The sequence below is a fragment of the Streptomyces sp. NPDC059649 genome, assembly GCF_042734445.1.
Taxonomy (GTDB): Bacteria; Actinomycetota; Actinomycetes; order Streptomycetales; family Streptomycetaceae; genus Streptomyces.
In genome coordinates this window covers 22,778-70,765 of record NZ_JBHWDV010000043.1, presented here as the reverse complement: position 1 = coordinate 70,765, position 47,988 = coordinate 22,778, and the positions used below count along the sequence as shown (strand labels likewise).

Genomic DNA, 47,988 nt, shown 5'->3' with positions numbered 1-47,988 from the left:
GTTGTGTGGACGTAAAGCGAAGCAGTCCACACAACCGGCCCCGGAGGACCGTCACCGCACCCAAAAACAACCCAGCCCGCCGCAGGCGCAACGGCGAGACGCCCCGCGGCGGGACAGACAGGTACGTGCGGGGCACCGCAAAGCGCAACGGCGAACAACCCCCGCGGCGGGACGGCCAAGTACGTGGGTCAGAACCCGTCCGGAGGGACATACGTGCCCCAGACGTCGCGTAGCGCGTCGCACACCTCGCCCAGTGTTGCGCGGGCGCGGAGTGCGTCCCGCATGGGTGGGAGGACATTGTCCGTGGAGGTCGCGGCCTTGCGGAGGGCGTCGAGGGTGGCGGTCACGGTGCGGTGGTCGCGGCGGGACCGTAGCAGGGCGAGGCGTTCGATCTGCTGGGCCTCGATCGCGGGGTCGACCCGCAGCGGCTCGTACGGTTCCTCCTCGTCGAGCTGGAAGCGGTTGACGCCGACGACGATCCGATCGCCGGCGTCGGTTTCCTGGGCGATGCGGTACGCGTTGCGTTCGATCTCTTCCTTCTGGAAGCCCGCTTCGATGGCGGCCACCGCACCGCCCAGCTCCTCGACCCGCCGCATCAGCGCGAGCGCGGCCTCCTCCACGTCGTCGGTCATCGACTCGACCGCGTAGGACCCGGCGAACGGGTCGACGGTGGCGGTCACATCGGTCTCGTGGGCCAGCACCTGCTGGGTGCGGAGAGCGAGCCGGGCCGCCTTGTCCGTCGGCAGGGCGATCGCCTCGTCGAAGGAGTTGGTGTGCAGCGACTGGGTGCCGCCGAACACCGCGGCCAGGGCCTGGACGGTGACCCGGGCGAGGTTCACCTCCGGCTGCTGGGCGGTGAGTTGCACGCCGGCCGTCTGGGTGTGGAAGCGCAGCATGAGGGATTTGGGGTTCTGCGCCCCGAATTCTTCGCGCATGACGCGGGCCCAGATGCGCCGGGCGGCACGGAATTTGGCGACCTCTTCGAGGAGGGTGGTGCGGGAGACGAAGAAGAAGGACAGCCGGGGGGCGAAGTCGTCGATGTCCATGCCGGCGGCCAGCGCGGTCCGGACGTACTCGACGCCGTTGGCGAGGGTGAAGGCGATCTCCTGCGCGGGGGAGGCGCCGGCCTCCGCCATGTGGTAGCCGGAGATCGAGATGGTGTTCCAGCGGGGGATCTCGGCCCGGCAGTACTGGAAGACGTCCGAGACCAGCCGCAGGGACGGCGCCGGCGGGAAGATGTAGGTGCCGCGGGCGATGTACTCCTTCAGGATGTCGTTCTGGACGGTGCCGGTGAGGTGGCCGGGCGGCACCCCTTCCTCCTCGCCGACCAGTTGGTAGAGGAGCAGCAGCAGCGCCGCGGGGGCGTTGATCGTCATGGACGTGGACACCTTGTCCAGCGGGATGCCGCCGAACAGCACCCGCATGTCCTCGACGGAGTCGATGGCCACCCCGACCTTGCCGACCTCGCCGGAGGCGATCGGGGTGTCGGAGTCGTGGCCCATCTGGGTCGGCAGGTCGAAGGCGACCGACAGGCCGGTGGTGCCGTGGGCGATCAGCTGCCGGTAGCGGGCGTTGGACTCCCGGGCGGTGCCGAAGCCCGCGTACTGGCGCATCGTCCAGGGCCGCCCGGAGTACATCGTCGGGTGGATGCCCCGAGTGTAGGGGTAGCTGCCGGGCGCGCCGAGGCGGCGTGCCGGGTCCCAGCCGGCCAGCGCCTCCGGCCCGTACACCGGCTCGACGGGCAGACCGCTCTCGTTGTGCCGCACACTGCCCGGTTCCTGCGCCATGGAAGTACGCCTCCGCCTGGGTGACCGCGATCCCTTGGTCCTTTTCCGACGGTCGATACACCGTCGTCACGGTTTTACGCCTTGCTCACAGCATGCCCGCAGGTTCGCCACGCCGCAGCGCTGGGAAGCATCTCCACTGGCCGGTTCGGGCCGCCCAGATCCGGGGGTAGCGCATGAGGCGGAGCAGCGGAAGACGTACGGCGCCGGTGGCGGCCGCGGTGCTGGTGGTGGCGGCGCTCGCGGTGGGCTGCCGGCCGGTGACGGTGACGAAGACCGGTGCCCCGGACAGCAAGGGCATCCGGTACGCCCCGACCACCCCGGCTCCCCCGCCGCTGACCGTCCGCCCCGTGCCCGCCCGGCAGTCCGCCCGGCAGTCCGCCCCGGCGCGCCCGCACCGCACCGGGCATCCGGCGCCGCGGGCCCCGCGCGCGGTGCTGACCATGGGCTCGCACGGCGCGCAGGTCCGGGAACTCCAGGCGCGATTGACCCAGCTGGGTCTGTTCGACCGCGCCCCGACGGGCTACTACGCCTCGTACACCACCGCCGCGGTCCGCGCGTTCCAGAGGCAGCAGGGGCTGCCGCGTACGGGGACGCTGCAGCCCGCGGCCTGGCATGCGCTGCGGGCCCGGACCCGTGAGCCGTCGCGGACGGAGCTCTATCCGCCGACCACCCGGCCGGTCGGCGTCCCGGATCCGCGCTGTCTGCGGGGCCGGGTGATCTGCATCAGCAAGCGGAGCAACACCCTGGCCTGGGTGGTCGACGGGCGGGTGGTCTCCGCGATGGACGTGCGGTTCGGCTCGCAGTACACCCCGACCCGTGAGGGCATCTTCGCCATCGCCTTCAAGAGCCGGCACCACATCTCGACGCTGTATCACACGGCCATGCCGTACGCGATGTTCTTCAGCGGGGGCCAGGCGGTCCACTACTCCGCCGACTTCGCCGCCCGCGGCTACCGCGGTGCCTCGCACGGCTGCGTCAACGTCCGCGACAAGGACCGGATCGCCGCGCTGTTCGCCGCGGTGCACAAGGGGACCAAGGTGGTCGTCTACCACTAGGGGCGGACCACCGGGAAGAGAGAGAAGGGCGCGGGCAGGGCCGGGGGAACGTGCCCCGCCCGCGCCAAATGCGCTGAGCCGTGGGTACGGGGGGAACCCCGGCTCTCGCGCAGCCGATGACCAGTCGGCTTCACTCAGTACTGCGTCACCGGCTCGAAAAACGTCACACCCGGTCGGAGGCCGTGCTGCTCGGGGTCGCCCCGGTGGGATCCGGGCTGGTCACGGACGGCGTGGGGGCAGGAGTGGAAGCACCGGGGGACTGGGAGGGCGACTGGTCGCCCTCCTCGTCGCCGGAACCGCCGGCGCTGCCGCTCTGGCCGGTGGCCCCGGTGCCGCCGGTGAGGTTGCCGACGAAGCCATCGTTGTCACCCGAGCCGCCGCCGGACTGATAGCGCGCCAGATAGGCACGGCAGAAGGCGTGCACCTTCGCCGCACCGCCGGCCCGGCGTTCGAGGCGCTGCCGCTGCTCGCGGTCCATGCGGTCCCGGTTGCCGGACTCGTACTCCTGACAGAGAGTGAGCAGAAGTTTCTTCTTGGCGCCCCGCCCGGGGGTGCCCTTCTGGCCGCCCGAGTCGTCGTGCCGGCCCGGGGTACCGCTGCCCGGCACCCCGGTCGCGCCGGGACTGGCCCCGGGCGTCGCGGTGTCGGAGGGCGAGGACGTCCCGCCGTGCGTGGCGTCGGGTGTGCTGCCCGTGGTGCCGTCGGTCTGCGCCTCGCCGGGCTCAGTGGTGGCCAGCGGTCCGGGCGTCTCGGCGGACGAGGCACTGGACCCCGGTCCGGGGCCCCCGCCACCGCGGAAAGGGCCGGGCAGCACGCCCGCCCCGGCCGCGACGGCGACGCCGCCGATGGCGCAGGCCGCGAGTGCGACGGCGAAGCCGCGCCGGAAGGGGCGGGCGAACCGGGTGCGTTCGGTGACCGCGGTGGCGTGCACCGTCGGCACGGCGGCGTCGGAGTCGCGGCCCGCCGAACGGGCGCCGGAGCCGTGCGGAACGGCCCGGCGGAACGCCGCGACGGCGGCCTCTTCGCCGGGCAGCGGCACGGTCTCGGGCGCGCGTGCGCCGACCGCGGCGGCCGCTGCCAGCAGCTGTTCGAGTTCCTGTGCGCCGGCGTCGTACGGGGAACTGACTCGTTCACCACGCAGCAGTCGCTCCGCGGTGTCCTTGTCGAGCCAGTCGTACCGATCGTCGGCCATCACATGTCCTTCTGCGTTCGTGCGGCCGATTCCGTCACACCCCGTAGGCGGGAATCCGCCACGCCGTCGGGGCGCTGCTGCTCGGGGACGTGGTCCCCGGCGCCCGGCGGGTCGCCGATCAGCTCGGCGAGCTTGCGCAGTCCGCGGTGTGCGGCGGTGCGTACCGCACCGGGCCGTTTGCCGAGCACCTCGGCCGCGCTCTTGGCGTCGAGCCCGACCACCACCCGGAGCACCACGGCCTCGGCCTGGTCCTGCGGCAGCCGGGATATCAGCTGCATGGTGCGGCCGGTACCGAGGGCCTCCAGGGCCTCGCCGGCGGTGTCGGACGCCGCCGGGGTGTCGACCAGTTCGCTCTCGTCGCCGCCGATCGCCGGGCGCCGGCCGCGCATCCGGATGTGGTCCAGGGCGCGGTTGCGGGCGATCCGGGCGGCCCAGCCGCGGAAGCGGTCGGCGTCGCCGCTGAAGCGGGCCAGGTCCCGGGTTATCTGCAGCCAGGCCTCGGAGGTGACGTCCTCAACGTCCGCTTCGCTCACCAACGTCCGTACATACCCCAGAAGTCGGGGGTGTACGGCGCGGTAGACGGTACGGAACGCTGCCTCGTCGCCGTCCTGCGCCGCCTGTACGGCCACCGTCAGCCGGCGGTCGTCCGGCTGAATGTCGTCCCCTCGCACGGGTCCATCCTGTCGCACGTGGAATGTCCGCCGCCCGGTCCTTGCTGTCGCTGCTTCGCTTCGCCGTCGATCGGGGCGCTCCGGACAACCCCCGGTAACCCCGCTGCTCCTGCTGACCGTAACCCGTGCGCACACCCGCTCCGCACCCGGGCCGGATTGCGGACCGCACGCTTCCGGATCACCGGAGACCGTGCGCCCACCGGCGCGGATGCGCACGTTACGGGCCAGGCCGGGCCCGCGTCCAGACCACTGGCCGTGCCACCGCCCGCACCGCGTGTGACGCTTTCGGGCCGTTCGGCGCTGTACCGGATAGAGGGCCGTCACGGCCCTTCACGAACGACGGCCGGGGCCTCTCCTGTGGGGGGTGGCGGCCCCGGCCGTCCTCGTGGCCCCAGGCCGCCACGGAACCTGATGCCGAATGCGGCACTCCCCGGTCGAGAGCAACTCACCCCGTATGGGGAGGGTGGCGGCCCCGGCCGTCCTCGTGACCTCACGCCGCCACTGCCCCGGCGCTCCTCGTTTCTCTCACCCGTTTCTTACCGGGTGGCGGTCCGCTCGGCGGGCGGATTTCTCATCGTTCCTCATCAACCGGACAAACCCGCCTTCTTGGCCAGGGCCGTGAAGGCCGTCCAGGACAGTGCCGGCGTTCCCGGGTCCCAGGTCTTCTGCGCCAGTGCCGCCAGCGGCAGTCGGATCCCGGCGGCCACCTGCTGTGCGGTCTGCGCCTGGGACCGGTCGCACCAGATCGCGAAGCGCGCCCCGGGGATCCGGTCCGGGCCGGTCAGGCTCGCGGGGACGTTCACCGGCCGGGTGCCGCGGATCACCAACGGCGTCCAGCTCCGGTAGATGCGCTCGCCGGTGGGGTACGTGAACTGGTTGGGCTCGCCGAGGACGTAGTAGAGGTACTCGTCGTTGAAGTTCAGCACGTTGCGGCCGTCACGCAGGAAGTCCTCGGGGGGACGCTTGCCGATCTCCTTGCCGGTCCAGTAGGCGACCGTCCGGTTCTTGTCGGCGCTCACCCTGGGGCTGGAGAAGAAGCCGTCGTTCCAGGCCTCGATCCGGTTCTTGCCCTGCCCTTCGACGGTCTTCTGCCGGTCGTTGAGCCAGCCGGTCGCCAGGTCCTCGAGGGTGCCGTTGGGTCCGTACTTCTGCCGTGCGGCCTGGGTGAGCTGCGGATACGTGGTCGCCGGGGTGGACGACAGCAGCGCCTGGTACTCATCACCACCCAGGTGCCAGTAGGCGGGAGCACCCTTGGGGTTGGTGAACAGCTCGCTCATCTCCTTGAGCAGCGAGTCGATCAGCGGCGCCGCCTTGGGGTTGGAGATGTCGATCGCGCCGGGGACCACGCTGCCCGAGGCGCGGTGCAACTGGAGATCCGGATGGCTTTCCAGCACCTTGCCCAGGTGGCCCGGCGAGTCCAGTTCCGGAACGACGGAGATGTGCAGACTGCGGGCGAGCGCGACGATCCGGCGGACCTGGGCCTTGGTGAGGTGGTCGGCGGAGACCACCTCGGGGTGGGTGTCGCTCTGGATGCGGAAGCCCTGGTCGTCGGAGAAGTGCAGCTGGAACTGGTTGAGCTTGAGGTCGGCGATCTCCCGCAGCCGGGCCTCGATCCACTGCTCGGTGAACGGCTTGCGGGCGTTGTCCAGCGACATTCCGCGCTGCGGGCGGCCCGGGCGGTCCTTGATGGTGCCCTCGGGGAGCCCGCCGGCGGCGCGTACGGCCTGCTTGACCGTGCGGGTGCCGTAGAAAATTCCGGCGTCGGTGGGGGCCGTGAGAGTGAGCCGGGTCCCCTTGGCGGTCAGGGTGTAGGCCTCGTCGGCGGCGCCCTGGACGGGCAGGTTGTTGCCCTGTTTCCCGCCGTTCTTTCCGGAGAGCTTCACTTCGATGTCGCCGGGCCGTACCGGCTCGTCGCCGTAGACGACGGTCAGGCCGCCCAGGTCACGGGCCATCAGCGCGGCCTCGTCGGCGACGTTGCTCCCCTTGCCGGACGGGACCACCACGCGGGCCCCCTTGGAGGGGCGCCAGCCGCGTCCGTCGGCCCGGTGGAACTCGCGTACGGCCGGGATGACCTGCGGCGTTCCCGTGACCGGGGCCCAGCTCGGGGTCGCTGCGGGTGAGGGGTTCACCTTGGCGCTGGTGCTGCCGGGAGACTCGGTGTCGGCGGAGTGGGAGCAGCCGGCGAGCAGCAGCGCGCCGGTGAGCGCCGCGGCCGGCAGCGCGGCGCGCGACGGCCGCATCGGGTTCGACATCGTGCAATCCTCACTTTTCGGGGCGAAGGCATTGCCAGGTGTGCGGGGCCGGTCGTCCACCGGATACGCAGAAGAACTCTCCTCCGGGTGAAATTCGCGCATCCGTCGGACAGCTGTCGACCGGCGTCGTTAGCGTGGCGTCCTCGTTCGTCACCCCTTTCCCAGGACTCTCCTGGAACCGCCGGACAACGCCGGGGTGTCGTGTTCCACGCACCACCGCCACACCCGTCGCCGCTTCGTTCCGCGTCCCGGCGTCGGTCCGCTTCCCTCAGCTTCCGTCAGTCGCCCGCCCCGCACCTGTCGAATCGATCCGTTCGTATCCCGTCCGAGGAGCCCACGCTGTCCGGTGACACCCCGGCCGCCCGGCCGACGCTGCCCCCGCGGCCCGCACGGTGCGGCATACCCTCCCAGGTCCCCTCCGCCGCCCTGCCGCGCCCCCGCCCCGACGGCACGGGGCTGCGCCGCCTCAACGCCCTGGACCGGGACGGCGCCCTGACCGTGCTGCTGGGCTGCTGCGGCAGCCGCCGGTGGGCCGGGCAGCTCGCCGACCGGCGCCCGTACCGGGACCCGGAGGCCCTGCTCGCCGCCGCCGACCGGGCCTTCGCCGCCCTTCCCGCGGCCGATCTGGCCGAGGCGCTCGCCGCCGAGTCCGCCCCGCGACCCCCGGCCGGCACCGGCGGACCCGGCGCACCGGCCGCCCGTACCGCCCTGAATGCCGCATACGCCGCGTACGAGCAGCGCTTCCGTCATGCCTTCGTGATCTGCCTGGACGGCTGCCGGCCGGAGGAGGCGCTCGACCAGATCCTGTTCGGCATCCGCATACGGCTGGGCAACACCCCGGACGAGGAGCGGGCGGTCACCGCGGAGCAGCTGCGGCGGGTGGCCCGCGGCCGGCTGCGCCGCCTCGTGAGCTGAGGCCGGTGCCCGCCGCAGCACGGGCCACAGCTCGCGACGATCGCGCCGTACGCCCCCAAAGGCGGGGTTCGTCCTTGTGTGATAGCCCGTTGGTGCCTGTTTGATCACACCTAAGGACCCCCGCGCGAGGAACCGACAGCTCGTCGATACGATGACGAGCGGCCGGTGGACCGTACCCGGCCGGGCCCGACCGACAGAGAAGCCGGCTGGCGCCCCAATCCCCGCTCCCGGAGGGTTTTTCCGTGCCGGCTGGAACGCTGTACCGCGGCCGGGAAGGCATGTGGTCCTGGGTGGCTCATCGAGTCACTGGCGTCCTCATCTTCTTCTTCCTGTTCGTACACGTCCTCGACACCGCTCTCGTACGCGTCTCCCCCGAGGCGTACGACAACGTCGTTGCGACCTACAAGACGCCGATCGTCAATGTGATGGAGTACGGCCTGGTGGCCGCCATCCTCTTCCACGCGCTGAACGGCCTGCGGGTCGTCCTCGTCGACTTCTGGTCGAAGGGCCCGAGGTACCAGAAGCAGATGCTGTGGACCGTCGTGGGCGTCTGGATCGTGCTGATGGCCGGTGCCTTCTACCCCGTGCTGCAGCACACGCTGCGCACGCTGTTCGGGAGCTGACGCAAGATGTCCGCTGAAACCACCTCCGCAGGCGCCTCGAGCGACGTCCGCCTCTACGACGTGGACAACCCGGCCCCGGTCATCGAGGCACCGCGCAAGCGCACCAAGAAGACCGGCCGCGCCTCCCGGGGCAACTTCGAGATGCAGGCCTGGCTGTTCATGCGGCTGTCCGGCATCGTGCTGGTCGTCCTGGTCCTGGGCCACCTGCTGATCCAGCTCGTGCTCGACGGCGGTGTCTCCAAGATCGGCTTCGCCTTCGTCGCCGGCCGCTGGGCCTCGCCGTTCTGGCAGGTCTGGGACCTGCTGATGCTGTGGCTGGCCATGCTGCACGGCGCCAACGGCCTGCGCACCGTCATCAACGACTACGCGCAGCGGGACAACACCCGCTTCTGGCTGAAGATGCTGCTGTACACCGCGACGGTGTTCACCGTCCTTCTGGGCACGCTGGTGATCTTCACCTTCGACCCGAACATCTCCTGAAGCCGGGGCTGACTGGAACCATGAAGATCCACAAGTACGACACCGTCATCGTCGGCGCCGGTGGCGCGGGCATGCGCGCCGCCATCGAGTCGACGAAGCGCAGCCGCACCGCGGTGCTGACCAAGCTCTACCCCACCCGCTCCCACACCGGCGCCGCCCAGGGCGGTATGGCCGCCGCCCTCGCGAACGTCGAGGAGGACAACTGGGAGTGGCACACCTTCGACACGGTCAAGGGTGGTGACTACCTGGTCGACCAGGACGCCGCCGAGATCCTGGCGAAGGAGGCCATCGACTCGGTCCTCGACCTGGAGAAGATGGGCCTGCCGTTCAACCGCACCCCGGACGGCACGATCGACCAGCGCCGCTTCGGCGGTCACTCCCGTAACCACGGTGAGGCCCCGGTCCGCCGGTCCTGCTACGCGGCCGACCGCACCGGCCACATGATCCTCCAGACGCTGTACCAGAACTGCGTCAAGGAGGGCGTGGAGTTCTTCAACGAGTTCTACGTCCTCGACCAGCTGATCACCGAGGTCGACGGCGTCAAGAAGTCGGCCGGTGTCGTGGCGTACGAGCTGGCCACCGGCGAGATCCACGTCTTCCAGGCGAAGGCCGTCATCTACGCCTCCGGCGGCTGCGGCAAGTTCTTCAAGGTGACGTCGAACGCCCACACCCTGACCGGTGACGGCCAGGCCGCGGTCTACCGTCGTGGGCTGCCGCTGGAGGACATGGAGTTCTTCCAGTTCCACCCGACCGGCATCTGGCGGATGGGCATCCTGCTGACGGAGGGCGCCCGTGGTGAGGGCGGCATCCTCCGCAACAAGGACGGCGAGCGCTTCATGGAGAAGTACGCGCCGGTCATGAAGGACCTCGCGTCCCGTGACGTCGTCTCCCGCTCCATCTACACGGAGATCCGCGAGGGCCGTGGCTGCGGTCCCGAGGGCGACCACGTCTACCTCGACCTCACGCACCTCCCGCCGGAGCAGCTGGACGCCAAGCTCCCGGACATCACCGAGTTCGCGCGCACGTACCTGGGTATCGAGCCCTACACGGACCCGATCCCGATCCAGCCCACCGCGCACTACGCCATGGGCGGCATCCCGACCAACGTCGAGGGTCAGGTCCTGGCGGACAACACCACCGTCGTCCCGGGCCTGTACGCGGCCGGCGAGGTCGCCTGCGTGTCCGTGCACGGCGCCAACCGCCTGGGCACCAACTCCCTGCTGGACATCAACGTCTTCGGCCGCCGGGCCGGTATCGCGGCGGCGGAGTACTCGGCCACCGCCGACTACGTCGAGCTCCCCGAGGACCCGGCGAAGCTGGTCCAGGAGCAGGTCGAGCGGCTGCGCACCTCCGATGGCAGCGAGCGGGTCACCGAGATCCGCAAGGAGCTGCAGGAGACCATGGACGCCAACGTGATGGTGTTCCGCACCGAGCAGACGATCAAGACCGCGGTCGAGAAGATCGGCGAGCTGCGCGAGCGCTACCGGAACGTGTCCATCCAGGACAAGGGCAAGCGGTTCAACACCGACCTGCTGGAGGCCATCGAGCTGGGCAACCTGCTCGACCTGGCCGAGGTCATGGCCGTGTCCGCACTCGCCCGCAAGGAGTCCCGCGGCGGTCACTACCGCGAGGACTACCCCAACCGCGACGACGTCAACTTCATGCGGCACACCATGGCGTACCGCGAGGTGGGCGACGACGGCGCCGAGTCGATCCGTCTCGACTACAAGCCGGTCGTGCAGACCCGCTACCAGCCGATGGAGCGTAAGTACTGATGGCTACCCCGACCCTGGACAAGGCGGCCGAGGCCGACAAGCCCGAGCCCGGCTTCGCCGACTCCCCGTACATCACGGTCACCTTCCGGATCCGCCGGTTCAACCCGGAGGTCTCCGAGGAGGCCAGCTGGCAGGACTTCCAGCTGGAGATCGACCCCAAGGAGCGCGTCCTGGACGCCCTCCACAAGATCAAGTGGGAGCTGGACGGGTCGCTGACCTTCCGTCGTTCCTGCGCCCACGGCATCTGTGGTTCGGACGCCATGCGGATCAACGGCCGCAACCGTCTCGCCTGCAAGACGCTGATCAAGGACATCAACCCGGAGAAGCCCATCACGGTCGAGGCCATAAAGGGCCTGACGGTCCTCAAGGACCTGGTCGTGGACATGGAGCCGTTCTTCCAGGCCTACCGCGATGTGATGCCCTTCCTCATCACGACCGGCAACGAGCCGACCCGTGAGCGTCTGCAGTCCGCCGAGGACCGGGAACGCTTCGACGACACCACCAAGTGCATCCTGTGCGCCGCCTGCACGTCCTCGTGCCCGGTGTTCTGGAACGACGGCCAGTACTTCGGCCCGGCGGCGATCGTCAACGCGCACCGCTTCATCTTCGACTCGCGCGACGAGGGCGGCGAGCAGCGCCTGGAGATCCTCAACGACAAGGACGGCGTCTGGCGTTGCCGGACGACCTTCAACTGCTCCGAGGCCTGCCCGCGTGGCATCGAGGTCACCAAGGCCATCCAGGAGGTCAAGCGGGCGCTGATCACGCGGCGCTTCTAGCACCGACCTTCAGCGCCGGCACGTCCCTGAGGGCCCCGCCCCCGTACGCACGGGAGCGGGGCCCTCCGGCGTGCCCGGCCGCCTCCCGCTCCGCCGCCGGGTACACCAGCACCGGCGGCAGCGCGTCGTCCATCAGCGCGATGGGCACCCGCCGGCAGAAGTACGAGGGGACGAACACCAGCCCCCGCCCCTGGAGGAACAGCTCCCGCTCCACCGGGTACGCCACCTCCAGCACCGGCGGCCGCCAGCGCATCGCCGGCCCGAACGTCCGCAGCATCGCCTCCGCCCCGGACTGCCCCAGGGCGTGGGCCCGCAACGCCCGGTCCGCGCCCACCCGTCCGGCGATCCGCGGCCAGGCCGGCGCGACCGCCAGGTGGTGGTACGTCCGCAGGCTGCGCGCCAGTTGGCGCAGTGCGGCCGGTTCGCCCTCCCCGATCCCGCGCGCCTCGCCCGGCAGTGCCCGGTGGCCGGCCAGCAGCGCCACCTCCGCGCGCAGCCGCTCACGCGGGGTGCGCATCACCGCCTCCAGCCCCGGTTCGACGCCCTCCAGCGCCGCGTAGGGCGTGAGGAAGTCCGGGAAGTAGCCGCGCAGCGGCACCAGCGGGAACAGCGTCCGCAGCGGCCCGGGGCCGTGCCGCACCGCATGCTGCCGCCAGGCGGCCAGCGCCGGCTCACCGCGGTCCTCCCGCAGGATCTGCAGGCTCAGCACGGTCTCCCACAGCGGGTCGGCGCCCTCCGCCACCCTCGTACGCGCCAGATCCTGCCCGGTGAAGTGCACTCGTAACACGGCAGCCCCCTGCTCCCCCGCCGCTCCCCCGAACGGCGTGCACACGAGGATCGGCCGGGCGGGCGGCTCCTGGCAAGCGGAAAGCGCAAGAAGGAGAGGAAAGCGCAAGAAGCTTTACGGCCTTCTTGTGGCGAGGACGACACTTTTGGGACGGGCACGACGTTTTGGGCGGGGCCCGGACCGGTCCGCGGGCCGCCGCGGGTTGGGCGGGGCCCGGACCGGTCCGCGGGCCGCAGGGGTCCCGGCCCGGCCGCGGCGCTCAGGCCGAGCGCAGGGCCCGCACCGCCAGCGCCTCGTCCTCGGCCTGCCGCTGCCGCATGGTCCGCGCATACGCGTCCAGCGCGGCCCGGCGCCGCGCCAACTCGGCCATCTCCGCCTCCAGTTGGGACATCCTGCGCTCCACCACCTCACACGAGTGCGCGCACGGCAGCAGCCCGGGGCCGCCCTGGGCGCAGGGCAGCAGCCCCCGGATCTCGTCGGTGTTCAGGCCCGCGGCGAGCATCTCCCGTACCCGCTGTACGGTCTCCACCGCCTCCTCGCCCCGATAGCGCCGATAGCCGTTCGCGTCCCGCTCGGCGTGCAGCAGGCCCTGCTGTTCGTAGTAGCGCAGCACCCGCGGACTGACCCCCGTACGCCGCGCCAGTTCCCCGATCCGCATCCGATCGACCCCTCCTCGTACCGCCCGACTTGACCTTGACACCGGTGTCACACTGCAACCTCTTCCGCATGACACGGATTCCCGCATCCCCGACCACCCTGCCGAAGCTGTCGACCACCGTCGCCGGTGACCCCGCCGGGCCCGGCCTCCTGCTGGCCCACGGCGCGACCGGCAGCGTCGAGGGCAACTACGGCACCCTCATCCCGGCCCTGACCGCCACCGGCCACCACGTCGTGGCCCCCGACTACCCCGGCTCGGGCAACTCCCCCCGCGCGAGCGGCCCGTTGGAGCTCGATGCCCTGGCCGACGCCCTGGTCGCGGAGGCCACCGCGGCCGGCATGGACACCTTCACCCTGATCGGCTTCTCCATGGGCACCGCCGTCTCCGTGCGGGCCGCGGCCCGGCACCCCGAGCGGGTCCGCGGTCTGATCCTTACGGCCGGTCTGGCCAAGCCGGACGCCCGGACCACGGTCTGGCTCGACCTCTGGCTGCGCCTCCTGGAGCAGGGGGATTACGCCGGCTTCGCCCAGGTGCGGGCCCTCAGCGGCCTGGCCCCCGAGAGCTTCGACGCCCTCTCCCCCGCCGAACGCGCGGCCCTCCTGGACCCCGACCCGTCCCTGCCGCCCGCCGGCTCCGCCGAACAGGCCGCGCTCGTACGCGACCTGGACACCACCGCCGACCTGCCCACGATCACCGTGCCCACCCTGGTCATCGCCACCACCCTGGACACCCTGCTGCACCCGTCCCACTCCCGTTACCTGGCCGACCACATCCCCGGCGCCGAGTACACGGAGATCGCCACCGGCCACCTCCCGATGCTCGAAAGCCCCGAGGAGTGGCAGGAGTTGATCCACACCTTCCTGGCCAAGCACGGGCTGTGAGGTGGGGGTCCGGTACTGACGAACGTTCCTGTCGTCCCCTGACGTTCGTCAGTACCGTCCGCGCACCGCCCTGCTTACGCTCGCCCCATGAATCGCGTGAAACCGATGAATCGTGTGAAACCGAACCGCTTCCGTCACCAACTCCGCCGCGGTGCGGTCGCGTTAGCCCTCGCCGCTACGTTGCCGGTGCCGCTCGCCGGTGCCGCCCTCGCCGCCCCGCACGCGGCCCAGGCGGCGCCGGCCGTCGCCCCGGCCGACGCGGCCGACCCGGCCGCGGTCACGCTCCACCTCCCGCGTCCCACCGGCCGCTACGCCGTCGGACGCGACACCCTGCACCTCACCGACAAGCAGCGCCGGGACCCCTGGGTGCCCGCTGCGGGCGCACGGGAGCTGATGGCCTCGCTGTACTACCCGGCCCGCCCGGGCACCGGCCACCACCGCGCCCCGTACATGAACGCCAAGGAGGCCCAGCTCCTCCTCCGAGGCATCCACCGCGCCGACGCCCCGCTGGCCAAGGCGCTCGCCGCCACCCGTACCCACGCCCGCACCGACGCCCGGCCGGCCCCCGGCACCCACCCGCTGGTGGTCCTCTCCCCCGGCTTCTCCCTCAACCGCGCCACGCTCTCCCTGCTCTCCGAGGAACTCGCCTCGCACGGCTACGTGGTCGCCCTCCTCGACCACGCCCATGAATCCTTCGGCACGGCCTTCCCCGGCGGCCGCACCCTCACCTGCGTCGCCTGCGACACGGTCGAGAAGGCGCCCAGGGACGTACGGAAGCGGCTGATGGCCAAGGTCGCCACCGGCCGCGCCGCCGACATCCGCTTCGTCCTCGATGCCTTGACGGGCGCGGGCAACCACGGGCGGCCCGAACCCCAGGGAACGTACGCGCTCCACGGCAGGCACTCCGCCTGGCGCTACTCCGCCATGATCGACACCCGCCGGATCGGCGTCGCCGGGCACTCCATCGGCGGCAACAGCGCCGCGGCCGCCATGGCGGCCGACCCCCGTGTCCGCGCCGGCATCAACATGGACGGCACGTTCTCCGCGCCCGTCCCCCGCCGCGGGCTCGACGGCCGCCCGTTCCTGATGCTCGGCACGCTCAACGGCCACTCGCCGCACGACGAGGACACCACCTGGCTGCGCGACTGGCGGCGGCTGGACGGCTGGAAGCGCTGGCTCACGGTCCGCGACGCCGGTCACTTCACCTTCATCGACATCCCGGTCCTGGGCGGCCAGCTCGGCGTCACCGACCCCACCGCCCCGCTCCCCGGCAAGCGCTCCGGCGAGATCACCCGCGACTACGTCACCGCGTTCTTCGACCAGCACCTGCGCGGCCTCCCGCGCCCACTGCTGGACGGACCGTCCCCGGCCAATCCGGAGGTGCTGTTCCAGAACCCGTAACGCACCACGAGGGCGTGCGAGGGACACCCCTCACACGCCCTTACTCGCCCTTACTCGCCCTTGTTCGCCCTTACTCGCCCCCGGGCGGGCCGGCTCCCAGCCTGCCCTCAGCCGGCGATCACCTTGTCGAGAAACTCGTCCAGGTTCCGCACCGTGCGCGCGATCCGCGCCTCCAGCGGCAGCGTCTCCTCGTGCCGCCCGGCGAGCTGGGACCGCTTGCGCCCGCGTACGTACAGCGAGCACGCGAGGTCCGCGCAGAGGTACGTCCCGACGGTGTTCCCCTGCCGCCCGGACGGCCCGGCCCGCCGCGCGGCCAGCAGACTGACCCCGGATCCCGGATGCCCGGTCATGCAGACCGAGCAGACCGTCGTCTTGGTGAAGCTCCGCCGCACCCCCTGCGGCACCCTGAGGGTGACGCCGATGAGCCCGTCGCCCCGCGGCGCCACCAGATAACTCCGGTCCGGCGCCCCGGGATCGCGCCACCCCAGGAAGTCCAGGTCCTCCCACGGCAGCCCGGCCAGCCCCACGGGCAGGTTGATCCGGCTCGCCTCCCCCTTCGAGCAATTCACAAAGGAGGCACGTATCGCTTTTTCACCTTGGGGGTCCATAACGGCCGAAGTTAACAGCGCCCCCGCGGGCCCGTCGCTCGTTTTTTCCCGCCACACAGGACCGGGGCCGGCACCGGCCCGGCCTCAGGCCCCCGGCCGCATCATCACCGCACGCTTCGTCCGGTGCGTGAGCTTCGCCTGCTCCGCTCGTGCGAGGCGCTCGGGGTCGGCGTCGTCACGTCGCCCGGCGGACTTGTCCCAGTCCGCCGGCTTCAGGAAGAACATCTCCTTGCCTCCCGGCACCACCATGACGCCGCCGAAGGGCAGGTCGCCGGCGAACCATACGCCGTCTTCCGTGCCCTCCGGCCAACGCCGCCGTCCGGCCGCGTTGACCGCCAGCATCAGCGGCGCCCCGTGCTGCCCACGCGTCGTCACGCGGATCTCGAAGACATTGCCGTACCGGGTCCACCGCTCACGCTTCTTGACCACCCGGGGGTGGAATTCCAGCGGATAGGCGCGGAGGACATTCGCGCACTGCGATCCACGGATTCCGTACATCACCCGATACAGGGTGGAGATGAGAACGAAGACACCGGCAACGATGGGCAGCGTAAGGAAAATCGAGTTCGAGCCCGTCACATGGGACACCACGACCGGGATCGCCACAAGAAGCGCGGAGATCAACAGACGCAAGGCCATAAGTCCGGCCAGGGCACGGTAGTTGGACTTCAACACCTCCGCCGGGTCCGGAGCCTCGTGCGGCGGTGCCGGCGTCTGCGCGTCGTACGCCATGACATCCTCCTTCGGGTTCGGCTGCGACTAACCGAACGGGTTCTTCGCCGTCTCGGCCGCTGCGCCCGGGCCCGTGTCCCCGCCCCCGTCCGCCTCCGTGGCGGACGACGGGTCGAAGAACGACACCGTATGCCCGACACCCAGCAGCACATCGCGGTAGTCGTCGGCCAGTTCCAGAGCAGGCGTGACCAGCTGCACCACGACGATATCGGAGGTGCCCGGGCCCGTTACCGCGATGGTGCCCTGCCAGACCGGGTCCTCCTGAGCACTTCCGTCCTCCTCGGGGGGCCTGCCCGGCGCGACGGTGCACCGGGTCTCGGTGGCCAGGAAGCCCGTACCGCACGGCAGCTCCAGCGGCTGGACGTCCCTGTCCGGGTCCTCGTCGGTCGCCACCGCCATTCTGGCCAGCACCAGGGCCGGGTTCACGCCCGGAGCGGCCACGGTGGAAAACGTCAGAACGGAGGAGGAAAAACCGCCCTCGTCATCCGGGTGCAATCCGATCGCACAGCCCTGGACGTTGTGGGAATTCAGCCCCGTCACCGCACCGGCATAGAACCGGAGCACCCGCTCCGCCGGTCCCCTGACGTCCTCGGGAAGGCCGAGTATGTGGTTCACCAACGCCGTGAGCTGTTCGACCGGAGGGTCGAGCTCCAACGGCAGGTAGCCGTGCGGAAGTCCGTACCAGTAGGCCGGTATCGGGCCGCTCTCCGGCTTTGTCCAGAGATCAGTCACTGCCACTTTCACCTTTCAGGGACCGCATCAACGGGTCTCACAGCCAGCCGAGCAGTCCGGCGATGTCATGGGCCGTGGCAGCGGCCTTGGTGCTCTCCGCGGCGTTGTGGTTCGCCCCTTCCTCCGGAAGAACTCCCAGGCTCTCCATGGACGACATCACATTCGCCCCGACATTCAGACCACCGGCACTGATCGCCCCCATCATTTTGGCGGAACCGCCGGCGGTTGCCCGCGCCGCGTCCCAGGCCTCGGAGACCTCGGTGGCAGCACTCGATTTGAAGGCCGGAACGATTTCCCGGCAGAATGCCGCGCCCTTCTCGGCATTCGACACGCCCACGCCCAGCCGGCCGGCCAGGCCCACGCCCTCGGCGACTTCCCGCCCTGCGGCGGCCAGGGCCGATCCTCCCGGGATCATGCCCACGGTGTCTCCGGCCATGGAGGCGTAGGCGGAGAAGATCTCCATGCCGCTCCCCTTGAACATCAAGGCGTCCCTGAACTTGGGATCGGAGAGGTTATGGGTCATCGACGTGGCGCTCGCCACCACCGCGATCCCGGCGAACAGCGGGGTCAGCGGTGTCGGGAACAGCGCCAGCAGGCCGGCGATCGCCCCGATGGTCCCCGCGTGCTCGTAGAGGAAGTCACCGACCGCCTTGATGCCGTCCCAGATCGCGTCGACGGCCTTGCTCAGCCAGCCCGGTTCCTTCGGCGCCAGCTTGTCCGTGGCGCCGTCGAGTTCCTTGGCGACCGTGCCCGCCTGATCGGCGTGGGTGGTCTCCAGCACCTGGGCCTTGCTCATGACGTCGTTGTACGACTCGTTGGCCTTGTTCAGCTCGCCGGCCGCCGTGTTGAGGTTGCGTTCGGCGGCCCTGAGCCGTTCCGTCGCCGCGTCGGCCTCCGCCTGGGACGGGAACTCCTGCCCGGCGAGCTTGAGGTCCGGATGCTGCGCGGCCTGGGCGTGGGCCGCCTTGGCGCGGGCCACCGCCTCCTTCTTCTCCGCCGCTGCGTCGTCGTACTTCCGCGCCAGATCACGGTTGGACGAAAGGTGCTCGTCCCAGTTCTTCAACTGGGCGGCGGCCTTCTCCAGAGAACGGGCCGCATTCTTGATGTACGTCGGCAATTCGCCGTCGAGCGCCTCACGGAACGCTTCCGCCGCGTCACCCTGCCAATAGCTGCTCTCGCCGATGAGCTGCTGGATCTGGTGGTGGCAGCTGCGCAGGGCGGTCGCCGCGGTGCTGACCTTGTGCTGCAGCGCCCCGACTTCGGCCGGAACGCCGGGCACCGGGTTCCAGCCGAGATGCGGGTAGGGGTTCTCCGCCATTACTTCGCCCCTCCGGCGGACGCCGTCTTCTGCGCGATCTGCGTGAGCGTCTTCTCCAAGGCGTCCTCGATCTCCTGGTAATTCTCCTTGGTCGCCTTCACCCCCTCGCTGATGGCATCGACCATCTTCTTGGTCTGCTCGGACCCGTACTTCCAACGTTCCTGGAATCCGTCGCACGCTTCGTCCAGCCGGCCGGTCCCGATCTGGTCGGCACGCACATGGGCAAGCGCCGCACGGGCCTCGTTGAGCTCGCGAACACAGCCCTCAAGTGTTTTGAGGAACTGGCCCAGTTGATCGACGTCCGTCTTGAACTGCTCCCCCATGGATGGGAACTCCCCGTGATGCGGCCAGCGGTTGATCGTGAAGAAAAGCGTGTGGAAAAACGTAAGGAAGGTCGTGAACAAAGTCGCGAAGAAAGTCGCGAAGAAAGTCGTGGGGAAAAGCGTGAGGAAAACCGTGCGCGGGCCAGCCCTGGCGGAGTGGCCCGCGCGGCCTTACCCCGGCTCAGCCCCAGGCCTGATTGCCCCGGTTGTTGCGGCGGCGGGTGGCGACCACGATGCCGATGATGATGCCGGCGACGATGAGGACACCGAGGGCGATGCCGCCGATGAGGAGGGCTTTGTCCTTGCCGCCCATGGGCGGGTTGGGGTCGGAGCCCTTGTCGGCGCCGGGGACGACGGCCTCCTGCGGCGCCTTGCCCTGCGGCATCGGCAGCGGGCCGGCTGCCGGGCCGGCGGGAATGTCGCGGCGCAGGGCGGGTCCGGGCTGGATGAAGCCGTAGCCGTAGTGGGCGTCCGGAAGCTTGAGGTGCTTGTCCTTCGCGGTCTGCGCGAGACCGGCGGTCTTCACCAGGCGGTTGGCGATCTGACCGGGGGTGAGGTCGGGGAACTTCTGCTTGAGGAGGGCCGCGGCGGCGGACACGTAGGCGGTGGCGGCGGAACTGCCGTCGGCAGTGCGGTAGTCCGTATCGCTCTTGCCCATGGCAACGGGGATCTTCATCCCGGGGGCGAGGAGATCAAGGGTGGAGTTGGCGTTGTTGGCGTCGTCCGGCTCACCGTATTGGTCCACGGAACCGACACCGATGGCACCCGGGCAGGCCGCCGGGTAGTTCTTCTTGGGCAGGCCGTCATTGCCCACGCCGGCCACGACCACGACGCCCTTCTCCACCGCGTAGTGGATCGAGGCGCAGGTGTCGGCGGACGGACTCTCCACGAAGGACATGTTGATGACGTCCGCCCCGTGGTCCACGGCCCACCGCGTCGCTGCTGCACCGTTCTTGTACTGGGGAATGGGCATGATCTTGGCGCCCGGTGCCAGCCCCTTGATGCCCTCCGAGCCACCCGGCCCATGGCCGTGGCCCGCGATGATCGCGGCCATCGCCGTGCCGTGGTCCCGGATGTCCTGCCCCGGGGAGAGTTTCTCCGTTCCGTCCCCGGCCGACGTGTTCGCGAAGTTCTTACCGGCGACGAACTGACCGGTCAGGTCCTGGTGAGTCTGGCGGAACCCACTGTCGAGCACGGCCACCGTCACACCCTTGCCGGTGGCCTCCTTCCAGAGCTGCTGGGCCCCGAACGCCTCCAGCGGCCACTGGCCCTTGCGCACCTGGTCCGCGGAGGCGGTCCCGGCCGCGGACAGCAGCAGTGCTCCGGTCAGCGCAGCACCCACCGTCGCGCGCAGTGTTCGGGTGACCCTCATCCTTCGCTCCTTCTTGCTGTGCTGTCCGACGGCCGTGTTCCGCCTGAGGAAAGGCCCCGCACACATGGGAGTGCGGGGCCTTTCCTCACTGGCCGCATGCGACGTTATCGTCGGCCTACTCGATGACGCGAGGGGCAACGTTACGTTGCGGGTTCCAGGTCTCCTCGTCCTCGACGAGGTAGTCGGGGCGCTGTCCAGTGGTGCGCTCCTTCTCCTTGCCCTTGCCCTTCGCTCCGGCGGCGCCGCCCATCATGCCCGCCTGCTTGCCGCCACGGCTGCGGTGCAGGCCCGAACCGCCCTGCTTCGCACCGCCCGCGGGACCGCCCGGCTTGCCGACCAGCCCGCCGCGGGTACGCGCCTGCGGCCCGCTGCGCCCGGCCGCGCCCTTGATGCCGCCCGTCTTGCCGGCACCGGCGCCCGGCATGCCGCCACGCATCCCGCCGGCACCGCCGACGCCCCGGGATCCGCCCGTGCCGCCCGGCATGCCGATGACACCGGGCGGGAGCGCGCCGCCGGGGAAGCCCCCGGTGCCGCCGGTCACGCCGTGGCTGCCGCCGGTCGTCCCGCCGCTGAAGGTGCCACTGCTCGTCGGCGGGGCGAGGGTGCCGCCCTGCACGCTGTCGAGACCGGTGGTCACGGGCACTTCGGGCCGGTGCAGCTTGGGGCCGTCGAACCCTTCCGGAACGGAACCGCCGCCCGCGCCGTTGGGCATCCGCGGCTGCTGGGACGCAGAGGTGCGAGGGTGGCGATTGCCGCCGATGGCAGGCATGTTCACCGGCGGCGGGGCGGGCTTCGTCGACGGGTGCTTCGGCCAGTCGCCCGAAACTCCGCCCGGGTCGGTCCCGTCCTTCAGCACATCGCCGTTGCCCTGGTAATGCGCTGCGAGCTCTTCCATGACGATGACCGCTTCGACCTGGCGCTCCTTGGTGAGGGACAGGCTGTCCCTGTTGAGCTCCAGCGCCATCCGGGCGTCCATCTTCGGATTGGCCATGTCGTTCTTGAACTGAGTGTCGTCACCACTCTCGTCCATGGCGCGGTCCACCACACCGGGGTCCTTGATCTTCGACATGGCCGTCTTGGCCTCGCGAAGATTGTGCGCGACCCCGGTCTCCGGACCCGAGGCCCTGGTGCCGATCAGGGTGCGCTCGACGACCCGGGCATGGCCGTACGTCCTGTCGATCTTCTCCAGGACCTTGGACGCCTCCCTGCGGAACGCATCGGCAGCCGTACCCTCCCAGTGCGCCGTGGCGTGGTCGACCGCGTCCATGAACGCCTTACGGATGCCGCCGTGGCCGTCCTCGCCGGCCAGCCGGTCGGCGGAGGCCCGCCAGTGGCGACCGGAGGTCTCGATCGCCTCCGGGCTGGCGTGCTCAATCATCGCCCGGAGGGCATTGAGGCCATGGTGATGGAAGTTCGACGGAGACGGGGGAGACAGCACACGGTGGCCCTTGAACGACTTCAGCCGCTCTTCCCGCTCATGGTTCTTGCGCTGCTGCTCCATCGCCTTGGCGTTGTCGTACTCCTGCTTGGCGTCAACCATGCAGGCCCCCCTTCGTCTCCATCTCCGCCCTTCGTGCGCGCGTCCCCGTGTGGTGCTCAGCCATTCATCGAGGTCTTCGTCTGGTGCTCCTGGTCCTCGTACGCGCCCCGGCTGGCTTCCGTCTTCTCGCCGAACTTGTGGATGAGGTCCTGAAGCGCGTTGATGACCTGCGACATGTACGTCTGCATGTCGTCATGGGCCTTCGCGAGGTCGCCCGCCTCAAGGAAATTGTCGCCGAACGCCGACTTCGGAATGGTCGTGCTGTATTTCACCTTCTGGCTGGGTTCGTCCATGTCGCCGCGAAGGTGGCGGAGTTGGCGCACCACGCTGTCCAGTTCGTCGAGATCGACCCTGAAGCGCTCGCTCATTCCTTCTCCCCGTTCCCCGTATGCCCCGGCTCGTTCCCCCACGCACCGCCCCGTGAAGCCGTCGGCAAGGGCAACATAAAGTCAATAAATACTAGGGAGTTGGGTGCCTTCGATGCAAGATCGAAAGTCATGATCTGTCCGATTTAACGCAGGATGGTGCCGCACTTTGTAGAGGGGTTGTTACCTACGGGCGGAACCTACTGCCGACCCTGACCGAAGGCGATCAACACGGGTGGCCATCAAGGCCGGAGGCGATCACATCCGCCTCACGCCCGCCTCACGCCCGTAGGGAGGCCAGTTCGATCACCGTGATGTCCGGGGGCGCGCCCAGGCGTACCGGTGGGCCCCAGGCTCCCGCGCCGCGGGTCACGTACAGCTGGGTGTCGCCGTAGCGCTCCAGGCCCACCACGGTCGGGTTCGTGGCCTCGGCGACGTACGTGAAGGGCCACATCTGGCCGCCGTGGGTGTGGCCGGAGAGCTGGAGGTCCACCCCGTACCGGACGGTGTCGTGGATGGTGACCGGCTGGTGCGCCATGAGGACGACGGCGCGGGCCGGGTCGCGGTCGCCCAGCGCCAAGTCGTAGTCGGGACCGGCGTGTTCGGTCGCACCGGCGAGGTCGTTGACGCCCGCGAGGTCGAAGCCGGGCAGCGCGGTCCGCGCGTTCTCCAGCGGGTGCACACCCAACTCCATTACGTGGTCCACCCATTGGACCGCGCCCGAGTAGTACTCGTGGTTACCCGTGACGAAGTACGTGCCGTGCCGGGCGCGCAGTTCGCGCAGGGGCTCCGCGGCCGGGCCCAGGTCGGCGACGCTGCCGTCGACCAGGTCGCCGACGATGGCGATCAGGTCGGGCGAGGTCCGGTTGATCGTCTCGACGACGCGCCGGGTGTGGGCGCGGCCGAGGATCGGCCCCAGGTGGATGTCGCTGACCACGGCGATCCGGAAGCCGTGCGCGGTGCGCGGCAGTTTGGCCAGCGGCACGGTCACGCGCTTCACGGACGGGCCGCGGAGGGTGGTCGCGGTGCCGTACCCGACGGCGGCCGTGGCGGCGAGGGAAGCCCCGGCGGCCACCGCCCTGGCGAGGAAGAGCCGCCGCGGCGGGGCGGGCAGCGGGGGCAGGGCGGGAGTGCGGGGCGGCAGGAGGGTGGGGGCCGAGGAGGGGCTGGGGGTGGGAGCGGGGGTGGGGGCCGGAGTAGTGGTGGAGGGGGTGGGGGGCGGCTGGGCGGCGTGGGGGGCGTCGGGACGGCCTTCGGGTGGAGGGGGCGAGAGGGTGGCGGGGACCGTGGTGGCCGGTGCTTCGCGCGCCCGGAGGAGGCGCAGACCCACCGCGCGTACGACCTCGCCGGCGAGCAGCGCCAGGACGAGGTACAGCAGCAGGGCCAGCCAGAGGTACCCGGGCCAGGCCAGCGCCTGCTCCAGCACGAATGGGACGCCGGCCCGGCCGGCGAGGAGGGCGCCGAGGGAGAGCAGCGGGAGGACGAAGGCGGCGACGGTGCCGGCGCGGCGGGTCCGGCTGCCGGGTGCCGTGGTGTCGCGGACCAGGCGGCACCAGACGTAGCGGTGCACGCCGAAGAACAGGCCGAGGACCGGCACCGCGACCAGCGCAAAGATCACCGCGTCTCCCGAGTAGTCACCACGTCTCCCGAGTACTCACCGGGCCTCCCGAGTACTCACCGGGCCTCCCGAGTAGTCACCGGGTCGCGCGAGTACTCACCGGGTCACCCGAGTAGTCACCGGGTCGCCCGAGTAGTCACCGGCCCCGGTCCGCACCATGGGCATGGACACGCTATCGGGCGCCCAGCCAGGAACAGGGAAGCGGCACCCGGCCAGGAACAGGGAAGCGGCACCCAGCTGGGGACGGGAAGCGGCAACCAGCTGGGGACGGTGGAAGCCGCACCCGGCCAGCGAGGGCGGCCCGCCGGAGGCCCGGGCGGCCCGCCCCACGCGCTTCGTTCAGGCCCCCGAGGGGGTCAGCTCGCGATCCAGCTCCCGGTCCCGGTCCCGGTCACGGCCCGGTTCCCCTTCCCGGCCCTCGCCCGCTTCGCGGGGAACGGGGACGAACGGACACTGCCATTCGGCGGGCTTGGGGCGGCCGGAATAGCGGCGGGCCTCGGAAAGCTCCTCGTATTCCTGCAAATTCGGATTGATATCGCCCTGCAGCTTGATGTCCTGCTTGCGTATCTTCTCCGCCAGCCGGTCCCACATTCCGGCGCCCTTGATGCGGGCGAACTGCTCGTGGGAGTTGAAGGCCAGCATCGGGAAGGGCGGCCGGCGGCCCCAGCGGCGGTGGGTCTCGTGCAGGCCGATCACGAAGAACGGGTGCCCGGCCACGCTGTACGCGAATTCCTTGGCCTGCGGGTCCGAGGCATAGCCCGGCGCCCACCGGTGGTTCTCCGCGTCCTGCTCGTGCAGCAGCTGGAGCTGCTGCCAGAGGAGTTCCTCGAAGCGCAGTTCGTCCACGCCGCGGGGTTGCTCGAAGGTGGCGATGAAACTGGTGAAGGACCGGGCGCTCCAATCCGCCGAGCCGACGAATTCCGCAAGATCGAGCGCCATCAGCCGGGCGGCCTCCTCGCTCCCCAGCACCTCGTAGTGCCGGTGTGTGATGCCGCCCTGGCGCCAGGCCGAACGGCCCGCCAGGCAGGAGAACCGGTCTCCCAGGATGAACGCCTCGACCTCACCACGCGCGTCCGACGTCATGGTCAGCCTTCCTTCCACCAACATGCCTCCTCGACGGGAGATCATCTCCTTCACGCATCCGAAAGCACCCACCCCGCAGCGGCGGCACCCGGGACCGGGGACGGCGCACGGCAGCCGTGACCGCACCCGGGCAGCGCCGGGTCCGCGGAAGACGGGGGAAGTCGCCCGGTGATTGTGACTGGCGGAAGCGTCTCTGGGAAAACCCCCACAGCAAAATTGCTCGCGACGAATCGCTCACATTCCGGGGCGATTACGGCGGTTCACGGTGGGTGAGGGGGCCGGCAGGCCGGCCCGCGAGCGGCCCGCTCCGCCGACCGCCCGCTACTTGTCCCCCGCCTCGCGCCGCAGGGCCCGTACGCCACGGAACCCGATGACGCCGATTGCCGTCCCCAAGAGAAAGGACGTCACGGCCAGCAGCAGATGGACCCAGAAGTACGCCGTCGGGTCGCCGGCGTCGTTGAAGGCCAGACCGCTCCCGTCCTTGCAGAGGTTTTTGACGAAAGTGATCCAGATGAACCAGCTCCAGACCCCGAAGGCGAGCAGGAACCAGGACACGGGGCGAGAGAGCTTCATGGGTTCCAGTATGGGCAGCGGCTCCATCCGGCCGTCGGGAGGGGCACTCTTCCGTGGGGTGCTGTCGGCGACCCGGGCAAAGAGGGGTACGTTCAGCGACGTGCCGACGACCTTCAGTGCTTACACGGCTTCCGTCCCTGCCCGCCCCTCCACGTCCCCCGGCGCGGCGGTGCGCCGCGGCCGGTCCCTGCGTACCGCCGCCGCACTGGCCGTCTCCGGGCTGCTGGCCTCTCCGTTGCTGACCGGCACCGCGTACGCCGACCCGAAGGACCCCAAGGCCCCCGCACCGCCGGCCAAGATGTCGCAGATCGGCGGGGAGCGGCTGGGCACGCCCGGCGTACAGGTGCAGTTGAAGCCCGGTGCGCCGAAGCTGCCGGGGCCGGACGCGCTGACCGCGCGGTCCTGGATCATCTCGGACGCCGCGTCCGGCAAGGTGCTGGCCGCGAAGAACGCGCACTGGCAGCTGGCGCCCGCGAGCACGCTGAAGATGCTGTTCGCGGACACCGTCATGCCGAAGTTCCCGAAGAACCAGAAGCACACGGTCAAGCCCGCCGACCTCGCCGGCATGGGCGTGGGCAGCAGCCTGGTCGGGATAAAGGAGAACCTGACCTACACGGTCCACGACCTGTGGCTCGGGGTCTTCCTGCGTTCCGGGAACGACGCGGTGCACACGCTCTCGGCGATGAACGGCGGGACGAAGGCCACCGTGCAGCAGATGCAGCAGCACGCGAAGGAACTGAACGCCAACGACACGCATGTCGTCACGCCGGACGGTTACGACGCGCCGGGGCAGGTCTCCAGCGCGTACGACCTGACCCTGTTCGCCCGGGCCGGGCTGCGAAACCCCGACTTCCGCGAGTACTGCTCGACCGCGAGCGCCCAGTTCCCCGGGGACAAGGGCAAGGGCGGCAAGCGGGCGACGTTCGGGATCCAGAACACCAACCGCCTGCTGAGCGGGGATTACGACATCAAGCCGTATCCCGGGATCGCGGGTGTGAAGAACGGGTCGACCACCAACGCCGGCTCGACCTTCACCGGGGTGGCGCAGCGCGGTGACCGCAAGCTGCTGGTCACGGTCATGAACCCGGAGAAGAAGGTGCACAACGAGGCCTATCGCGAGGCCGCCAGCCTGCTCGACTGGGGTTTCGCGGCGGCCGACAAGGTCGAGCCGGTCGGCCGGCTGGTCGGGCCGCGCAGCGAGGACGACGGCACCGGCGCGGTGAGCGCCCAGGGCAAGCGCCACAAGGGCGGGCACGGCAGCACCCAGGCGGCGCTGGACGGCACCGGGCCGGGCGCCACCTGGACCGCGGTGGGGATCACCGGCGGTGCGGTGGTGGTGCTCGGCGCGGTGGCGCTGGTGGTACGTCGGCGTCGCGCCGCGAAGTGAGCCGGGCGGAGGGGGCGGCAGGCGGGCGGGACGGCGGGTGAATCGGGCGGCAGCCGGGCGGGACGGCGGGTGAATCGGGCGGCAGCCGGGCGGGACGGCGGGTGAATCGGGGGGCGGGTGAACCGTGGGTCAGGCCAGGGCCTGACCCATCGGACAGGCCCTAAGCGGCCTTGGCCCCGGCTTCCGTGGCCCCTGGCCCCGTGTCGCCGGTGTCGTCCGCCCCGTTCGTCTCCTCCCCCTCCGTGGCCGTCCACGAGGCGCAGTAGACCAGCAGCTTCGCGGTGAAGTTGATCCACAGCAGAAGCGCGATCGGAGTGCCGAAGGCGCCGTACATGCTGCGTCCGGCGACGGCCTGGAGATAGCCGCTGAGCAGCAGCTTCAGCAGTTCGAAGCCGATCGCGCCGAGCAGGCCGGCGATGACCACGGCGCGGCGCGGCGGGTGGGCGCCGGGCAGTTTGGTCAGGACGTAGACGAGCAGCAGGAAGTCCGCGAGGACGGCGATGCAGAAGCCGGCGGCGGACAGCAGTACGGTGCCGATGCCGCCCTCCGCCAGACCCATCGCCTGCGCCGCCTTGCCGACCGCGGAGGACGCGAAGGCCGAGCAGGCGAACGAGAGCAGGGCGACGCCGCCGAGCCCCAGCAGCAGGGCGCCGTCCCGGAGTTTGCCGAGGAGGAAGTTGGTGTCGTCGTCGCCCTTCTCCCATACGGCGCGCAGGCAGTCGCGCAGTGAGTCGACCCAGCCGATGCCGGTGAGCAGCAGCGCGGCACCGGCGACCAGCCCGATCGTGGCGGCGTTGTCGACGAGCCCGGCGATGTCCATCTGCCCGGAGATGCCGGGGAGCTGCTCGGCGAGCTTGCCTTCCAGCTTGTGCAGGTCCCGGTCGCTGAGCAGTGCGGCGCCGATCGCGGCGGCCAAGGTGAGCAGCGGGAAGAGGGCGACGAAGCTGGTGAAGGTGATCGCGGCGGCCAGCCGGGTCCAGTGCACCCGGAGCATCCGTTCGTAGGCGTGCCAGAGGTGAGTGGTCATCAGCCAGCCGACGGCCGGCCCGACCACCGGCAGTTTCCTCAACCAGTCCACGGCGTTCCCCTCGTACGGCAGTCGGTCACCGGTGATCCGGAACCTTAGAGTCCGACTACCCCGTAACGCCCTTCGGACATCCGGCCGACGGCAGCCTCGCCGCGGGACCGGCCGACGGCAGCCTCACCTCAGCAGGAAGGGGCCGGGACCGGAGTCAGCAGGAAGGGGCCGGGGGGCGGGAGAGGTCGGCGGCCTGGCGGGGGACGGAGGGGGCCTGCGGGCCGAAGGGGTACTCGCGCTCCAGGCGCCAGACGGCGTCCGCGCCCTGCTGGTAGAGGGCGAACCCGGCGATCGTCCAGGTCGCGGAGAAGTCCGCGAGCTCGGCCCGGGCCCGGTCCATGGCGTCCTCGTCGATGCCGTGCGCGACCGTCACATGCGGGTGGTACGGGAACTGCAGCTCACGGGCGCACGGGCCGGAGGCGGCACGGACCCGGGCCTGGAGGGCGGTGCAGCCGGCCGCGCCCTCGGTGACCTTCACGTAGACGACCGGGGAGAGCGGGCGGAAGGTGTCGGTGCCCTGCAGCCGGAGCGGGAAGGGGCGGGAGGCGGCCGCGACCCCGGCGAGGTGGCGCTCGATCGCGGGCAGCGCGTCGGCCTGGACCTCCGTGGGCGGGAGGAGGGTGATGTGGGTGGGGATGCCGTGTGCGGCAGGGTCCCCGAAGCCCGCGCGCTTCCGCTGGAGGAAGCTGCCGTACGGCTCCGGGACCGCGATCGAAACGCCCAGCGTTACGGTCCCCACTGCGTTCTCCCTCCTGACGTGTGTGCGGCGCGCTCGCGCACCCTCTTAGTGTGCCGGGTACGCGGCCCGTACGGGGAGCGCACCCGGCCCCCGGACGGCCGGGCCGTTGTGCCCCCGTGAGTGGGGGCGGCGGTCCTGGCGGGGGCCGCGCGGCCGGCCGGGGCGGGCCGCGCGGACCGTTCCGTCAGTGCTTGGCGGGCAGCAGCCCGAGCCGGTCGTACGTGGTGGCGAGGGTCTCCGCGGCGACCGAGCGGGCCTTCTCCGCGCCCTTGGCCAGCAGGGCGTCCAGCGTCTCGGGGTCGTCGAGGAACTCCCGCGTACGGTCCCGGAACGGTGTGACGAAGTCGACCATCACTTCGGCGAGATCCGTCTTGAGGGCGCCGTACATCTTGCCCTCGTAGGACTTCTCCAGGTCCGGGATGGAGGTGCCGGTGAGGGTGGAGAGGATGCTGAGGAGATTGCTGACGCCGGGCTTGGCCTCGCGGTCGAAGCGGATCACCGTGTCGGTGTCCGTCACGGCGCTCTTGACCTTCTTCGCGGTGACCTTGGGGTCGTCGAGCAGGTCGATGATGCCCTTGGGCGAGGACGCCGACTTGCTCATCTTGATCGACGGTTCCTGAAGATCGAAGATCTTCGCCGTCTCCTTGAGGATGTACGGGTTCGGGATCGCGAAGGTGTCGCCGTAGCGGGTGTTGAAGCGGTCCGCGAGGTCGCGGGTCAGCTCCAGGTGCTGGCGCTGGTCCTCGCCGACCGGGACCTGATCGGCCTGGTAGAGGAGGATGTCGGCGACCATCAGCACGGGGTAGGTGAACAGGCCGACGGTGGTGCGGTCCGCGCCCTGCTTGGCCGACTTGTCCTTGAACTGGGTCATCCGGGAGGCCTCGCCGAAGCCGGTGACGCAGTTCATGACCCAGGCGAGCTGGGCGTGCTCGGGCACATGGCTCTGGACGAAGAGCGTGCAGCGCTCCGGGTCGAGGCCGGCCGCGAGCAGCTGGGCGGCGGCGATCCGGGTGTTGCGGCGCAGTTCCGCCGGGTCCTGCGGGACGGTGATCGCATGGAGGTCGACGACCATGTAGAAGGCGTCGTGGGACTCCTGGAGGTCCACCCACTGGCGCACCGCGCCGAGGTAATTGCCGAGGTGGAAGGAGCCGGCGGTGGGCTGGATACCGGAGAGCACACGCGGACGATGCTGCATGGCGGAGCCATTCCCCTGGGGGCGGTGGTGGGCGACGGGCGGGCGATCGAGAGCCATGGGATTGATTGTCTCAGGTCGCGGGGGGCGGGAGGGCGGGGGCCAGTAGGGGTGGTCCCTTAGGGGGCCTCGCGGTGATCCCGTAGGGGGCCTCACGGTGGCCCGCAGGGGGTTCTCACGGTGGCCCGCAGGGGTTTCTCGAACGCATCCCGTAGGGGATGGCGAGGCCCCCTGCGGGGCCACAACGTGCAGGTGGGGGCGGGTATTCCCGGGGCTCGGGGGGTCCGCGACGGTCGAGGGAGCGGGAGGCCCCAGCCGTCAGGGACCACCGGCGGTTGCCCCCGACGGCCAGGCGGTGGTTACTCCCCGACCGCCAGCCCCGGTGCCGGGTAGGTGGCCATCAGCTCGGCGACCTCCGTGCGGATCACCGTGAGGGCGTCCTCGTCGCCCTTTGCCGCGGCCTGGACACCGCGGTCGATCCACTCCGCGACCTGCGGCATCCGGTCCGTGCCCAGGCCGCGGGAGGTGAGGGCCGGGGTGCCGATGCGGATGCCGGAGGGGTCGAAGGGCTTGCGGGGGTCGAAGGGGACGGTGTTGTAGTTGACGACGATGCCGGCCCGGTCCAGGGCCTTGGCGGCGACCTTGCCGGGGACGTCCTTCGAGGTGAGGTCGATCAGCACCAGGTGGTTGTCGGTGCCGCCGGAGACCAGGTCGTAGCCGCGGGCCAGCAGGGCCTCGGCGAGCGCCTTGGCGTTGGCGACGACGGCGTGCGCGTACTCCCGGAAGGACGGCGCGGCGGCCTCGTGCAGGGCGACCGCGATGGCGGCCGTGGTGTGGTTGTGCGGCCCGCCCTGCAGCCCCGGGAAGACCGCCTTGTCGACGGCCTTGGCGTGGCTCGCCCGGGACATCAGCATCGCGCCGCGCGGCCCGCGCAGGGTCTTGTGGGTGGTGGTGGAGATGACGTCCGCGTGCGGCACGGGCGAGGGGTGGGCGCCGCCCGCGACCAGCCCGGCGATGTGCGCGATGTCCGCGACGAGGACGGCGCCGACCTCGCGGGCGATCTCGCCGAACGCGGCGAAGTCGATGGTGCGCGGGACGGCCGTACCGCCACAGAAGATGATCTTCGGGCGTTCCTTGCGGGCGAGGTCGCGCACCTCGTCGAAGTCGATGAGCGCGGTGTCGGCGCGTACGCCGTACTGGACGCCGCGGAACCACGTGCCGGTCGCCGAGACGCCCCAGCCGTGCGTGAGGTGGCCGCCCATCGGCAGCGCCATGCCGAGCACGGTGTCGCCCGGTTCGGCGAACGCGAGGTAGGCGGCGAGGTTGGCCGGCGAGCCCGAGTACGGCTGGACATTGGCGTGTTCGACGCCGAAGACGGCCTTGGCGCGCTCGACGGCCAGGGTCTCGACGCGGTCGATGTTCTGCTGGCCTTCGTAGTAGCGACGGCCCGGGTATCCCTCGCTGTACTTGTTCTGCAGGACCGTGCCGGTGGCTTCCAGGACGGCGGCGGAGACGTAGTTCTCGCTGGGGATCAGCCGCAGCGTGTCGGCCTGGAGCTGTTCCTCGGCGCCGACCAGCGCGGCGAGTTCGGGGTCGGCGGCGCTCAGCGCGGGATGGGAGAGGGATGCGGACTGCGGGTGTGCCGGCTGCGGGTGCGCGGACTGCGGAAATGACATGGCGTCCTCCGGGGCGGTCGATCGGTGGTCCGGTCGTGGTCCCGGGGTGCCCAGGCGGGGCGACACCTCGTGGCGGTGGCCACGCAGCGCTCCCTCGGGGTCGTTTCCCCGTACGCCAGTCGCGATGCGCACCGCCGAGTCTAGACGGCCGCGCACGTCCCGGTGCCGGGAACACCCGCTCCGCGCCACGTCCCGGTGCCAGGAACACCCGCTCCGCGTCACGGCCCGGTGACGGGAACACCCGCTCCGCGTCACGGCCCGGTGACAGGAATGCACAGCGGCCCGCCGCCGGGAACGCCCCACGGCCCGGTGCCGGGAATACCCGATCGCCCCGGTGGCTTCCGGGCGAACCGACTGAGGGGCAATATAGAGGGGCATATGGGGCACCTCACTCCATGCACCCCGTACGGTCTACCGGAACGGAGTCACGGTGACGTCCACGGAACCCGGCATCGCAGGCGCCCTCGCCGCCGCCGAAGCCCACAGCGCGCACAACTACCATCCGCTCCCCCTGGTCGTGGCGACCGCCGAGGGTGCCTGGATGACGGACGTGACGGGCCGGCGCTACCTGGACATGCTCGCCGGGTACTCCGCGCTCAACTTCGGGCACGGCCACCCGCGGCTGCTGGCCGCCGCCCGCGCCCAGCTGGAACGGGTCACCCTCACCTCACGCGCCTTCCACCACGACCGGTTCGGCGACTTCTGCGCCCAGCTGGCCGAGCTGTGCGGGATGGAGCTGGTGCTGCCGATGAACACCGGCGCCGAGGCGGTGGAGACCGCGCTGAAGACCGCCCGCAAGTGGGGCTACCAGGTCAAGGGCGTCCCGGACGGCCAGGCGAAGATCATCGTCGCGGACGGCAACTTCCACGGCCGGACCACCACCATCGTCTCGTTCTCCACCGACCCCGAGGCCCGCGCCGGCTTCGGCCCGTACACCCCCGGCTTCGAGATCGTCCCCTACGGCGATCTGGCGGCGATGGAGGCGGCGGTCGACGAGCGGACCGTCGCGGTGCTGCTGGAGCCGATCCAGGGCGAGGCGGGCGTACGGGTACCGCCGCCCGGCTATCTGGCGGGCGTACGGGAGCTGACCCGGCGCCGGAACGTGCTGTTCGTCGCCGACGAGATCCAGTCCGGGCTGGGCCGCACCGGCCGGACCTTCGCCTGTGAGCACGAGGGCGTGGAGCCCGATGTGTACGTGCTCGGCAAGGCGCTGGGCGGCGGTGTGGTGCCGGTGTCGGCGGTGGTGTCCTCGCGCGAGGTGCTGGGGGTCTTCGCCCCGGGCGAGCACGGCTCGACGTTCGGCGGGAACCCGCTCGCCTGCGCGGTCGCGCTGGAGGTGATCGCGCTGCTGCGGACCGGCGAATACCAGGAACGGGCAACGGAGTTGGGCGAGCATCTGCACAGCGAGCTGGGGCTGCTGGTGGCCAGCGGGGCGGTGGACGCGGTGCGCGGCCGCGGACTGTGGGCGGGCGTGGACATCAACCCGTCCCACGGCACCGGGCGCGCGGTCTCCGAGCAGCTGATGGCGCGCGGCGTCCTGGTCAAGGACACCCACGGCGCGACGATCCGGCTCGCGCCGCCCCTGATGATCAGCAAGGAGGACCTGGACTGGGGACTGGAACGGCTGCGGAACGTCCTGGGGGCGTGACGGCAGAGCGTGACGGCAGGGCGTGACGGGGGTCGACGGGGGCATGCGGGGGCGGCGGACGTGCAGCGGACGGCCGGCGGCGGGCGCGAGGCCCTGGCCGCCCGCTGTGCCAGGCGGGGACGTCGAGAGGCGAGCCACGTACGGGCGCCGCGTACGGAGGGCGCGTGGCGGGTGCCCCGTACAACAGCCGAGCTTCAGCCGACGCTTCAGCTGACGTCTCAGCCGACGCTTCAGCTGACGCTCAGCGGATCACATGCGGGATGAAGCGGGCGTACTCGTCCGTGACCGGCCCCGCCGACTCGCGGATGCCGAGGCCGGCCGCCTCGTCCTCGACCACCCAGGCGCCCAGTACGACCCGGTTGCCGTCGAAGTCCGGCAGCGGCGCCAACTCCTGGTAGCAGCAGGGGTCGTCGGGTCCGCGCAGCACCGGCTCGTCGCCCGGCTGGTGCAGGGTGACGCCGGCGCCCTCCCGGCCCAGCAGCGGTTTGGCGGCGTAGCCGCGGGTGTGCGCCAGCTCGCGCGGCCCGTCCAGGTAGGCGGGCAGCAGGTTCGGGTGGCCGGGGTACAGCTCCCACAGGATCGCCAGCAACGCCTTGTTGGAGAGCAGCATCTTCCAGGCGGGTTCGATCCAGAGGGTGGAGCCGGTGCCGCCGCCGTTGTCGAGGGTGTCCAGGACGTGCGGGCCGAAGTCGTCGGTGGCCAGCCACTCCCACGGGTAGAGCTTGAAGCAGGCCCGTATGAAGCGCAGCCGCTGGTCGACGAAGCGGCCCGAGAGCCGGTCCCAGCCGATCTCCTCCACGGGGACGGTGACGGTCGAAAGGCCCGCCTGCTGAGCTGTCTCCTCCAGGTAGGCGACGGTCATCAGGTCCTCGCCGAGCTCGTCGCCCGCGGAGTGCGCGAAGTGCACCGGGGCACCGGGCGGCAGCAGCGGCGCCTGCCGCTTCCAGGCCGCGACCAGCCGCTCGTGCAGCGAGTTCCACTGGTCGGCGCCGGGGAAGCGGTCCTCCATCCAGAACCACTGGGGGCTGGCGGCCTCGACCAGCGAGGTCGGCGTATCGGCGTTGTACTCCAGCATCTTGGCCGGGCCGGTGCCGTCGTAGTGCAGGTCGAACCGCCCGTAGAGGGACGGGAGTTCGGCGCGCCGGCGCCAGGACTCGGCGACCAGCGCGGCGAGCCGGGGGTCGGTGATCCCGAGGTCGGCGAAGCGGTCGCGGGCGACGATGTGCTCGGCGGCGGCCAGGCACATGCCGTGCAGCTCCTCGACGACCTCCTCCAGCGCCTCGACCTCCGGCAGGGTGAAGGCGTAGTAGGCGCTCTCGTCCCAGTAGGGGCGCAGCGAGTCGTCCGGGTAGCGGGTGAGCGGGTAGATCAGGCCCTGCGCCTCGACGGTCCGCTGCCAGTCGGGGCGGCGCTCGATGGTGTGGCGTTCCATGCCCGTACGATCCGCTCAGCCGCCGAAGGAGCCGTGCCGGCCGCCGTGCGAGCCGGAGCCGGAGCAACCGAAGCCGCCGCGGTTGACGGCGGTGGTCCTGCTGAAGGTGCCGTTGTCGGCGTACTTGCCGCCGCCGTTGTCCGGGTCGTAGTACCACTGGCCGTCGACCGGGCGCTTGCCGCGGCCCGACGTACCGGATCCGGCGCCGCCGGTTCCCGAGCCGCCGCTGGACGAGCCGCCGCCCGCCGAGCAGTTCTTGGCGTCGACGACGCGGTAGCCCTTGACGACGTCGTAGCTGTTGCGGTCGACGCAGCGCTTGTCCGGGTCGGAGCCGCAGGACGTCAGGGCGGCGGCCAGGGCGCCCATACCGCCCAGGATCACCGTGCTCGACCGCAGCCGGCGGCGTGCTTTTTCGGCCATCTCTGTCTCCCCCGTGGACTGTCTTGGTGAACGTACGTGGTGTGCGCCGCAGCGCTGACGGACGGGTGCACCCGTCACGCGACGCACGTGGTGTGCGCATCAGCGCGTACGCACGTGGTGTGCGCGTCGGCCCGCACGCACGTGGTGTGGGTCAGCGCGAACACACTGGATGTGTGTCAACGCGAAGGCACTGGGTGTGTGCCAGCGCGAATGCACCGGGTGTGCGCGCGTCAGCCTAGAGGGCGCCCGCCCGCCGCCCGGGAGGGCCCCCGTCCGGTTCCCGGCTTGGCCCCCTACAGTCGCTTCATGCTCCTTGGGATGGTCTGTGCCCTCGCTTCCGCGGTGTGCTTCGGCACCGCCTCCGTCTTCCAGGCGGTGGCCGCGCGCTCCACCGCGCCGGGTACGGACTCCGGCGTCGACCCGCGGCTGCTGCTACGGGTGCTCGGGCAGTGGCGATATCTGGCCGGTCTGGCCCTGGACGGGCTCGGCTTCCTGCTGGAACTGGTCGCGCTGCGGGCGCTGCCGATCTACACGGTCGGGGCGGCGCTCGCGGCGACCCTCGCGGTGACGGCCGTGGTCGCCGCGCCGCTGCTGCACGTCCGGCTGCGCCGCGGCGAGTGGGCGGCGGTGGCGGTGGTCTGCGGCGGACTGGCACTGCTGGCGCTGGCCTCCGGCGAGGAGGGCCATCTGCGGGGCACTCCGGGCCTGCGGATCGCCACGCTGGTGTTCGCGGTGGCGCTGCTCCCGGCCGGCGTACTGGCCGGACGGCTGCCCGAACGGTCCCGGGCCGCGGCGCTCGGCCTGGGCGCCGGTTTCGGCTTCGGCGTGGTGGAGGTCGCGGTCCGCCTGCTGGACGACTTCGCGCCGCTCGCTCTGCTCACCAACCCCGCCGCGTACGCCCTGCTGATCGGCGGCGGCGCGGCGTTCCTGCTGCTGACCACCGCCTTCCAGCGCGGCTCGGTGACCGCCGCCACCGCGGGCATGGTGATCGGCGAGACGATCGGCCCGGCCCTGGTCGGCATCGCCTGGCTCGGCGACCGCACCCGCGAGGGCCTGGCCCCCCTGGCGGTGCTGGGTTTCGCCCTGGCGATCGCCGGCGCGCTGTTGCTGACCCGCTTCGGAGAGGCACCGACGCCCCGGGACGACGCATCGGAGGCACCGGACGTACCGAAGGCACCGAACGCACCGGACGCGCAAGCGGCGCCGGACACACAAGCAGCCCGCCGCGAAACCGCGTGAAGCGGTAACGGCGGCCGTCTTAGGGTGAGTTGACCGCCTCCGTTCGAAGGATGACGCACCCATGACGCACCCCACGACGCACCCCACGACGCACGGCACGAACCCTTCCCCCGCCGCGCTCCCCCACCACCTGACGCTGCGTCACCCAATCCCCGCGGACCACTCCCGTCTCCAGACGGCACTCGCCGACTGGTGGGGCGGCCTGGGCGGCGAGGCCGGCGCACTGCAACGGAAGCTGCTCGTGCCCCGCCTCTTCCTGCAGCACTTCTCCGACACCAGCTTCCTCGTCGAACGCCCCGACGGCACCCTGCACGCCTTCCTGATCGGCTTCCTCTCCCAGACCGACCCGGCGACGGCGTACATCCACTTCGTCGGCGTCTGCCCGGACGGCAAGCGCGCCGGCACCGGCAGGGCCCTGTACGAACGCTTCTTCGCCCGCGCCCGCGAGGCCGGCCGCACCAAGGTCCGCTGCATCACCAGCCCCAACAACCGCGACTCCGTCGCGTACCACACCCGCATGGGCTTCCACCTGGAGCCCGGAGACCACCTCGACGACCACGGCACCCCGGTCCACACGGACTACGACGGCCCGGGCCTGGACCGGATCTCGTTCGTACGGGAGCTGTAACCCCGCCCCCCGCAGTCCACCGCAGTCCACCGACAGGAGCCTTCGGAGCATGTTGCTGCCCCTCACCCACCCGAAGACCGACTTTCTCGAGGTCGTCCGCATCACCGATCCCGTCAGGCACCTCACCTCGGAGGACCTGTCCGGCGATGCGGTCGCGATCTGGGAGGGGGACCAGGCCCGGCAGGCGCTGACGCTGATCGCCGATCTACCGGACGGTGAGATGTACCGCTGCTTCCTCCCTGGTTGGGGAATCCGGGCCCACAGCTCCACCGGTCTGCTCTTCGAGATCGCCTTCTGCTTCCGCTGTCACGGAGCACGCATCTGGGGCCCGGACGTGGCAACCGCCCAACGAGGCCAGACCTTCGACGCCGAGAGCCCTGCCGCTCATGAGCTGCTTCGCCGATTTCGCTCCTGCACACCGAGCTGACGCACAGGTCTCGCCCCACCGGCCGGCCGCACACCCGTCGCCGACGGCAACGACGTGTAACGACGTCTAAGGCCGGGGCACTTCGAGGAACTCCAGCCTTTCGATGACGAGGTCGGCGATGTCCTCTTCCCCTACGCTCAGCAGCCAGTCGGCGAACCGCCAGCCGTACTCCTCCATGGGACTGCGGTCGTAGGTGGGGGGCGTGGGGCCGAAGTTCTGCTGCAGCCATGTGTGGTACGCCTGGCGGGTGGTGCGGTACTCCGCGCGGGGAGGGACGGGTTCGCCGGAATCCTCTTCGAGCAGGTCCCAGAACAGCTCGCGCAGGTCGTGGGCGGTGAGGTAGAGCTCCCCTTCGTCGCCGAGGAAGAGGACGGGCAGGGTGGCGAGGTCGGCGCGGTCGTCGCAGCGCCACAGGGCGTACAGGGAACCGGACGAAGTGGCCTGGGCGAAGGCGATGACCCGATCCTCGAAGTTTGGGTTGTCCGGCTCGGTCCAGCCCACGCCGTTGTTGTACGCGCGCAGTTCGAAGCCCGGCGAGTAGAAGTCCGTACAGGTGTCGTCAAACGCCTTGAGGAGATTCAGCTCGGGTATCGGCGAGTAGGCGTCGCTCATGGGAGCACCTCAGGAAGAGCAGGAAGCGTTCGGTAGGTGGACTGGCTCGAAGCGCCCCCCGGCAAACGGATCACCTGGGCCCGGATGCGTGGCCGGACCACTGCCCGCGGTCTTCCGGAGCGAGGAAGAAGAACCAGCCCGGGGTGACATGGTAGGAGCCCTCGCAGCCGGCGATGTCCGGGCCGTTGCGCACCGCCGCGCGGTAGGCGATCCCGCTTCCGAGGTAGTCCATGCCGTCCGCTCCCACCAGGAGAAGGAGTGCCACGGCCAGGTGAAGCACCGGGCGCAGGGGACGGCGTGCGGGTGTTCCGACGGCCCGGACCGTCCCGGTGACGGACACGGCCGCGGCGGCGACGAGGAACAGGACCGCGGCCAAGGTGGGCGCCGACAGGGATCCTGGGGTGCGGCACAGGATGCAGAACTGGGGCGACGGAACCGCGGCGGGCGCGCTCAGCGTGATCGTCGGCAGCCACCTACCGGCCGGCTGATCCGCGCCGCCCCCTACGCGCCCGCGCCCGGCGCCGCCCCCGGCTCCGGGGGCAGGGCTCTGATGAGTGCGTCCAGGGCGCCGGCGAACGCGTGGTCCGGCGGGGTGCCGTAGGCGACGACGAGGGCGTCTCGGGGGGTGGGTGGGGCGGTGGGGTCGTGGAAGCGGGTGAGGCCCTCCAGGGCGAGGCCCTGCCAGCGGGCGGCCTGGACGATGGACTGCTCGGTGCCGGGCGGGAGTTCGAGGACGGCGTGCAGGCCGGCGGCGATGCCGGAGACGTGGACGTGCGGGGCCCGGTCGGCGAGTGCCGCGACGAGCTGGTCACGACGGCGCCGGTAGCGCAGCCGCATCCCGCGGAGGTGCCGGTCGTAGGCGCCGGAGGAGAGGAACTCGGCGAGGGTGAGCTGTTCCAGCTGGCCGGACTGCCATTCGCCGGTGCGTTTGACGGCCAGCAGCGGGTCGACGAGGCGGTCCGGCAGCACCATCCAGGCCAGCCGCAGGGCGGGGGCCAGGCTCTTGCTGGCGGTGCCCAGGTAGACGACGTGGTCGGGGTCGAGGCCCTGGAGGGCGCCGACGGGCTGCCGGTCGTAGCGGAACTCGCCGTCGTAGTCGTCCTCCAGGATGTAACCGCCCGTAGCGCGCGCCCAGTTGACGGCGGCGGCCCGCCGGTCGGGGTGCAGCGGTACGCCGGTGGGGAACTGGTGGGCGGGGGTGAGCAGGGCCGCGCGGACGTCGTCGAGCCCGGCCAGGTCCTCGGTGCGGGCCCCCTGCGCGTCGACGACGAGCGGGACGGTGCCCGGCCCGGCGCGGGTGATGACGTCGCGGTGGAAGTCCAGCCCGTACGACTCGACGGCCAGCCGGCCGGTGCCCAGGGTGCGGGCGAGCAGCGCCAGGCCCTGCATGAAACCGGTGCAGACGACGATCCGGTCGGGGTCGGCGCGGACCCCGCGGGCCCGGGCGAGGTAGTCGGCGAGGACGGTGCGCAGTTCGGGCCGGCCGGCCGGGTCGCCGTAGCCGAAGGCCTCGCTGGGGGCGGTGGTCAGCGCGCGGCGGGCGGCGGCGAGCCAGGCGGTGCGGGGGAAGGCGGAGATGTCCGGGGTGCCGGGGGTGAGGTCGAAGCGCGGCCGGCCGGGGCGGCCGGCCGGGCCGTGCGGGCGGCGTACGGCGGGGGCGGTGCGCGGCAGTACGCGGTCGGCGACCCGGGTGCCGGAGCCCTGGCGGGCGGTGAGCCAGCCCTCCGCGACGAGTTCGGCGTAGGCGTCGGCGACGGTGTTGCGGGCGAGGCCGAGGTCGGCGGCGAGCGAACGGGAGGAGGGCAGCCGGGTGCCGGGGGTCAGCCGTCCGGTCCGTACGGCGTCCCGCAGCGCACGGATCAGGGCGGCCCGCGGCCCGCCGGGGCCGGTGAGGTCCAGATGCAGATCACGGCCGAAAGTGGCCCAGGAATTCCCCATGGAAGTGGACCATAGCGGGGTGCCATTGCCGTCGTAGCGTCGTGGTCGTGACGACAACATCGACGACATCGACGGCATCGACCGGTCCCCGGATGCACTGGGCGAAGCTCGCGCCCGAGGTCTACAAGGCCATGATCGCGTTGGACGCGGCGGCGAAGAAGGACCTGGACCCGCCGCTGGTCGAGCTGGTCAAGATCCGGGCCTCGCAGATCAACAAGTGCGCCTTCTGCCTCGACATGCACATCAGGGACGCCCGCGGGGCCGGCGAGACCGAGGAACGGCTCTCCCTCCTGAGCGCCTGGGCGGAGGCCGAGGAGTACTACACCGTCAAGGAGCGGGCGGCGCTGGCGCTGACCGAGGCCGTCACCGTCCTGACGGAAGGCTTCGTCCCGGACGAGGTGTACGAGCGGGCCGCGGCCCACTTCGAGGAGCCCGAACTCGCCCAGCTCATCGCCCTGATCACCACCATCAACGCCTGGAACCGCTTCGGCGTGACCACCCGCATGACGCCGGGGAGGGCCTGATCCGATGACCCAGCGGATGACGTTCTGGAGCCGGCAGCCCGCGTTCTACCAGGCGCAGCTGGCACTCACCATGGCCGCGAAGAAGGGCCTGGGCGACCAGGTGCTGGCCGAGCTGGTGGTGCTGCGCGCCTCGCAGCTCAACCGGTGCGCGTTCTGTATCGACATGCATGTGAAGAACCTGCGCGAGGCCGGGGTGAGCGCGCGGCGGATCGATCTGCTGCCGGCGTGGGAGGAGGCGGGCGACCTCTACTCGGCGCGGGAGCGGGCCGCGCTGGCGTTCACCGAGGCCGTCACCGTCCTGACCGAGGGGCAGGTGCCGGACGAGGTCCACGAGCGGGCCGCCGCCCACTTCGACGAGCGGGAACTGGCCCATCTCCTCGCGGTGATCGTCGCGATCAACAACTGGAACCGGGTCAATGTCACGGTCCGCCAGCCGCCGGGGACGGAGCTGTGAGCGCCGCGGCGACGCTCCGCGCGCTGCACCACGGCCCGCGGCTGCCACTGGTCCTGCCCGGTCCGTGGGACGCGGCCGCCGCCCGGGTCTTCGCGGACGCCGGCTTCCCGGCGCTGGCCACGCCCAGCGCCGGTATCGCCGCCTCCCTCGGATACGAGGACGGCCGGACGCCGCCGGCGGAGATGTTCGCCGCGATCGCCCGGATCGTGCGGGCCGTGGACGTCCCCGTCACGGCGGATGTGGAGGCCGGGTACGGGCTGTCGGCGAAGGAGCTGGTGGGCCGGCTGCTGGACGCCGGGGCGGCCGGCTGCAATCTGGAGGACACCGACCACGCCACCCGCACCCTGCGCGATGCGGAGGAGCAGGCCGGCTGGCTGGCGGAGGTACGGGCCGAGGCCGGTGACGCGCTGGTGGTCAACGCGCGGATCGACACGTATCTGCGCGGCGTCGAGGGCGAGCGGGAGACGGCGGAGACGGTGCGCCGGGGGCTGCTCTACGCGGCGGCGGGCGCCGACTGCGTCTACCCGATCCTCGCCCCGCCCGCGCTGCTGTCCGCCCTGGCCACCGCCATCGGCCGCCCGGTGAACGCCCTCGCGGTGCCCGGCGGGCCCACCCCGGAAGAGCTGGGCGCGCTGGGCGCGGCCCGGATCACCTTCGGCGGCGGACTGCAGCACGCGGCGATGGCCACGCTGGCGGAGGTGGCCGAGCGGCTGCGGGGCGGACGGCCCGCGGAGGGCTAGGCCCGGCCGCGCACGGAGCGAGGACCGCGGGCCGCGGCGGGGGCGGGGGCGGGCGTACCGGGGTCGTCCGCCCCGCCGCGGCCCCCGCGTCAGCGTTCGTCGGTCCCGGCCACCTTGCCGGTGCTGATCGCGATCCGGTTCCACGTGTTGATGGTGAAGATCAGCGCCAGCAGCCGGGCCAGTTCGTCCGCCGCGAAGTGCCGGGCGGCCCGCTCGTACACCGCGTCCGGCACCCCGCCCTGCGCGACCAAGGTGACGGCCTCGGTGAGCGCCAGCGCCGCCCGCTCCCGCTCGGTGAAGAAGTGCGCCGCCTCCTCCCAGACGGCGACCATGTGCAGCCGCTCCTCGCTCTCCCCGGCCTTGCGGGCGTCGGTGGTGTGCATGTGCAGGCAGTAGGCGCACTTGTTGAGCTGGGAGGACCGGATCTGGACCAGTTCGACCAGGGCCGGGTCCAGGCCCTCGCGGGCCGCGGCGTCGAGGCCGATCAGCGCGCGGAAGGCCTTGGGGGCGGCCTTGGCGAAATCGACCCGGGGGGTGCGGAGTTCGGTGGCTGCGGTGGCTTCCGTCGCGTCGTCGGCGGGTACGGGGATGGTCATGTCGTGCGCTGTGGTGTGCGTCATGCCTCGAATCTAGGAGCGGAGGCGACCGGCTGTAGGGTGCATTTCCATGCCGGAATCATGGGTCAATTCCGCCGAGGGCCTGGGCGCCGATCTGCACCTGGAACTGACCGGTCCGGGCGGCCGGCGCGCCGCCCTGCTCGGTGCGCTCCGCGAGGCCGTACGGTCCGGGCGGCTGGCCCCCGGCACCCGCCTGCCGCCGTACCGTTCGCTCGCCGTCGACCTCGGTCTCGCCCGCAACACCGTCGCCGACGCCTATGCCGAACTCGTCGCGGAGGGCTGGCTCACCGCCCGCCAGGGCTCCGGCACCCGGGTCGCCGACCGGGCCCGGCCGCTGGCGCCCACCCGGGCCCCGGCCCACCGCGCCCCGGCGGCCCGCCCCCGGCACAACCTCCTCCAAGGGCAGCCGGACGCCGCCGCGTTCCCCCGTACGGCCTGGGTCGCCGCCGCCCGCCGGGCGCTGACCGCCGCCCCCGACGACGCGTTCGGGCCCGGTGATCCGCGCGGCCGCCCGGAACTGCGCCGCGCGCTGACCGACTATCTGGCCCGTACCCGCGGCGTCCGTACCGATCCCGGCCGGATCGTCATCTGCTCCGGTTTCGCGCACGCCCTGCGGCTGCTGTTCCCGGCGGTCCTCCCCGGCCCGCTCGCCGTCGAGTCGTACGGCCTGCCCTTCCACCGGCAGCTCCTGGCCGCGGCCGGCACCGTCACCCACCCTCTGGCGGTGGACGAACTCGGCGCGGATCCGGGGCAGTTGGCGGAGCTGGACGACGTACGGACGGTACTGCTCACCCCGGCGCACCAGTTCCCCACCGGCGTCCCGCTGCACCCCGACCGCCGGGCCGCCGTCATCAACTGGGCGCGGGCCACCGGCGGTTATGTGATCGAGGACGACTACGACGGCGAGTTCCGCTACGACCGCCGGCCGGTCGGTGCCCTCCAGGGCCTGGACCCGGAGCGGGTGATCCACCTCGGCTCGGTCAGCAAGAGCCTGTCGCCCGCGGTGCGGCTGGGCTGGATGGTGCTGCCCGGGCGGCTGGTCGACGCCGTCCTCGCGGCCAAGGGCGAACGGGAGGCGTGGGCCGGCGTCACCGACCAGCTCACCCTCGCGGAGTTCGTGACGTACGGCGCCTACGACCGGCACCTGCGCCGGATGCGGCAGCGCTACCGGCGGCGCCGGGACCAGCTGGTCGCCGCGGTGGCCGGCCAGGCCCCGCAGCTGGAGGTCACCGGTATCGCCGCCGGGCTGCACGCCGTCCTCCAGCTCCCGGACGGCGCGGGGGCGGCGGACGAGCGTGCCGCGCTGCGGGCCGCCCGCTGGCAGGGCCTGGCGCTGGACGGGCTGTCGGAGTACCACCATCCGGATGCCCCGGCGCCGCCCCGGCACGGGCTGGTCGTCGGCTATGCCACCCCCTCCGAGAGCGCCTTCCCGGCGGCCCTGGCGGCGCTGTGCCGGGCGTTGCCGCCGGGGCCGTAGGAAGGCGTCCTCCGCAGGGAGCGGGACGGGACCGGCTCTACTGGCCGGCGAACTTGCGGCTGATGCCGTCGAAGACCCGCTGCGCCTCCGGGCCCAGGTGCGGGCCGGCCAGCCAGGTGTGCGCGTGGGAGCTGATGGAGGTGTTGGAGACCAGGGTCAGCTTGCCGCCGCGGTTGACGAACCAGCCGCCGCCGGAGGTGCCGCCGGTCATCGTGCAGCCGATGCGGTGCATGGCGGGCGTGCCCTGCTCCATGACCAGCCGGCCGGGGCGGGCCGGGCAGTTCATCATCCGCGCGCCGTCGTACGGCGGCGCGGCCGGGTAGCCGAACGCGTCGAGGGAGCTGATGCCGTCGGCGGAGGGCGCGTTGAACCACACCTGGGCGGCGTTGCCCACGGTCTCCTGGAGCGACTTGCCGCCGCCGTTCTCCGGCTTCACGTGCAGCACCGCGAAGTCGTAGGCCGAGCCGCCGTTGCCGGTCTCCTCGCTGCCCATGTTGATCCACTCACCGGAGGTGGTGATCCAGTCCGCCCAGAACCGGCCGTAGGGGGTGACCTGCTGGGCGGGGGTGCTGCCGACCTGGTTCATCGGGACGCCGTTGTCGTTGTACGACGGCACGAAGACGATGTTGCGCATCCAGCCGCCCTGCTTGCCGGAGTGCACGCAGTGGCCGGCGGTCCACACCAGGTTGGATTTGCCCGGGTGTGCCGGGTCCTCGACGATCGTGCCGGAGCAGACCATCGGGCCCTTGGGGCTGTCGAAGAAGATCTTGCCGACCGGCGCCATGTGCTGGTGGTACGGGCGGGCGACCTGCTCGGCGGTGACCGGCTGCGGCTCGGGATCGGAGGCGGCGGTTCCACTGCCCGCGCCGGTGGCGTTCACCCCTATCTCCGGGGCGGCCTTGGCCTTGGCCAGCCGGTCGGGCTTCCAGTGGTCCTTGATGATCGGGTTGGCGAAGTCGGAGGCCTTGCGCGCCCAGTCACCCCAGTCGTTCCAGCCGCCGTCCTTCCACTTCTTCAGGTCGTCGATGCTGGTCGGCATGCCCTTGGGCAGCTTCAGACCCCCGTCGCCCGGGCCCTTCTGGTCGGCGGCGGCCGAACTGCCGGGCGCGGCGGCCTTGTCGTCGCTGGGGCCGCAGCCGGTGGCGGTGACCGCGAGCAGCGCGGCCACGGCGGCGGCCGCGGCGGTGGAACGGCGGATGGCTGGCATGGAAGCGGAAGTCCCCCTGGTACGTGGCGGTCGCGACACGCGGCGCCATGGTGTGGTGTGTCATGTCCCGACTCGGACTGCGCCTACTATGCCGCCCCTCGGAGCGCGGGGAACGGCCAGGGCCCGAAGGCCGGTTGGACATAACGGGAGAGGTCACCGCACGTCGGACGGCCCCGCACCGGCAGCAGCGGTGCGGGGCCGGGCGCCGCCCACACTCCCCCCACAGGAGGCAGGCAGCGGTCGGGGGACGGAAGACGGAGAGGCTCAGGACCTCGGGGGCCGGTCCTGAGCCTCTCCTGGAGAGGGGCCTGTGAGCGGGGTGTTACCGCAGGTACTTGACGATCAGCTCCAGCACGTACTTGTCGACCTTTTCCAGGAGGATCCGGACCGGGCTCCCCGGCTTGAGGGTCTTCACCCACTTACGGAAGGCGGCGACGCCCTTCTTCGCGGCGGCCTTGGCCTCCTTGTAGTGCTTGCCGAGCACCTTCTTGAGGAACTTCACGATCGCCTTGGCGCGATCCTTGGCATCCTTGCCCGAAATCCCCTGTACCTGGGCCTTGTCGAGGCCGGCCGCGTAGGTCACCGCGGTGAGGGTGTTCACGTCACCGGCCGAGCGGACCGCACCCACCTGGACCGAGGAGACGACCGGGGTACGGGAGTGCTGGGCCGCGCCGGCCATGGGGGCTGCGATACCCAGCGTGACCGCGGCGGCGAGGGCGGTGGCGGCCATCCGCATCGTCTTGCGCATGGGACTCCTCTTCTCTCTTTCGCGGCGCACCGGTTGTTCGGTGATCGCCGGAAAGAGTCTTCCGCCGCCCTCCGGTATTCCGCTATTGCCTCTTCGGGCATCGGACGTACGGCCAACGGACGTCCGGTCATTGGCCGAAGGGGACTCGTACGGAGGGGACCCGTACCGAGGGGAATCGCACGGAGGGGAATCGTGCGGAGGGGAATGGAGAATTTCGGCCGGAAAGGAAGGAACCTCCTCGCCCGTCCCGAGGGCGAGGAGGTTACCGGCGGCCGGGGGGATTACGGCTGGTTCACCGGGACACTGCCGTCCGGGGGGCTGATGTCGTGATGGTGTGCGTACGCAAAGATGGCCGCTTCGATGCGGGTGGCGACCTCGATCTTCGTCATGAGATTGGCCAGGTGAGCCTTGACAGTGCGTTCGGTGATGCCGAGTTGTTGCCCGATCTCCCGGTTGGACGCGGCCCTTCCGATGAGGATGAGCACTTGGCGTTCGCGCGGCGTCAGATGAGGGATTCTGGAGGGGTCTCCCGGAGTCGGGCGCGGGCTCGTGGGGTACGCCACGGCTATCCGCGCAGCCGATAGTTCACTTCTATTGCACGTATGACTCTGAGACAAAGCAGTTCTACCTTCCCCGTATTCTGCTTATGAGTCCTGCTGGGCACGATCGCTCGCTTTCTTCCCGGTTGGTCGAGTCGGGTTTCCGGCGGACGAACATGGGCGTGCGGTCATCGTGCGCTGCGGCCCGCGGTCCGCCCCGGCATGTGACGCCGGAAGGCGGGCGCGGTTACCGCCCGACGAAACCTCTGCCCGGCATGAGCGGCGTCACGGTCGGTAACTGCCCAGCAAGCGAGGCCACATGGCCGGAAAGAGCACTTGGGGCAGATCTTAAAGGGTTCCTAAACCGCTGGTACGGGTTTGCGAAGTGGATCACTCAAAGCCCGGCCTGTCCCGAGGGGCACCGGCCAAAGGGTCAATACCGCCCGCACGGCCCCGTTCGTACGCTCGGTCTCCCCTGCGCACACCGGATCAGAGCAAGAGGAGATTCCATGAGCAACGGTTCCACCATGCGCCGGATCGGGTCAGCCGCCGTGGCCGGCGCGGCGGCCCTCGCGGTCCTGGCACCCGCGGCCTCGGCCGCCGACCGGCCGTCGTCGGCGCCGGCGCCCGTGGCCGCCGCGGAGCAGTCGCTCGGGAGCAAGCTGACCGTCAAGAGCTATCTGCAGTACCTGGCGTCCCGGAAGACCCCCGAGGCGAAGCGGACCCTGAAGGCGTTCCGTGCGCTGCCGAAGGCCAAGCAGCAGAAGTTCGTCGGCCACCTCCAGAACCGCAAGGTCTACGAGGCGCTCACCGCGTCGCTGAAGGGCACCACCCGGCCCGGGGGCCGGCGCGCGGCCACGCCGTACAACGCGGACGTGTCGTTCGTGAAGGAGGTGCGGGTCGAGGCCAAGGGGACCATCGCCGGTGTGAACACCCGCGTCAGCTTCGCGATGTCGGAGGAGATCTTCGGCATCCCGGTCACCACCGAGAAGGTGTCGGTGCAGTACCTGGCCAGGGGCGGACGGGCCACCAAGCTCCTGCACGGCGACGCGACGGTGACGAACGTCAACGCGGCGGTGGACATCAAGGGCGGTGGCAAGCCGCGCCTGGTCCGTGGGGCCGCCAGCATCTCGGCCACCTGGAAGGCCACCCCGCGCTTCGCCTCCTTCGGCGCGGCGCTCAACAAGATCCAGGCGCTGGACGCCGGTGTGCAGGGCTACTGGAGGGCGAGCCTGCACAACGCCTGAGCCGGTACGGACCAGCGCGCCGCCGCACCGCGTCACGGACCGCACCGCGTCACGGACGGGCGGCGGCCACCCTCGGGTCCCGGTACGCGGCGGCGCGCGGCTGCCGCCCCGGGATGCCCGGTCCTCCCGGTCCTCCCGATGCCCCATGGCGGAACTCCCCGAGTTGTTCCGCCGTGGGGTACCACTGTTTCTGGCAACGGCAGCACCACCAGCGCCAGTTGTCCCAGTCGGTACTGGTCTGGGTGGTGTCCTTCCACAACCAGTCGTCACAGTCGGTCGTGGGGCATTTCGGGGGAAGCGGCATGGTGGCATCCTCGGGCGTCCGCGCCCGTGCGCCGGGCGGAACTCCCCGGCCGCCATCCGAACGGGTGAGCCCGAAGGGGGTGGGGGGGGCTCCGGGCCGCCCGCCCCGGGGGGGGCCGGGGGCGGGGGGGGCGGGTCGTGTTGGGGCGCGAGCGCGGCCAGGGGTGTGGGGGGGTGGGGGCCGCGCGCGGGGGCGCGC

48 protein-coding genes are annotated in these 47,988 nt (G+C 71.3%); 18 read left to right on the top strand and 30 right to left on the bottom strand.

What is annotated here, in order from left to right; translation table 11 throughout:
- Positions 1-188 precede the first annotated feature (188 nt).
- On the bottom strand, positions 189-1,787 hold the full coding sequence (locus tag ACFV1J_RS31875) for a methylmalonyl-CoA mutase (protein WP_385863908.1): 1,599 nt from the start codon (positions 1,785-1,787) through the stop codon (positions 189-191).
- 173 nt (positions 1,788-1,960) lie between these two features.
- Here ACFV1J_RS31875 and ACFV1J_RS31870 point away from each other — a divergent pair, with 173 nt between their 5' ends.
- Complete coding sequence (locus tag ACFV1J_RS31870) at positions 1,961-2,842, top strand: L,D-transpeptidase family protein (RefSeq protein ID WP_385863906.1); 882 nt, start codon at positions 1,961-1,963, stop codon at positions 2,840-2,842.
- A 163-nt stretch (positions 2,843-3,005) separates the two neighbouring features.
- On the opposite strand, the gene ACFV1J_RS31865 is transcribed toward ACFV1J_RS31870, so the two are convergent.
- The 3 genes from ACFV1J_RS31865 to ACFV1J_RS31855 all read right to left on the bottom strand — a co-directional run bounded on the left by ACFV1J_RS31865 (position 3,006) and on the right by ACFV1J_RS31855 (position 6,957).
- On the bottom strand, positions 3,006-4,034 hold the full coding sequence (locus ACFV1J_RS31865) for a hypothetical protein (protein WP_385863905.1): 1,029 nt from the start codon (positions 4,032-4,034) through the stop codon (positions 3,006-3,008).
- A complete protein-coding gene (locus tag ACFV1J_RS31860; RefSeq protein ID WP_385863903.1) occupies positions 4,034-4,705 on the bottom strand; it encodes an RNA polymerase sigma factor in 672 nt (223 codons plus the stop codon). Before ACFV1J_RS31860 ends, ACFV1J_RS31865 begins: the two co-directional genes overlap by 1 nt.
- A 584-nt stretch (positions 4,706-5,289) precedes the next feature.
- Entirely contained in the window at positions 5,290-6,957 is a 1,668-nt protein-coding gene (locus ACFV1J_RS31855) for a glycoside hydrolase family 20 protein (RefSeq protein ID WP_385863902.1), read from the bottom strand.
- 201 nt (positions 6,958-7,158) lie between these two features.
- On the opposite strand from ACFV1J_RS31855, the gene ACFV1J_RS31850 reads away from it, so the two are divergent.
- The 5 genes from ACFV1J_RS31850 (at position 7,159) to ACFV1J_RS31830 (ending at position 11,526) form a co-directional block, all read left to right on the top strand.
- Positions 7,159-7,872 carry a 2-oxo-4-hydroxy-4-carboxy-5-ureidoimidazoline decarboxylase gene (locus tag ACFV1J_RS31850; protein ID WP_385863900.1) on the top strand — a complete coding sequence of 238 codons (714 nt, stop codon included), beginning with the start codon at positions 7,159-7,161 and terminating at the stop codon, positions 7,870-7,872.
- Between the two features lie 242 nt (positions 7,873-8,114).
- Positions 8,115-8,495 carry a succinate dehydrogenase, cytochrome b556 subunit gene (gene sdhC / locus ACFV1J_RS31845; RefSeq protein ID WP_385863899.1) on the top strand — a complete coding sequence of 127 codons (381 nt, stop codon included), beginning with the start codon at positions 8,115-8,117 and terminating at the stop codon, positions 8,493-8,495.
- A 6-nt stretch (positions 8,496-8,501) separates the two neighbouring features.
- Positions 8,502-8,975: a succinate dehydrogenase hydrophobic membrane anchor subunit gene (locus tag ACFV1J_RS31840; RefSeq protein ID WP_385863897.1), complete on the top strand. Its 474-nt coding sequence runs from the start codon at positions 8,502-8,504 to the stop codon at positions 8,973-8,975.
- Between the two features lie 20 nt (positions 8,976-8,995).
- Positions 8,996-10,750, top strand: coding sequence for a succinate dehydrogenase flavoprotein subunit (gene sdhA / locus ACFV1J_RS31835; RefSeq protein ID WP_385863894.1), 1,755 nt, complete (start codon positions 8,996-8,998; stop codon positions 10,748-10,750).
- Positions 10,750-11,526, top strand: a complete 777-nt coding sequence (locus ACFV1J_RS31830; RefSeq protein WP_385863892.1) for a succinate dehydrogenase iron-sulfur subunit — start codon at positions 10,750-10,752, stop codon at positions 11,524-11,526. Before sdhA ends, ACFV1J_RS31830 begins: the two co-directional genes overlap by 1 nt.
- On the opposite strand, the gene ACFV1J_RS31825 is transcribed toward ACFV1J_RS31830, so the two are convergent.
- Complete coding sequence (locus ACFV1J_RS31825) at positions 11,510-12,313, bottom strand: hypothetical protein (RefSeq protein WP_385863890.1); 804 nt, start codon at positions 12,311-12,313, stop codon at positions 11,510-11,512. The genes ACFV1J_RS31830 and ACFV1J_RS31825 overlap by 17 nt on opposite strands.
- A gap of 259 nt (positions 12,314-12,572) precedes the next feature.
- Positions 12,573-12,971 carry a MerR family transcriptional regulator gene (locus ACFV1J_RS31820; protein WP_385863888.1) on the bottom strand — a complete coding sequence of 133 codons (399 nt, stop codon included), beginning with the start codon at positions 12,969-12,971 and terminating at the stop codon, positions 12,573-12,575.
- Positions 12,972-13,039: 68 nt separating this feature from the next.
- Here ACFV1J_RS31820 and ACFV1J_RS31815 point away from each other — a divergent pair, with 68 nt between their 5' ends.
- Complete coding sequence (locus ACFV1J_RS31815; protein ID WP_385863886.1) at positions 13,040-13,852, top strand: alpha/beta fold hydrolase; 813 nt, start codon at positions 13,040-13,042, stop codon at positions 13,850-13,852.
- A 105-nt stretch (positions 13,853-13,957) separates the two neighbouring features.
- Positions 13,958-15,253 carry an alpha/beta hydrolase family protein gene (locus ACFV1J_RS31810; RefSeq protein ID WP_385863884.1) on the top strand — a complete coding sequence of 432 codons (1,296 nt, stop codon included), beginning with the start codon at positions 13,958-13,960 and terminating at the stop codon, positions 15,251-15,253.
- 107 nt (positions 15,254-15,360) lie between these two features.
- Here ACFV1J_RS31810 and ACFV1J_RS31805 read toward each other — a convergent pair whose 3' ends face one another.
- The 11 genes from ACFV1J_RS31805 to ACFV1J_RS31755 all read right to left on the bottom strand — a co-directional run bounded on the left by ACFV1J_RS31805 (position 15,361) and on the right by ACFV1J_RS31755 (position 25,517).
- Entirely contained in the window at positions 15,361-15,861 is a 501-nt protein-coding gene (locus ACFV1J_RS31805; protein ID WP_385863882.1) for an FBP domain-containing protein, read from the bottom strand.
- 84 nt (positions 15,862-15,945) lie between these two features.
- Positions 15,946-16,593, bottom strand: a complete 648-nt coding sequence (locus tag ACFV1J_RS31800) for a hypothetical protein (RefSeq protein ID WP_385863881.1) — start codon at positions 16,591-16,593, stop codon at positions 15,946-15,948.
- 27 nt (positions 16,594-16,620) lie between these two features.
- Positions 16,621-17,325: a hypothetical protein gene (locus ACFV1J_RS31795; RefSeq protein ID WP_385863879.1), complete on the bottom strand. Its 705-nt coding sequence runs from the start codon at positions 17,323-17,325 to the stop codon at positions 16,621-16,623.
- Between the two features lie 37 nt (positions 17,326-17,362).
- Positions 17,363-18,643 carry a putative T7SS-secreted protein gene (locus ACFV1J_RS31790; protein ID WP_385863877.1) on the bottom strand — a complete coding sequence of 427 codons (1,281 nt, stop codon included), beginning with the start codon at positions 18,641-18,643 and terminating at the stop codon, positions 17,363-17,365.
- Positions 18,643-19,047, bottom strand: coding sequence for a hypothetical protein (locus tag ACFV1J_RS31785; RefSeq protein WP_385863875.1), 405 nt, complete (start codon positions 19,045-19,047; stop codon positions 18,643-18,645). The genes ACFV1J_RS31790 and ACFV1J_RS31785 overlap by 1 nt, the downstream gene beginning before the upstream one ends.
- 100 nt (positions 19,048-19,147) lie before the next feature.
- The gene (locus ACFV1J_RS31780) at positions 19,148-20,338 is read right to left on the bottom strand and encodes a S8 family serine peptidase (protein WP_385863874.1); all 1,191 of its coding nucleotides are present in this window, start codon (positions 20,336-20,338) and stop codon (positions 19,148-19,150) included.
- Between the two features lie 115 nt (positions 20,339-20,453).
- Entirely contained in the window at positions 20,454-21,878 is a 1,425-nt protein-coding gene (locus ACFV1J_RS31775) for a hypothetical protein (protein ID WP_385863872.1), read from the bottom strand.
- A 56-nt stretch (positions 21,879-21,934) separates the two neighbouring features.
- Complete coding sequence (locus tag ACFV1J_RS31770; protein WP_385863870.1) at positions 21,935-22,246, bottom strand: hypothetical protein; 312 nt, start codon at positions 22,244-22,246, stop codon at positions 21,935-21,937.
- Between the two features lie 277 nt (positions 22,247-22,523).
- Complete coding sequence (locus tag ACFV1J_RS31765; RefSeq protein ID WP_385863868.1) at positions 22,524-23,861, bottom strand: metallophosphoesterase; 1,338 nt, start codon at positions 23,859-23,861, stop codon at positions 22,524-22,526.
- Positions 23,862-24,200: 339 nt separating this feature from the next.
- The gene (gene gntA / locus ACFV1J_RS31760; RefSeq protein ID WP_385863867.1) at positions 24,201-24,944 is read right to left on the bottom strand and encodes a guanitoxin biosynthesis heme-dependent pre-guanitoxin N-hydroxylase GntA; all 744 of its coding nucleotides are present in this window, start codon (positions 24,942-24,944) and stop codon (positions 24,201-24,203) included.
- A gap of 321 nt (positions 24,945-25,265) precedes the next feature.
- Entirely contained in the window at positions 25,266-25,517 is a 252-nt protein-coding gene (locus ACFV1J_RS31755) for an SCO4848 family membrane protein (protein ID WP_385863865.1), read from the bottom strand.
- Here ACFV1J_RS31755 and ACFV1J_RS31750 point away from each other — a divergent pair.
- Positions 25,516-26,904 carry a D-alanyl-D-alanine carboxypeptidase family protein gene (locus ACFV1J_RS31750; protein WP_385863863.1) on the top strand — a complete coding sequence of 463 codons (1,389 nt, stop codon included), beginning with the start codon at positions 25,516-25,518 and terminating at the stop codon, positions 26,902-26,904. The two genes, ACFV1J_RS31755 and ACFV1J_RS31750, sit on opposite strands and share 2 nt — an antisense overlap.
- 160 nt (positions 26,905-27,064) lie before the next feature.
- Here ACFV1J_RS31750 and ACFV1J_RS31745 read toward each other — a convergent pair whose 3' ends face one another.
- The 4 genes from ACFV1J_RS31745 to glyA form a co-directional block, all read right to left on the bottom strand.
- Positions 27,065-27,982, bottom strand: coding sequence for a YihY/virulence factor BrkB family protein (locus ACFV1J_RS31745; protein ID WP_385863861.1), 918 nt, complete (start codon positions 27,980-27,982; stop codon positions 27,065-27,067).
- A 154-nt stretch (positions 27,983-28,136) separates the two neighbouring features.
- A complete protein-coding gene (locus ACFV1J_RS31740; RefSeq protein WP_385863859.1) occupies positions 28,137-28,721 on the bottom strand; it encodes a 2'-5' RNA ligase family protein in 585 nt (194 codons plus the stop codon).
- A 184-nt stretch (positions 28,722-28,905) separates the two neighbouring features.
- The gene (trpS, locus tag ACFV1J_RS31735) at positions 28,906-29,916 is read right to left on the bottom strand and encodes a tryptophan--tRNA ligase (RefSeq protein ID WP_385863914.1); all 1,011 of its coding nucleotides are present in this window, start codon (positions 29,914-29,916) and stop codon (positions 28,906-28,908) included.
- Between the two features lie 356 nt (positions 29,917-30,272).
- Positions 30,273-31,589 carry a serine hydroxymethyltransferase gene (gene glyA, locus ACFV1J_RS31730; RefSeq protein ID WP_385863857.1) on the bottom strand — a complete coding sequence of 439 codons (1,317 nt, stop codon included), beginning with the start codon at positions 31,587-31,589 and terminating at the stop codon, positions 30,273-30,275.
- Between the two features lie 430 nt (positions 31,590-32,019).
- Between glyA and rocD the strand changes: the two genes are divergently transcribed.
- Complete coding sequence (rocD, locus tag ACFV1J_RS31725) at positions 32,020-33,237, top strand: ornithine--oxo-acid transaminase (protein WP_385863855.1); 1,218 nt, start codon at positions 32,020-32,022, stop codon at positions 33,235-33,237.
- A 241-nt stretch (positions 33,238-33,478) separates the two neighbouring features.
- On the opposite strand, the gene ACFV1J_RS31720 is transcribed toward rocD, so the two are convergent.
- Together ACFV1J_RS31720 and ACFV1J_RS31715 are read right to left on the bottom strand one after the other, a co-directional pair.
- Positions 33,479-34,669, bottom strand: a complete 1,191-nt coding sequence (locus ACFV1J_RS31720; RefSeq protein WP_385863853.1) for a glutathionylspermidine synthase family protein — start codon at positions 34,667-34,669, stop codon at positions 33,479-33,481.
- A 15-nt stretch (positions 34,670-34,684) separates the two neighbouring features.
- Complete coding sequence (locus ACFV1J_RS31715) at positions 34,685-35,089, bottom strand: hypothetical protein (protein ID WP_385863850.1); 405 nt, start codon at positions 35,087-35,089, stop codon at positions 34,685-34,687.
- A gap of 306 nt (positions 35,090-35,395) precedes the next feature.
- Between ACFV1J_RS31715 and ACFV1J_RS31710 the strand changes: the two genes are divergently transcribed.
- The 3 genes from ACFV1J_RS31710 to ACFV1J_RS31700 all read left to right on the top strand — a co-directional run bounded on the left by ACFV1J_RS31710 (position 35,396) and on the right by ACFV1J_RS31700 (position 37,383).
- On the top strand, positions 35,396-36,328 hold the full coding sequence (locus ACFV1J_RS31710; protein ID WP_385863849.1) for a hypothetical protein: 933 nt from the start codon (positions 35,396-35,398) through the stop codon (positions 36,326-36,328).
- A gap of 61 nt (positions 36,329-36,389) precedes the next feature.
- Positions 36,390-36,956, top strand: a complete 567-nt coding sequence (locus ACFV1J_RS31705; RefSeq protein WP_385863847.1) for a GNAT family N-acetyltransferase — start codon at positions 36,390-36,392, stop codon at positions 36,954-36,956.
- 49 nt (positions 36,957-37,005) lie between these two features.
- The gene (locus ACFV1J_RS31700; protein WP_385863844.1) at positions 37,006-37,383 is read left to right on the top strand and encodes a hypothetical protein; all 378 of its coding nucleotides are present in this window, start codon (positions 37,006-37,008) and stop codon (positions 37,381-37,383) included.
- Positions 37,384-37,449: 66 nt separating this feature from the next.
- Here ACFV1J_RS31700 and ACFV1J_RS31695 read toward each other — a convergent pair whose 3' ends face one another.
- From ACFV1J_RS31695 to ACFV1J_RS31685, 3 genes are all read right to left on the bottom strand, one after another.
- On the bottom strand, positions 37,450-37,995 hold the full coding sequence (locus tag ACFV1J_RS31695) for a hypothetical protein (RefSeq protein ID WP_385863842.1): 546 nt from the start codon (positions 37,993-37,995) through the stop codon (positions 37,450-37,452).
- A gap of 70 nt (positions 37,996-38,065) precedes the next feature.
- Positions 38,066-38,260: a hypothetical protein gene (locus tag ACFV1J_RS31690; protein ID WP_385863840.1), complete on the bottom strand. Its 195-nt coding sequence runs from the start codon at positions 38,258-38,260 to the stop codon at positions 38,066-38,068.
- Positions 38,261-38,496: 236 nt separating this feature from the next.
- Entirely contained in the window at positions 38,497-39,933 is a 1,437-nt protein-coding gene (locus ACFV1J_RS31685) for a PLP-dependent aminotransferase family protein (protein ID WP_385863838.1), read from the bottom strand.
- Positions 39,934-40,025: 92 nt separating this feature from the next.
- Here ACFV1J_RS31685 and ACFV1J_RS31680 point away from each other — a divergent pair, with 92 nt between their 5' ends.
- Genes ACFV1J_RS31680 through ACFV1J_RS31670 form a run of 3 tightly spaced genes read left to right on the top strand, consistent with a single transcriptional unit; the run spans position 40,026 to position 41,651 of the window.
- On the top strand, positions 40,026-40,457 hold the full coding sequence (locus ACFV1J_RS31680) for a carboxymuconolactone decarboxylase family protein (protein WP_385863912.1): 432 nt from the start codon (positions 40,026-40,028) through the stop codon (positions 40,455-40,457).
- A 4-nt stretch (positions 40,458-40,461) separates the two neighbouring features.
- On the top strand, positions 40,462-40,911 hold the full coding sequence (locus tag ACFV1J_RS31675) for a carboxymuconolactone decarboxylase family protein (protein WP_385863836.1): 450 nt from the start codon (positions 40,462-40,464) through the stop codon (positions 40,909-40,911).
- Positions 40,908-41,651, top strand: a complete 744-nt coding sequence (locus tag ACFV1J_RS31670; protein WP_385863834.1) for an isocitrate lyase/phosphoenolpyruvate mutase family protein — start codon at positions 40,908-40,910, stop codon at positions 41,649-41,651. The genes ACFV1J_RS31675 and ACFV1J_RS31670 overlap by 4 nt, the downstream gene beginning before the upstream one ends.
- 89 nt (positions 41,652-41,740) lie before the next feature.
- Here the strand turns inward: ACFV1J_RS31670 and ACFV1J_RS31665 are convergent, their stop codons facing one another.
- Positions 41,741-42,247, bottom strand: a complete 507-nt coding sequence (locus ACFV1J_RS31665) for a carboxymuconolactone decarboxylase family protein (RefSeq protein ID WP_385863910.1) — start codon at positions 42,245-42,247, stop codon at positions 41,741-41,743.
- A gap of 70 nt (positions 42,248-42,317) precedes the next feature.
- Between ACFV1J_RS31665 and ACFV1J_RS31660 the strand changes: the two genes are divergently transcribed.
- On the top strand, positions 42,318-43,745 hold the full coding sequence (locus tag ACFV1J_RS31660; protein WP_385863832.1) for a PLP-dependent aminotransferase family protein: 1,428 nt from the start codon (positions 42,318-42,320) through the stop codon (positions 43,743-43,745).
- A 37-nt stretch (positions 43,746-43,782) separates the two neighbouring features.
- Here ACFV1J_RS31660 and ACFV1J_RS31655 read toward each other — a convergent pair whose 3' ends face one another.
- The 3 genes from ACFV1J_RS31655 to ACFV1J_RS31645 form a co-directional block, all read right to left on the bottom strand.
- Positions 43,783-44,952 (bottom strand): trypsin-like serine peptidase, encoded by a 1,170-nt coding sequence (locus ACFV1J_RS31655; RefSeq protein WP_385863830.1) that lies wholly within the window; start codon positions 44,950-44,952, stop codon positions 43,783-43,785.
- 322 nt (positions 44,953-45,274) lie between these two features.
- Positions 45,275-45,700, bottom strand: a complete 426-nt coding sequence (locus ACFV1J_RS31650) for a hypothetical protein (RefSeq protein ID WP_385863828.1) — start codon at positions 45,698-45,700, stop codon at positions 45,275-45,277.
- Between the two features lie 281 nt (positions 45,701-45,981).
- Complete coding sequence (locus ACFV1J_RS31645) at positions 45,982-46,263, bottom strand: response regulator transcription factor (protein ID WP_385863826.1); 282 nt, start codon at positions 46,261-46,263, stop codon at positions 45,982-45,984.
- Between the two features lie 485 nt (positions 46,264-46,748).
- Here ACFV1J_RS31645 and ACFV1J_RS31640 point away from each other — a divergent pair, with 485 nt between their 5' ends.
- The gene (locus ACFV1J_RS31640) at positions 46,749-47,486 is read left to right on the top strand and encodes a hypothetical protein (RefSeq protein ID WP_385863824.1); all 738 of its coding nucleotides are present in this window, start codon (positions 46,749-46,751) and stop codon (positions 47,484-47,486) included.
- Positions 47,487-47,988: the final 502 nt, after the last annotated feature.

What these genes read in the sequence shown, in the direction of transcription:
- ACFV1J_RS31680 (WP_385863912.1), top strand. Translation starts at nt 40,026, where the DNA reads ATGCACTGGGCGAAGCTCGCGCCCGAGGTCTACAAGGCCATGATCGCG.
- ACFV1J_RS31800 (WP_385863881.1), bottom strand. Translation starts at nt 16,593, where the DNA reads ATGGCGTACGACGCGCAGACGCCGGCACCGCCGCACGAGGCTCCGGAC.
- ACFV1J_RS31720 (WP_385863853.1), bottom strand. Translation starts at nt 34,669, where the DNA reads ATGGAACGCCACACCATCGAGCGCCGCCCCGACTGGCAGCGGACCGTC.
- ACFV1J_RS31710 (WP_385863849.1), top strand. Translation starts at nt 35,396, where the DNA reads ATGCTCCTTGGGATGGTCTGTGCCCTCGCTTCCGCGGTGTGCTTCGGC.
- ACFV1J_RS31640 (WP_385863824.1), top strand. Translation starts at nt 46,749, where the DNA reads ATGAGCAACGGTTCCACCATGCGCCGGATCGGGTCAGCCGCCGTGGCC.
- ACFV1J_RS31665 (WP_385863910.1), bottom strand. Translation starts at nt 42,247, where the DNA reads ATGACCATCCCCGTACCCGCCGACGACGCGACGGAAGCCACCGCAGCC.
- ACFV1J_RS31775 (WP_385863872.1), bottom strand. Translation starts at nt 21,878, where the DNA reads ATGGTTGACGCCAAGCAGGAGTACGACAACGCCAAGGCGATGGAGCAG.
- ACFV1J_RS31855 (WP_385863902.1), bottom strand. Translation starts at nt 6,957, where the DNA reads ATGTCGAACCCGATGCGGCCGTCGCGCGCCGCGCTGCCGGCCGCGGCG.
- glyA (WP_385863857.1), bottom strand. Translation starts at nt 31,589, where the DNA reads ATGTCATTTCCGCAGTCCGCGCACCCGCAGCCGGCACACCCGCAGTCC.
- ACFV1J_RS31830 (WP_385863892.1), top strand. Translation starts at nt 10,750, where the DNA reads ATGGCTACCCCGACCCTGGACAAGGCGGCCGAGGCCGACAAGCCCGAG.
- ACFV1J_RS31755 (WP_385863865.1), bottom strand. Translation starts at nt 25,517, where the DNA reads ATGAAGCTCTCTCGCCCCGTGTCCTGGTTCCTGCTCGCCTTCGGGGTC.
- ACFV1J_RS31875 (WP_385863908.1), bottom strand. Translation starts at nt 1,787, where the DNA reads ATGGCGCAGGAACCGGGCAGTGTGCGGCACAACGAGAGCGGTCTGCCC.
- ACFV1J_RS31815 (WP_385863886.1), top strand. Translation starts at nt 13,040, where the DNA reads ATGACACGGATTCCCGCATCCCCGACCACCCTGCCGAAGCTGTCGACC.
- ACFV1J_RS31805 (WP_385863882.1), bottom strand. Translation starts at nt 15,861, where the DNA reads ATGGACCCCCAAGGTGAAAAAGCGATACGTGCCTCCTTTGTGAATTGC.
- ACFV1J_RS31650 (WP_385863828.1), bottom strand. Translation starts at nt 45,700, where the DNA reads ATGCGCAAGACGATGCGGATGGCCGCCACCGCCCTCGCCGCCGCGGTC.
- trpS (WP_385863914.1), bottom strand. Translation starts at nt 29,916, where the DNA reads ATGCAGCATCGTCCGCGTGTGCTCTCCGGTATCCAGCCCACCGCCGGC.
- ACFV1J_RS31675 (WP_385863836.1), top strand. Translation starts at nt 40,462, where the DNA reads ATGACCCAGCGGATGACGTTCTGGAGCCGGCAGCCCGCGTTCTACCAG.
- ACFV1J_RS31780 (WP_385863874.1), bottom strand. Translation starts at nt 20,338, where the DNA reads ATGAGGGTCACCCGAACACTGCGCGCGACGGTGGGTGCTGCGCTGACC.
- ACFV1J_RS31790 (WP_385863877.1), bottom strand. Translation starts at nt 18,643, where the DNA reads ATGGCGGAGAACCCCTACCCGCATCTCGGCTGGAACCCGGTGCCCGGC.
- ACFV1J_RS31700 (WP_385863844.1), top strand. Translation starts at nt 37,006, where the DNA reads ATGTTGCTGCCCCTCACCCACCCGAAGACCGACTTTCTCGAGGTCGTC.
- ACFV1J_RS31840 (WP_385863897.1), top strand. Translation starts at nt 8,502, where the DNA reads ATGTCCGCTGAAACCACCTCCGCAGGCGCCTCGAGCGACGTCCGCCTC.
- ACFV1J_RS31705 (WP_385863847.1), top strand. Translation starts at nt 36,390, where the DNA reads ATGACGCACCCCACGACGCACCCCACGACGCACGGCACGAACCCTTCC.
- ACFV1J_RS31770 (WP_385863870.1), bottom strand. Translation starts at nt 22,246, where the DNA reads ATGAGCGAGCGCTTCAGGGTCGATCTCGACGAACTGGACAGCGTGGTG.
- ACFV1J_RS31820 (WP_385863888.1), bottom strand. Translation starts at nt 12,971, where the DNA reads ATGCGGATCGGGGAACTGGCGCGGCGTACGGGGGTCAGTCCGCGGGTG.
- ACFV1J_RS31865 (WP_385863905.1), bottom strand. Translation starts at nt 4,034, where the DNA reads ATGGCCGACGATCGGTACGACTGGCTCGACAAGGACACCGCGGAGCGA.
- gntA (WP_385863867.1), bottom strand. Translation starts at nt 24,944, where the DNA reads ATGACGTCGGACGCGCGTGGTGAGGTCGAGGCGTTCATCCTGGGAGAC.
- ACFV1J_RS31685 (WP_385863838.1), bottom strand. Translation starts at nt 39,933, where the DNA reads ATGGGGAATTCCTGGGCCACTTTCGGCCGTGATCTGCATCTGGACCTC.
- sdhA (WP_385863894.1), top strand. Translation starts at nt 8,996, where the DNA reads ATGAAGATCCACAAGTACGACACCGTCATCGTCGGCGCCGGTGGCGCG.
- ACFV1J_RS31810 (WP_385863884.1), top strand. Translation starts at nt 13,958, where the DNA reads ATGAATCGTGTGAAACCGAACCGCTTCCGTCACCAACTCCGCCGCGGT.
- ACFV1J_RS31660 (WP_385863832.1), top strand. Translation starts at nt 42,318, where the DNA reads ATGCCGGAATCATGGGTCAATTCCGCCGAGGGCCTGGGCGCCGATCTG.
- ACFV1J_RS31655 (WP_385863830.1), bottom strand. Translation starts at nt 44,952, where the DNA reads ATGCCAGCCATCCGCCGTTCCACCGCCGCGGCCGCCGCCGTGGCCGCG.
- ACFV1J_RS31870 (WP_385863906.1), top strand. Translation starts at nt 1,961, where the DNA reads ATGAGGCGGAGCAGCGGAAGACGTACGGCGCCGGTGGCGGCCGCGGTG.
- ACFV1J_RS31715 (WP_385863850.1), bottom strand. Translation starts at nt 35,089, where the DNA reads ATGGCCGAAAAAGCACGCCGCCGGCTGCGGTCGAGCACGGTGATCCTG.
- ACFV1J_RS31750 (WP_385863863.1), top strand. Translation starts at nt 25,516, where the DNA reads ATGGGTTCCAGTATGGGCAGCGGCTCCATCCGGCCGTCGGGAGGGGCA.
- ACFV1J_RS31695 (WP_385863842.1), bottom strand. Translation starts at nt 37,995, where the DNA reads ATGAGCGACGCCTACTCGCCGATACCCGAGCTGAATCTCCTCAAGGCG.